This window comes from Microbacterium sp. gxy059, from assembly GCF_050958665.1.
Lineage (GTDB): Bacteria > Actinomycetota > Actinomycetes > Actinomycetales > Microbacteriaceae > Microbacterium.
The window spans coordinates 1-57,671 of record NZ_JAMXWT010000005.1; the positions used below are offsets into that span (position 1 = coordinate 1).

The 57,671-nt window shown below is 68.6% G+C and carries 50 protein-coding genes, 3 tRNA genes, 1 other RNA gene and 2 pseudogenes (1 of these 56 running past the window's edge); 22 read left to right on the plus strand and 34 right to left on the minus strand.

From position 1 onward, the window contains the following. Positions 1-89, minus strand: a pseudogene (locus NHL53_RS04555) (SufD family Fe-S cluster assembly protein); the annotation flags it as partial. A 24-nt stretch (positions 90-113) separates the two neighbouring features. Here NHL53_RS04555 and ppgK point away from each other — a divergent pair. Further along, positions 114-869: a polyphosphate--glucose phosphotransferase gene (gene ppgK / locus NHL53_RS04560; protein WP_433775605.1), complete on the plus strand. Its 756-nt coding sequence runs from the start codon at positions 114-116 to the stop codon at positions 867-869. 71 nt (positions 870-940) lie between these two features. Here ppgK and rnpB read toward each other — a convergent pair. The 3 genes from rnpB to NHL53_RS04575 all read right to left on the minus strand — a co-directional run bounded on the left by rnpB (position 941) and on the right by NHL53_RS04575 (position 2,541). Continuing rightward, positions 941-1,297: RNase P RNA component class A (gene rnpB, locus NHL53_RS04565), an RNA gene on the minus strand. Between the two features lie 30 nt (positions 1,298-1,327). Next, on the minus strand, positions 1,328-1,813 hold the full coding sequence (locus tag NHL53_RS04570) for a reverse transcriptase-like protein (protein ID WP_433775607.1): 486 nt from the start codon (positions 1,811-1,813) through the stop codon (positions 1,328-1,330). Further along, complete coding sequence (locus tag NHL53_RS04575) at positions 1,810-2,541, minus strand: zinc ribbon domain-containing protein (RefSeq protein ID WP_433775609.1); 732 nt, start codon at positions 2,539-2,541, stop codon at positions 1,810-1,812. Before NHL53_RS04575 ends, NHL53_RS04570 begins: the two co-directional genes overlap by 4 nt. 71 nt (positions 2,542-2,612) lie before the next feature. On the opposite strand from NHL53_RS04575, the gene NHL53_RS04580 reads away from it, so the two are divergent. Then, positions 2,613-2,688: transfer RNA gene (locus tag NHL53_RS04580), tRNA-Val, on the plus strand. 214 nt (positions 2,689-2,902) lie between these two features. On the opposite strand, the gene NHL53_RS04585 is transcribed toward NHL53_RS04580, so the two are convergent. After that, a complete protein-coding gene (locus NHL53_RS04585; protein WP_433775610.1) occupies positions 2,903-3,136 on the minus strand; it encodes a hypothetical protein in 234 nt (77 codons plus the stop codon). Positions 3,137-3,293: 157 nt separating this feature from the next. Between NHL53_RS04585 and NHL53_RS04590 the strand changes: the two genes are divergently transcribed. The 8 genes from NHL53_RS04590 (at position 3,294) to brxL (ending at position 17,338) form a co-directional block, all read left to right on the plus strand. Beyond that, positions 3,294-3,494 (plus strand): helix-turn-helix domain-containing protein, encoded by a 201-nt coding sequence (locus tag NHL53_RS04590; protein ID WP_433775612.1) that lies wholly within the window; start codon positions 3,294-3,296, stop codon positions 3,492-3,494. Between the two features lie 89 nt (positions 3,495-3,583). Next, positions 3,584-4,204 (plus strand): DUF1819 family protein, encoded by a 621-nt coding sequence (locus NHL53_RS04595; RefSeq protein WP_433775614.1) that lies wholly within the window; start codon positions 3,584-3,586, stop codon positions 4,202-4,204. Next, positions 4,201-4,800, plus strand: coding sequence for a DUF1788 domain-containing protein (locus tag NHL53_RS04600; protein ID WP_433775616.1), 600 nt, complete (start codon positions 4,201-4,203; stop codon positions 4,798-4,800). Before NHL53_RS04595 ends, NHL53_RS04600 begins: the two co-directional genes overlap by 4 nt. Before the next feature lie 5 nt (positions 4,801-4,805). Then, on the plus strand, positions 4,806-8,318 hold the full coding sequence (brxC, locus tag NHL53_RS04605; RefSeq protein WP_433775770.1) for a BREX system P-loop protein BrxC: 3,513 nt from the start codon (positions 4,806-4,808) through the stop codon (positions 8,316-8,318). Between the two features lie 12 nt (positions 8,319-8,330). Continuing rightward, positions 8,331-11,861, plus strand: a complete 3,531-nt coding sequence (pglX, locus tag NHL53_RS04610) for a BREX-1 system adenine-specific DNA-methyltransferase PglX (protein ID WP_433775617.1) — start codon at positions 8,331-8,333, stop codon at positions 11,859-11,861. Then, positions 11,854-12,660, plus strand: a complete 807-nt coding sequence (locus NHL53_RS04615) for a hypothetical protein (protein WP_433775619.1) — start codon at positions 11,854-11,856, stop codon at positions 12,658-12,660. The genes pglX and NHL53_RS04615 overlap by 8 nt, the downstream gene beginning before the upstream one ends. Before the next feature lie 44 nt (positions 12,661-12,704). Further along, a complete protein-coding gene (pglZ, locus tag NHL53_RS04620; protein ID WP_433775621.1) occupies positions 12,705-15,200 on the plus strand; it encodes a BREX-1 system phosphatase PglZ type A in 2,496 nt (831 codons plus the stop codon). Between the two features lie 14 nt (positions 15,201-15,214). Beyond that, the gene (brxL, locus tag NHL53_RS04625) at positions 15,215-17,338 is read left to right on the plus strand and encodes a BREX system Lon protease-like protein BrxL (protein WP_433775623.1); all 2,124 of its coding nucleotides are present in this window, start codon (positions 15,215-15,217) and stop codon (positions 17,336-17,338) included. Positions 17,339-17,463: 125 nt separating this feature from the next. On the opposite strand, the pseudogene NHL53_RS04630 reads toward brxL, so the two are convergent. The 6 genes and pseudogenes from NHL53_RS04630 to NHL53_RS04655 all read right to left on the minus strand — a co-directional run bounded on the left by NHL53_RS04630 (position 17,464) and on the right by NHL53_RS04655 (position 23,424). Then, positions 17,464-18,626: pseudogene (locus NHL53_RS04630) on the minus strand (IS3 family transposase). A gap of 67 nt (positions 18,627-18,693) precedes the next feature. Then, complete coding sequence (locus NHL53_RS04635; RefSeq protein WP_433775625.1) at positions 18,694-18,945, minus strand: hypothetical protein; 252 nt, start codon at positions 18,943-18,945, stop codon at positions 18,694-18,696. Positions 18,946-19,057: 112 nt separating this feature from the next. Continuing rightward, complete coding sequence (locus NHL53_RS04640) at positions 19,058-19,264, minus strand: hypothetical protein (protein ID WP_433775627.1); 207 nt, start codon at positions 19,262-19,264, stop codon at positions 19,058-19,060. A 181-nt stretch (positions 19,265-19,445) separates the two neighbouring features. Then, entirely contained in the window at positions 19,446-20,207 is a 762-nt protein-coding gene (locus NHL53_RS04645) for a SurA N-terminal domain-containing protein (protein WP_433775629.1), read from the minus strand. A 73-nt stretch (positions 20,208-20,280) separates the two neighbouring features. Continuing rightward, positions 20,281-21,780, minus strand: coding sequence for a hypothetical protein (locus tag NHL53_RS04650; protein ID WP_433775631.1), 1,500 nt, complete (start codon positions 21,778-21,780; stop codon positions 20,281-20,283). A gap of 27 nt (positions 21,781-21,807) precedes the next feature. Then, entirely contained in the window at positions 21,808-23,424 is a 1,617-nt protein-coding gene (locus NHL53_RS04655) for an alpha-L-fucosidase (protein ID WP_433775633.1), read from the minus strand. A gap of 1,423 nt (positions 23,425-24,847) precedes the next feature. Between NHL53_RS04655 and aceE the strand changes: the two genes are divergently transcribed. From aceE to NHL53_RS04685, 6 genes are all read left to right on the plus strand, one after another. Beyond that, the gene (gene aceE, locus NHL53_RS04660) at positions 24,848-27,577 is read left to right on the plus strand and encodes a pyruvate dehydrogenase (acetyl-transferring), homodimeric type (RefSeq protein WP_433775636.1); all 2,730 of its coding nucleotides are present in this window, start codon (positions 24,848-24,850) and stop codon (positions 27,575-27,577) included. An 83-nt stretch (positions 27,578-27,660) separates the two neighbouring features. Then, entirely contained in the window at positions 27,661-28,872 is a 1,212-nt protein-coding gene (locus NHL53_RS04665) for a PucR family transcriptional regulator (protein WP_433775638.1), read from the plus strand. Between the two features lie 90 nt (positions 28,873-28,962). Beyond that, the gene (locus tag NHL53_RS04670; RefSeq protein WP_433775640.1) at positions 28,963-29,886 is read left to right on the plus strand and encodes an ACP S-malonyltransferase; all 924 of its coding nucleotides are present in this window, start codon (positions 28,963-28,965) and stop codon (positions 29,884-29,886) included. Between the two features lie 22 nt (positions 29,887-29,908). Beyond that, positions 29,909-30,910: a beta-ketoacyl-ACP synthase III gene (locus NHL53_RS04675; RefSeq protein WP_433775642.1), complete on the plus strand. Its 1,002-nt coding sequence runs from the start codon at positions 29,909-29,911 to the stop codon at positions 30,908-30,910. A gap of 79 nt (positions 30,911-30,989) precedes the next feature. Next, positions 30,990-31,238, plus strand: a complete 249-nt coding sequence (locus NHL53_RS04680; protein ID WP_433775644.1) for an acyl carrier protein — start codon at positions 30,990-30,992, stop codon at positions 31,236-31,238. Between the two features lie 73 nt (positions 31,239-31,311). Continuing rightward, complete coding sequence (locus tag NHL53_RS04685; protein ID WP_433775647.1) at positions 31,312-32,553, plus strand: beta-ketoacyl-[acyl-carrier-protein] synthase family protein; 1,242 nt, start codon at positions 31,312-31,314, stop codon at positions 32,551-32,553. 71 nt (positions 32,554-32,624) lie between these two features. Here NHL53_RS04685 and NHL53_RS04690 read toward each other — a convergent pair whose 3' ends face one another. The 3 genes from NHL53_RS04690 to NHL53_RS04700 all read right to left on the minus strand — a co-directional run bounded on the left by NHL53_RS04690 (position 32,625) and on the right by NHL53_RS04700 (position 35,070). Then, on the minus strand, positions 32,625-33,125 hold the full coding sequence (locus tag NHL53_RS04690) for a DUF3145 domain-containing protein (protein WP_433775649.1): 501 nt from the start codon (positions 33,123-33,125) through the stop codon (positions 32,625-32,627). Between the two features lie 137 nt (positions 33,126-33,262). Then, positions 33,263-34,282, minus strand: a complete 1,020-nt coding sequence (locus NHL53_RS04695; RefSeq protein ID WP_433775651.1) for a zinc-binding dehydrogenase — start codon at positions 34,280-34,282, stop codon at positions 33,263-33,265. A gap of 20 nt (positions 34,283-34,302) precedes the next feature. Beyond that, positions 34,303-35,070, minus strand: coding sequence for an SDR family oxidoreductase (locus NHL53_RS04700; protein ID WP_433775653.1), 768 nt, complete (start codon positions 35,068-35,070; stop codon positions 34,303-34,305). Between the two features lie 68 nt (positions 35,071-35,138). On the opposite strand from NHL53_RS04700, the gene NHL53_RS04705 reads away from it, so the two are divergent. Next, the gene (locus NHL53_RS04705) at positions 35,139-35,819 is read left to right on the plus strand and encodes a FadR/GntR family transcriptional regulator (RefSeq protein ID WP_433775655.1); all 681 of its coding nucleotides are present in this window, start codon (positions 35,139-35,141) and stop codon (positions 35,817-35,819) included. Here NHL53_RS04705 and NHL53_RS04710 read toward each other — a convergent pair whose 3' ends face one another. The 5 genes from NHL53_RS04710 to NHL53_RS04730 all read right to left on the minus strand — a co-directional run bounded on the left by NHL53_RS04710 (position 35,820) and on the right by NHL53_RS04730 (position 41,093). After that, positions 35,820-36,842: a LacI family DNA-binding transcriptional regulator gene (locus tag NHL53_RS04710; protein WP_433775657.1), complete on the minus strand. Its 1,023-nt coding sequence runs from the start codon at positions 36,840-36,842 to the stop codon at positions 35,820-35,822. Between the two features lie 172 nt (positions 36,843-37,014). Next, a complete protein-coding gene (locus NHL53_RS04715) occupies positions 37,015-37,839 on the minus strand; it encodes a sugar phosphate isomerase/epimerase family protein (RefSeq protein WP_433775659.1) in 825 nt (274 codons plus the stop codon). Positions 37,840-37,867: 28 nt separating this feature from the next. Continuing rightward, complete coding sequence (locus tag NHL53_RS04720) at positions 37,868-38,830, minus strand: carbohydrate ABC transporter permease (protein ID WP_433775661.1); 963 nt, start codon at positions 38,828-38,830, stop codon at positions 37,868-37,870. Next, a complete protein-coding gene (locus tag NHL53_RS04725; protein WP_433775663.1) occupies positions 38,830-39,789 on the minus strand; it encodes a carbohydrate ABC transporter permease in 960 nt (319 codons plus the stop codon). Before NHL53_RS04725 ends, NHL53_RS04720 begins: the two co-directional genes overlap by 1 nt. Then, on the minus strand, positions 39,786-41,093 hold the full coding sequence (locus NHL53_RS04730) for a sugar ABC transporter substrate-binding protein (RefSeq protein WP_433775665.1): 1,308 nt from the start codon (positions 41,091-41,093) through the stop codon (positions 39,786-39,788). The genes NHL53_RS04725 and NHL53_RS04730 overlap by 4 nt, the downstream gene beginning before the upstream one ends. Before the next feature lie 188 nt (positions 41,094-41,281). Here NHL53_RS04730 and NHL53_RS04735 point away from each other — a divergent pair, with 188 nt between their 5' ends. Then, entirely contained in the window at positions 41,282-42,202 is a 921-nt protein-coding gene (locus tag NHL53_RS04735; protein WP_433775667.1) for a LysR substrate-binding domain-containing protein, read from the plus strand. A 45-nt stretch (positions 42,203-42,247) separates the two neighbouring features. Here the strand turns inward: NHL53_RS04735 and NHL53_RS04740 are convergent, their stop codons facing one another. From NHL53_RS04740 to def, 14 genes are all read right to left on the minus strand, one after another. Then, the gene (locus NHL53_RS04740; protein WP_433775669.1) at positions 42,248-43,468 is read right to left on the minus strand and encodes an aspartate transaminase; all 1,221 of its coding nucleotides are present in this window, start codon (positions 43,466-43,468) and stop codon (positions 42,248-42,250) included. Beyond that, positions 43,465-44,214, minus strand: coding sequence for a 4-carboxy-4-hydroxy-2-oxoadipate aldolase/oxaloacetate decarboxylase (locus NHL53_RS04745; protein ID WP_433775671.1), 750 nt, complete (start codon positions 44,212-44,214; stop codon positions 43,465-43,467). Before NHL53_RS04745 ends, NHL53_RS04740 begins: the two co-directional genes overlap by 4 nt. Continuing rightward, a complete protein-coding gene (locus NHL53_RS04750; RefSeq protein ID WP_433775673.1) occupies positions 44,211-44,969 on the minus strand; it encodes an SDR family oxidoreductase in 759 nt (252 codons plus the stop codon). The genes NHL53_RS04745 and NHL53_RS04750 overlap by 4 nt, the downstream gene beginning before the upstream one ends. Before the next feature lie 42 nt (positions 44,970-45,011). After that, positions 45,012-46,346, minus strand: a complete 1,335-nt coding sequence (locus NHL53_RS04755) for an MFS transporter (protein WP_433775675.1) — start codon at positions 46,344-46,346, stop codon at positions 45,012-45,014. Beyond that, on the minus strand, positions 46,343-47,353 hold the full coding sequence (locus tag NHL53_RS04760) for a biotin-dependent carboxyltransferase family protein (RefSeq protein ID WP_433775677.1): 1,011 nt from the start codon (positions 47,351-47,353) through the stop codon (positions 46,343-46,345). Before NHL53_RS04760 ends, NHL53_RS04755 begins: the two co-directional genes overlap by 4 nt. Then, on the minus strand, positions 47,350-48,069 hold the full coding sequence (locus NHL53_RS04765; protein WP_433775679.1) for a 5-oxoprolinase subunit B family protein: 720 nt from the start codon (positions 48,067-48,069) through the stop codon (positions 47,350-47,352). Before NHL53_RS04765 ends, NHL53_RS04760 begins: the two co-directional genes overlap by 4 nt. Then, positions 48,066-48,839 carry a LamB/YcsF family protein gene (locus tag NHL53_RS04770; RefSeq protein WP_433775681.1) on the minus strand — a complete coding sequence of 258 codons (774 nt, stop codon included), beginning with the start codon at positions 48,837-48,839 and terminating at the stop codon, positions 48,066-48,068. Before NHL53_RS04770 ends, NHL53_RS04765 begins: the two co-directional genes overlap by 4 nt. Positions 48,840-49,183: 344 nt before the next feature. Continuing rightward, positions 49,184-50,002 carry an ABC transporter permease gene (locus NHL53_RS04775; protein WP_433775683.1) on the minus strand — a complete coding sequence of 273 codons (819 nt, stop codon included), beginning with the start codon at positions 50,000-50,002 and terminating at the stop codon, positions 49,184-49,186. Position 50,003: 1 nt separating this feature from the next. After that, positions 50,004-50,930: an ABC transporter permease gene (locus tag NHL53_RS04780; protein WP_433775685.1), complete on the minus strand. Its 927-nt coding sequence runs from the start codon at positions 50,928-50,930 to the stop codon at positions 50,004-50,006. Continuing rightward, the gene (locus tag NHL53_RS04785) at positions 50,927-52,033 is read right to left on the minus strand and encodes an ABC transporter ATP-binding protein (protein WP_433775687.1); all 1,107 of its coding nucleotides are present in this window, start codon (positions 52,031-52,033) and stop codon (positions 50,927-50,929) included. The genes NHL53_RS04780 and NHL53_RS04785 overlap by 4 nt, the downstream gene beginning before the upstream one ends. A 31-nt stretch (positions 52,034-52,064) precedes the next feature. After that, entirely contained in the window at positions 52,065-53,147 is a 1,083-nt protein-coding gene (locus NHL53_RS04790; RefSeq protein ID WP_433775689.1) for an ABC transporter substrate-binding protein, read from the minus strand. Positions 53,148-53,479: 332 nt separating this feature from the next. After that, positions 53,480-53,551 (minus strand) — tRNA-Asn (locus tag NHL53_RS04795). 103 nt (positions 53,552-53,654) lie between these two features. Beyond that, positions 53,655-54,200 (minus strand): septum formation family protein, encoded by a 546-nt coding sequence (locus NHL53_RS04800; RefSeq protein ID WP_433775691.1) that lies wholly within the window; start codon positions 54,198-54,200, stop codon positions 53,655-53,657. A gap of 134 nt (positions 54,201-54,334) precedes the next feature. Continuing rightward, positions 54,335-54,901 (minus strand): peptide deformylase, encoded by a 567-nt coding sequence (gene def, locus NHL53_RS04805; RefSeq protein ID WP_433775693.1) that lies wholly within the window; start codon positions 54,899-54,901, stop codon positions 54,335-54,337. A 75-nt stretch (positions 54,902-54,976) separates the two neighbouring features. Here def and NHL53_RS04810 point away from each other — a divergent pair, with 75 nt between their 5' ends. The 4 genes from NHL53_RS04810 (at position 54,977) to NHL53_RS04825 (ending at position 57,264) form a co-directional block, all read left to right on the plus strand. Next, complete coding sequence (locus NHL53_RS04810; RefSeq protein WP_433775772.1) at positions 54,977-55,978, plus strand: DMT family transporter; 1,002 nt, start codon at positions 54,977-54,979, stop codon at positions 55,976-55,978. Between the two features lie 13 nt (positions 55,979-55,991). Beyond that, positions 55,992-56,065, plus strand: a tRNA-Ile gene (locus NHL53_RS04815). A gap of 136 nt (positions 56,066-56,201) precedes the next feature. Further along, the gene (locus NHL53_RS04820) at positions 56,202-56,396 is read left to right on the plus strand and encodes a hypothetical protein (protein WP_433775696.1); all 195 of its coding nucleotides are present in this window, start codon (positions 56,202-56,204) and stop codon (positions 56,394-56,396) included. Between the two features lie 97 nt (positions 56,397-56,493). Further along, positions 56,494-57,264: an isocitrate lyase/PEP mutase family protein gene (locus NHL53_RS04825; RefSeq protein ID WP_433775698.1), complete on the plus strand. Its 771-nt coding sequence runs from the start codon at positions 56,494-56,496 to the stop codon at positions 57,262-57,264. 60 nt (positions 57,265-57,324) lie between these two features. On the opposite strand, the gene NHL53_RS04830 is transcribed toward NHL53_RS04825, so the two are convergent. After that, positions 57,325-57,671, minus strand: the 3' end of a protein-coding gene (locus tag NHL53_RS04830) for an ATP-binding cassette domain-containing protein (RefSeq protein ID WP_433775700.1). It continues 454 nt past the right edge of the window; only the last 347 of its 801 coding nucleotides appear in the window; its start codon lies beyond the right edge, outside the window; its stop codon occupies positions 57,325-57,327.

Genomic DNA, 57,671 nt, shown 5'->3' on the forward strand with positions numbered 1-57,671 from the left:
ACGAGGTTGTAGACGTTGGTCGACCAGTTCTGGATCGTCGTGTAGCGCACGCGGGCGTGCTTCTTGACGATGATCTCGACCACGGCCGCCTCGGGGGCCCTAAGCTGGTGCGCATGGCGCAGACAGCGGATCACGCAATCGGCATCGACATCGGCGGCACCGGCATGAAGGCCGGCATCGTCGATCTCGCCGCAGGCGAGCTCATCAGCGATCGAGTTCGCATCCCGACCCCCGAGGGCGCGACGCCCCCGGACGTCCTCTCGACCGCGAAGGACCTCGTCGGCCTGCTCGGCGACGCGGCCGAGGGTCTTCCGATCGGCGTGTGCTTCCCCGCGATCGTGAAGAACGGCGTGACGCTGTCGGCCGCGAACATCTCCGACGAGTGGATCGGCCTCGAGGCCGACAAGCTGTTCAGCGCGACGCTCGAGCACGAGATCCACTTCGTCAACGACGCCGACGCGGCGGGCCTCGCGGAGCTCGAGTTCGGCGTCGCGAAGGGGCAGCCGGGCCTCTCCATCGTCACGACCCTCGGAACGGGCATCGGCTCGGCGTTCCTGTTCGACGGCAAGCTCGTGCCGAACACCGAGCTGGGCCACCTCATCTGGCGCGGCACCGACATCGAGAAGTGGGCATCGGCCTCGGCGCGCGAGCGCGACGACATCTCGTGGAGCGAGTGGGCCGCGCGCCTGCAGGAGTTCTACGCGCACGTCGAGTTCCTCTTCTCCCCCGACCTCATCATCGTGGGCGGCGGGGTGTCGAAGAACCCCGACAAGTTCCTGCCCCTCATCACGTCGCGCGCGCCGATCGTCACGGCGCAGCACCGCAACAACGCGGGCATCATCGGCGCCGCGAGCCTCGCGCTCGGCTGACGCGCCCTGCCTACGCAGAACGCCCGGTCGCACGGCGGCCGGGCGTTCGCCGTCTGCGCGGCGGTCTGAAGCGAATGGGCCGGCCTGTACGCCGGGTTCTGTCCGGGGGACGGATCCCCGTGGACGGCCATCTCTCTCGGCGACACGTTGCCGTGCCGCTCCAGCAACCTACCCGGGGACTCGGCGGGCCGCGTCGACATCCCCTGTTGGTCTTGCTCCGGGCGAGGTTTACCCAGCGAGCCGTGTCGCCACGGCCCCTGGTGGTCTCTTACACCACCGTTTCACCCTTACCGGCCGAGGCCGGCGGTCTGCTTTCTGCTGCACTTTCTCGCGGATCACTCCGGGTGGGTGTTACCCACCGCCCTGCCCTGCGGAGCCCGGACGTTCCTCGGCGCGCTCTCGCGCGACGCGACCGTCCAGCCGACCCATTCGCACGGACGAGTCTACGCGCGCTCCGCTCAGAACAGCGTGTCCGCGGAGGGATCCCGCGCCTCGGGCGCGCCGGGCGACGGCTCCCCCAGGTCGCGGCGGAAGCTCTGGCGCTGATCCATCGACTCGTTCGCCAGCCGATCCGCCGCGGCGTTCTCCGCGCGCGGGATCCATTCGAACGTCGTCGGCACGGATCCGATGACCTCGCGCGCCCGGTCGGCGAGCTTCTTCATGTCGGGGTGCTTGATCTTCCAGCGCCCGGACATCTGCTCGACGACGAGCTTCGAGTCCATGCGCACGTGCAGCGCATCGGCGCCGTAGCCGAGCGCGGCCTCGATGCCTGCGAGCATGCCGTTGTACTCGGCGACGTTGTTGGTGGCGACGCCCACGTAGACGCCGAGCTCGACGATCACCTCGCCCGAGTCGGGGTCGACGACGATCGCGCCTCCGGCCGCCGTGCCGGGGTTGCCGCGGGATCCGCCGTCGGCCTCGACGATGAGCCGACGCGCGCTCACAGGCCGGACTCCGAGGTGCGCACGACGATCGCGCCGCACTCGGGGCAGTGCACGACGGCGTCCTCCGCCGCCTTGCGCAGCTCGGCGAGGTCGGTGGGCGCGAGCGCCATGTGGCAGGCGCCGCAGGTGCCGTGCTGGAACAGGCCGGCGGCCGTGCCTCGGGCGGCGATGCGCGCGTACTCGTCGAGGAGCGGCTGCGGGACGCGGGCGGCGGTCGCCTCGCGGTCGCGCACGATCTGATCCGCCTCGGCGGCCGCCTTCTCGACGGCGGTCCTGCCCGCCTGGCTGACCTCGCGGCCCTCCGCGGTCGTCTCGTCGAGCAGCCGCTTCTGCGCGTCGAACGCCTCCTGGGCCTGCTCCACCTTCTCGATCAGCTCGATCTGCGTGGTCTCGAGCCGGTCGATGCGCGCGTCCAGCGCCGCGATCTCGCTCTCGAGGGCGCGCGCGTCGCGCGCGACGGCGGTCTGACCGAGGCGGTCGCGGTCGCGCTGCTGGCGCTTGCGGGCGACGTCGATGTCGCTCTCGACGCGCGCGAGCTCGGCCTTCGCGTCGTCCAGCGCGTTCGTGAGGGCGACGAGCTCGCGCCCCTGCCCGTTGCGGAGCGCGATGAGCTCCTGCACCCTGGCGGCCTGAGGCGGCTTCCTCCGCGCTTCCTCGGCGCGCGCGAGCGCGACGTCCAGCCGGACGAGGTCGAGGAGCAGTAGCTGATCGGAGGGGCTCGCGTGCATGTCCTCCAGCTTACGGGGCGGCTCCTCCGCGTTCTCCCGCGCATCGCCGCGCCGCTACGATGGATCCGCCAGGGCCTTTAGCTCAGCTGGCAGAGCGCCACGTTTACACCGTGGATGTCGTCGGTTCGATCCCGGCAGGGCCCACCAGAGCGTCGTTGTTCAAACCGCCGACATCAGCGGTTTGAGGTCCAGATTCCGCCGTCCGCTCCTTGTAGTGGATGGCGCGGGTCTGGACTTCGGGGTTGAAGAACGCGTTGAACGGTTCTCCTGCCTCTCCGACGATGCCGTCTTCGGGCAGCACGATGAGCTTGTCGAAGAAAGCTTGGTTGGCGATGCGCCGCAGTGAGTCGTCGATGCTCATTTAGATGGCGTTGCAGTCACCCGCGAGCGCGAGGCAGTCGTCGATGTGGGCTTGGGCTTGCTCGTACTCAACGTCTCCGGCCTCGATCTGGGCTTCTCGGAACGCGAGGCGTCGAGCGATGCGCTCCTGCTCTTCACCGAGCAGGTCGAGCGGGATCGCTCCGGCGTAATGCGCTTGGAGCAGCTTCTTCCGTTCGCTCAGCAGTTCGTCGCGCTCCCGCTGGTAGGCGGTCACGGCCTGGCTACGTACGCACGCTTGACCCTGACCACTTCGACTCGCGGCACCTATCTCGTTCGGCCACGCCCGGACAAACCCAGTTCAAGCGGCACAACTCCCGATACGATGGAGGGTGTTGGCCCGCCCGGGTCACGGAGTGCGAGGGAGGACCAACGTGGCCGAGCCGTGGCTGTCCGCAGACGACATCGCCGCCCACCTCGGGATCACCAAAGACACCGTCTACACCTGGATCGCCGAGAAGGCCATGCCCGCCCACAAGGTCGGTCGCCTCTGGAAGTTCCAGGCAAGCGAGATCGACGACTGGGTGCGCCGAGGCGGCGCAGCCGCCGACGCTGACCCAGCGCCGCCAGGGTGATCTTTCCGCTCGATTTGAGCCGCTGCTGACACTTTGTCGGTGGTATCCCATATCCTGATCCACTGCCCAAAACCGGAAGGAGGCACCAGATGAATGACATCTCCCAACATCAGGACCGCTACGCGCTGTCGTTCACGAGTGGCGCCCTCCTGACCCGAGAAGCGGTGATCGCTGCGCCTCTCTACCTTGAAGCTCGTGACTGGGGAATCGTCCGAGAGCGGCTCCGCACAGAGAACCTGCTCCAGGCGCGAACCAGCTCGTCCGGGTTCCGGCTGGCACGCGAGGTGGCGCAGCGCCTGGCTGCACTCACCGACGACGAGTTGGAGTTGCTGAGAGATACGAGCCCGAGCGAGCGCGGTCACCTGATGTGGGTGGCGGCTTGTCGCCACTATGCACTCATCGGCGACTTCGCCGAGGAGGTCGTGCGGGAGCGGTTCCTCCTGCTCACTCCAGTGCTCGGCTACGGGGACTTCGACAGCTTCGTACATGGGAAGACGCTCTGGCACCCGGAACTCGCTGAGGTGAAGGACTCCACGGTGCAGAAGCTCCGATCGACGGTGTTCCGAATGCTGACGGAAGCGGGGCTGCTCGCCAACGGCGCGATCGTCCACGCCGCCCTGTCCGAGCGCGTCCGCGAGGCGCTCGACACCCAGACACCGAGCGACGTTCGGTTCCTCCCAACCCGAGACAGCAAGGAAGGTGCACTGTGACACCGAGCGAACTCACTCACCAGGAAGAGCATCTGTTCGCGGTGCTCAGTGGTGAGCGCTTCCTCAAGATGGAGGGTCTGTCGAACGAGGTCCCGTTCTTCATCTACCCGTACGAGCCCGAGCACGCCCTCGACGTAGCGAAAGCGAAGAAACGGGTCAAGAACCGACTCGCCAGCAAGGGCATCGAGGTCCGCGAGATCAACCTCTATGACCTGTCGGTCGACGTACTCAAAGAGCGCGGCGACTGGGACGAGGTGCTCGAAGTGGAATCCGACCTCGACAAGGCGGAGTTCACCGAGATGCTGCAGTCCATGCTCAACCCACAGCAGCACCTCGCGCCCGCGATCCGAGAACGGCTCGCTGACGGCGGGTTCGACGTCGTGTTCCTCACCGGGATCGGTGAGGTGTTCCCCTACATCCGCTCCCACAACGTCCTGAACAACTTGCAGAGCGTCGTTGTGGGCAAACCGATGCTCATGTTCTTCCCCGGCCGCTATGAGCAGTCCGACACCCTCGGCTCGTCGCTCGTGCTGTTCGGCAGGTTGAAGGACGACCAGTACTACCGCGCCAAGAACATTCTGGAACAGGAACCGTGACCGTCATGCACCTCACCGAGATTTTCGCCAAGGACGTCCAGCGGCCCATCGAGGGCGTCATCAAGGCTGACGACGTTGCACACCTGGGCACCGAGGTCGACGAGTATGTCCTGACCAATGAAGCCGCCAAGGGACTGGAACTGCTGCTTGAGGCATACACGAACTACACCAACGCGAACGGTGTCTGGATTTCTGGCTTCTTCGGCTCCGGCAAGTCGCACCTGTTGAAGATGCTCGCGCACCTCCTCGGCGATGTGGAGGGCGACGACTTCCCTCGCGAGCGCGTCTCGGAGAGCTTCCGCGCCAAGGCGACGGATGCCTTCCTCCCGCCCCTTCTCGACAGGGCCGACCGCATCCCAGCCACGAGCCTGTTGTTCAACATCGATCAGAAGGCCACCCTGATCAGCAAGGATCAGACCGACGCCCTGCTGCGCGTGTTCGTGAAGGTCTTTGATGAGTCTCGCGGCTACTACGGCGACCAGGGTCACATCGCCCGCTTCGAGCGCCAGCTCGACGACGAGGGGCAACTCGATGCGTTCAAGAGCGCATTTCAAGCTGTGTCGGGCCGGGAGTGGATGGAGCGCCGGCCGAGCTTCGGCCTTCCAACCGTGCGCAAGCAGGTCAACGAGGCTTACGCCCAGATCACCGGCCTCGACGCGTCTGCCGCACCCGACATCTTGAAGACCTACCAGGACACCTACTCGGTCTCGATCGAGGACTTTGCCGACGAGGTCCGCACCTGGCTGGACAAGCAGCCCGCAGGGTACCGGTTGAACTTCTTCGTGGATGAGGTCGGTCAGTTCATCGGCTCCAACACGCATCTGATGCTGAACCTTCAGACGATCGCCGAGTCGCTCAACACGAAGTGCGGCGGACGGGCGTGGGTGTTCGTAACCTCGCAGGAAGACATGGACAAGGTCGTCGGCGACCGCAGCAAGCAGCAGGGCAACGACTTCTCGAAGATTCAGGCCCGGTTCAAGTCCCGAGTGAAGCTCACCTCCGCAGACGTGGAAGAGGTCATCCGCAAGCGACTGCTGGAGAAGAACGACAAGGGCACCCAGGTGCTCGAAGCGGTCTACGCGCAGGAGTCTGCGAACTTCAAGACGCTGTTCGACTTCGTCGATGGCGCGAAGACCTACCGCAACTTCACCGACGAGACCCACTTCGTCGGCACCTACCCGTTCGTGAGCTACCAATTCCCCCTGTTTCAAGCCGCGATCGAGGGCATCTCCGACCACAACGTCTTCGAAGGCCGCAACAGCTCCGTCGGTGAACGCTCCATGCTCGGCGTCGTCCAGCAAGTCGCCAAGGGCATCGGCAACGTCGAGATCGGCACTTTGGCCACCTTCGACGCCATGTTCGCAGGCATCCGCGCGTCTTTGAAGTCCGCGGCACAGCGCTCGATCGACCGCGCCGAGCGTGACCTGCCCGACAGCGGTTCACCGGTCACCAAGCTCGCCGTGCGGCTGCTCAAGGCACTGTTCCTGGTGAAGTACGTCGAGAGTTTCCAGGCCACCCCGCGCAACCTGACCGTGCTGGTCTACAACCGGTTCGGACTCGACCTGCCCGCGTTGTCGAAGCAGGTTCAGGACGCGCTCACGCTCCTGGAGACCCAGACGTACGTGCAGCGCAACGGCAACGTATACGAGTACCTGACCAACGAAGAGCAGGTGATCGAGGAAGAGATCAAGAACGTCGAGATCGACTCATCTGAGGTCTCCACCCGGCTGAACAAGATTCTCTCCGGCGATGTGGTCAAGACTTCCAAGCTCCGGTACGCGAAGAACGGGCAAGACTTCCCATTCGGGTACAAGCTCGACGACCAAGCGTTCGGTCAGCAGCGCGAGCTCTCGCTGCACTTCGTCACTCCCGAGTACCCCTACGGGCCCGAGGAGATTCGCATGCACTCGGCGGGCAAGGACGAACTGCGCGTGGTTCTCGCCCCGGACGACCGGGTGCTGGCCGACCTGCGGCTGCTGATCAAGACCGAGAAGTACACCAAGCGCAAGCAGACCAGTTCACTCTCGCCGGTCGAGGAGCAGATTCTGCGCGCCAAGGCGACTCAGAACTCGCAGCGCGAGAAGGAGCTCGTTGAGCGAATCCGCCGCGCCGTCGGGCGAGCCGATCTCGTGATCAACGCCGCAGACCTCACATCCGGGTCGCAGGAAGCAGTCACACGGGTCACCGAGGGGTTCCAAGACCTCATCGCGCGTACCTACACGCATCTCAGCCTGCTCGGTGGACGCACTTACAGCGAGCAGCAGGTTGCCGGGTTCGCGAACCCCGACCAGGCCGCCATGATTGACGACTCCTCAATGCACGCGCTCGCGGCCCCGGCAGATGAGGTGCTGTCGTACGTCCTGCAGCGCGACCGTCTCGGGGAGCAGATCACCGTCAAGAAGATCGTCGATCACTTCCAGGCCAAGCCCTACGGCTGGGACCTCGCCTCCATCGAGTGCGTCGTCGCCTGGCTCGTCGGCACCTCGAAGATCACTCTGACGGTGGACTCGAATATCCTCAAGCGCAGCGAAATCGCGGCAGCACTGCGCAACACACAGAAGCACTCCCACGCCGTCGTCGCACCTCAGAAGACCTTCGACCAGCGCAAGGTCGCCACGCTTCGGGCCTTCTGCACGGACTTCTTCGATGAACCCGCCGTGCTGAAAGACCCGCTCGAACTGGCCCGGCACACAAGCGAGCGCCTCCGCGCCAAGAGTGAAGAACTCAAGGCGCGAGTCAGCGGCTCCAAGTACCCCTTCGTGACTCAGCTCGAAGCTCCGATCGCACTGCTGGATTCTGTCGTGGGCAAGCCCGATGACTGGTACCTGACCGACTTCGCCGCCGCCGACGATCTCCTTGACGCGAAGACAGACATCATCGACCCCATCCAAGCCTTCCTCGGCGGCGCCCAGCGCAAGATTTACGACGAGGCAAGCGAACTCCTCACGACCAACGCCAATAACCTCAACTATCTGCCATCTGGGAGCAGCCAAGAGGTGGCCGGACTCCTCGCAGACCCGCAAGCCTTCCGTGGTAACCGGATGACCAAGCTGAAAGCCGCCGCAGTTGAACTTGAGGCGCGCATCGACGAGGCGCTTGTCGCGAACCGCGACGGAGCACTTCTAGAGATCGACTCACGTTGGGCGCCCCTCCAGACCAGCACGATCTACCTCGATGCCACTGACGACGCCATACGCAACGCGACCGAGAAAGTCAACGCGATCCTCGACAGGATCGGCCGTGAGAGCCAGATCGCCGTCGTCCGCGAGATCGCCAACTCCTTCGAGGAACACACCTACCCGGCCATCCTCGACCAACTCGCCGAGAACCCCCGTCCTCGCAATGACGACACGGCGGTCTCGCCGGTTCCTGTGAAGCAGACCGTCTCGGTCAAGAGCATCAGCACCACAGGCATCCACGGCGTACTGGAGACCGAAGACGACGTAGACCGCTACCTCGATGCGCTCCGCACCGCGCTGCTCCAGGCCCTCAACGACGACAAGCGCATCGCGCTGTAGGAGACCCCACCCATGGAAACCGCACCGCTGAAGAGCTTCGCTACCTGGGCCAGGCGCGAACTCATCACCCAGGTCAGCGCCCGGCTGACCGCAGTACTCGCCCCCTCCTCAGCGGAACGGGTCGAGAACCAGCGCGCAGTCGCCATGCTCGAACGCGATATCGCAGCCGCCGGAGGCCGCGCCAAGGGCAAGGACGCGATCGCCGACAAGGTCGCCTACACCTGGTTCAACCGCATCATCGCGCTCCGTTTCATGGACGCCAACGGCTACACCGGCATCGGCGTCGTCTCACCCGCGCACGGCCAGCAAGTCGGACAACCCGAGATACTCGCTGACGCCAAGCGCGGCAGCATCGACCCCGCCGTCATCACCAACAAGCGCACCCTCGACGCGATCACCGGACTCCTCGACGGAACCCGCCCCAGCGCAGACGCCCAGGGCGAGGCCTACACGCTCCTGCTTGCCGAGTACTGCCGTTACTGGAACCGCTCGATGCCGTTCATGTTCGAGCGCGAAGGTGACTACACCGAACTCCTCATCCCCGCGAACCTCCTCGCAGCAGACTCCATCCTCACGCGGGCAATCGCGGCTCTCACCGAAGAGGTCTGCCGCGAAGTCGAAGTAATCGGATGGCTGTACCAGTTCTACATCTCGGAGCGGAAGGAGGAGATCTTCGCCGGATTCAAGAAGGGCAAGAAGGCAGGCGCCGCCGAGATTCCTGCCGCCACCCAGCTCTTCACCCCGCACTGGATCGTCCGCTACCTCGTCGAGAACTCCGTCGGTCGGCTCTGGATGCTGAACCATCCCTCGTCCCGACTTGTCGATCAGATGGACTACTACATCGCCTCAGTCGATGACGAGAGCGATTTCCTCAAGATCACCAGCCCCGAAGAACTGACGGTCATCGACCCGGCCTGCGGCTCCGGACACATGCTCACCTACGCGTTTGACTTGCTCTACGCAATTTACGAAGAGGAAGGCTACGCGCCGTCGGAGATCCCCGAGCTAATCCTCACCCGAAACCTGCACGGCACCGAGATTGACCCGCGAGCAGGCGCGCTCGCAGCGTTTGCATTGACGATGAAGGCACGCAACAAGCAGCGCACTTTCCTGTCTAAGCAGGTCGCGCCAAGCATCGGTGTGATCCAGCCGGTCTTCTTCACGCCCGAGGAGCTGGAGGCCCTGGGCACTTTGCGGCCCGGACGGGACGCGGAAGCAGAATTCTGGAACCAATTCGAGCTGGCGGAGACATTCGGCGCCCTTGTCCAGCCCGACCCTAGCTTGCGCAGCCGCCTGGAAAGCCACATCGCCACGCTGAATGCCGACGCGGACATCCTCTTGGCGGAGCTTGTCGCGCGGGCTAGTCGCGTCCTGGAGCAGGCCACGTGGCTTTCCCGGAAGTACAGCACCGTGATTGCAAACCCTCCGTATATGGGGAGCGGCAAGATGGCACGGGGACTGCTAGGTTTTCTCGAGGAACGATTCCCTGAAACCAAGGCTGACCTGTTCTCGGCGTTCATGCAACGTGTGCGGGGGTTTGTCCCGACCGGTGGCTTCGTCGGGATGGTGACACCAAATGTCTGGATGTATCTGAAGTCCCATGCGGCCGTCAGATCCAGTAGCCTGTTGCGTTCGAAGCTGGTGTGCCTGGTTGAACTCCCGCTGGCGGGGTTCACCGGGGCCACGGTGCAGCTATGCGCGTTTGTCCTCGCGATGACCCCGACTCCGCGGGCGAGCGGACACTACGTATCACTGCTCGCTGAGGGCTCCGGTGATGCTCGAATGTCCGAGGTCATGCGGGCGGTGAGCCGCGGCGAGCGCCCGGAGATCGAGTTCGTGCGCGACGCAACTGCATTCCTGCAGATCCCTGGCAGACCACTGGCCTACCGCGCGAGCGACGACACGCTAGCCATACTCGCCGGCAGCCGGCGGCTGGGCGATGTGGCTACTACGCGCAAAGGCATGGCCACCGGCCTGAACGCGGTATTCGTCCGCGAGTGGTGGGAGGTCTCGCATCGCCGGGTCGGTCTGGGACTCACGCGCGAGGAAGCGCTGCGGTCCGGCAAGAAGTGGTTTCCCTACGCGAATGGCGGTGACTTCCGCAAGTGGTATGGCCACCTTTCAGAAGTCGTCGATTGGGCTGATGACGGCGCGCGGCTCCGCTCGGAGCGCACTCCGGACGGCAGCCGACTGCGGGCGGTGAACCTGAACTTGGAATTCGTGTTCGATCAGGGCGTCAGTTGGACATCGATAACATCAGGTCGACTCGCTTTCCGAGTGCTTCCGCGAGGTTCGCTGTTCAGCTCGGCCTCCAACGCGCTCTTCACCGACGAGCCAAGACTGAAGACCGCCATCGCCGTGTTGAACTCGCCCGCGGCTGCGCAGCTCATGAGTCACCTCAACCCCACACTGAATGCAAACCCCGGGGATATCGCTCGAATGCCGCTCCCCGACCTTCCGACCAACGCGCATGGTCTAGTGGACGAGCTCGTGGCCGCAGCCGCCGACGACGATGCGTCGAACGAGACATCCTGGCAGTTCCGCTCTCTCCTTGACGCCATGGGGCCAACAAGTCGGTCGCTGAGGGGGTGGGTGCGCGCAGCGGAGGAGTACTGGCGAGCGCGCAGCTCCCACGTTGCTGCCACGGAGGGCGCCTTGAATCGTCTCGTGGGCGGTGCCCTAGGAGATCCGGGTCGGGAGGGTCCGCTGGCGCTGGAGGACGTCACGCTGGCACGTAACCCCGACTTCGCACACAAGGACCTGGCGCTGGAGGCACGCGGGAAGGCCTGGGAGTCGACCCTTGCCAAAGATCTGGTCTCCTACGCGGTCGGCTGCATGTTCGGTCGCTATAGCCTCGATGAACCCGGCCTGATCCTTGCTGACCAGGGCGCGACGCTACAGGACTACCTCGCCAAAGTGCCACAGCCGACGTTCGCGCCTGATGCAGACAACGTTCTACCGATCGTTGATGGTGACTGGTTCGAGGACGACATTGTGGCGCGGTTCCGCCAGTTCCTACGGGCGGCGTTCGGCGAGGAGTACTTCGAGGAGAATCTGCGGTTCGTTGAGGAGTCGCTCGGCGTCAAGGCTCTGCGGGAGTACTTCGTTAGCCGCGCCGGGCGGTCTAGGTTCTACGACGATCATGTGAAGCGTTACAAGAAGCGCCCGATCTACTGGCTGTTCTCCAGCCCGAAGGGTTCGTTCAATGCGTTGATCTACATGCATCGCTACGCGCCGTCCACGGTCTCGACGGTCCTGAACGAGTACCTGCGGGAGTTTGAGTCGAAGCTGGAGGCGAACCTTCAGCACCAGGAGCGTCTCGCCGCCGGGGATGGCACCCCACGTGAGAAGGCCGCAGCGCTGAAGGAAGCCGAGCGGCTGCGCAAGGTGCTGCTGGAGCTGGGTGAGTATGAGCACGACGTGCTCTACCCGCTGGCGTCGCAGCAGATCGCCATCGACCTCGACGACGGGGTGAAGGTGAACTACCCGAGGTTCTACCCGGCCCTCAAGAAGATCACTGGGTTGGAGGCCGCCGATGAGTAAGCCTTCGAAACACACTCGCCCGTGGTTCCAGCGGCGAGGGGCTGCTTGGGGCCTAGGAATTCTCTCCGTTCTCTTTGTCGGCACTTGGCTCGCGGGAAAGCTACTCAATTGGCCGTGGCCTGATGGCTCCGACTGGCAGGCAATCTGGACATTCTTTACGTTCCTCATTGCTGCTGTGGCGGCAGCCGTCGCGCTCGCCCAGCTCTCAGCTCATCATGAGACCCAGCGAGAGCAGAGTCGCCCATATGTGATCGTCGACTTCGCATTCCGCTCGGTGCTGCTGATGATCGAAGTCACAAATATTGGCAAGACTCCGGCTCACGACGTCCGCTTCAGCTGGGATACGGAGCCAGTTGGTTTGAAGCCTGAGGGCACAGCCGTCCTGAAGCGCAAGCTTGTTGACGGAGAGATTCCTTTCCTCGCGCCTGGGCGATCCATTCGCCAGTTCGTTGGCCGCGCGCCCGACTACTGGACGTCAGATGCGGTTCCAAAACGTTACGAGGTGGAGTGCACGTATCGCGATCCTCGCGGTGCCAATTTCGGCAATGGCGAGCGCATGGTGCTCGATCTCGCCCAGTGGAACGACGCATTGGCTGATACCGACTACGACAACAAGAACTGGAACCAATTCAAGCAGCAGACCGCAGCGCAAAAGGACATTGCCAACAAGGTCCAGCAAGTGGCCACAGAGATCGAGACTCTTCGCGATGGCATCGAGGGACTCCACACGGGGTTGGAGGCGCTACGAAATCCACGTCGGCGTTCAACTCTTCGAGCACATAGACGGAGAATGCAATGAGCGCGGCCACTGCGAGGGGTCGATGCGAGCAGGATAGGCGTGTCATGAACTCACTCAGCGCGGTCCTTCCACATCTTCAGCAGCGATTCGAGTCGCAACGGCTCGTGTTCTGGCATGACGCAGAGGGCGAGTATGCCGCCGAGCTCGATGCTCTCGACCTAGGCGAAGTCACGACGTTGCGTGTGGAGAACAACGAGTACGCGGTCAAGAACCGCGTACTTCATGACGAACCGAAGGCCAACTTTCTCATCTATCGCGCCGGTGGTGTGCCCGTCGGCACCGGTAACTGGCTGCTCGACCTGGAACTGGCCTATGGCGTGTTCACCGCGGACCGCACGGCACTCGTGCGACAGGACCTTGGGCTCGACAGCCCGGGCATCGATGACGTGCTGCGGGACCACGAGAAATTCTTCCGAGCCGCTAAGCGAGCACAGGCCCTCAAGTCAGTGCTTTCGGCTGACGATGACGCAGACAGGCTGCGCGCCAAGATGTGCGCAGTCGTGGTTGGCCAGCGTGAGCACAGCATGCTGGAGCTCACTCGCACGCTGCTGATCGAGAACGCACGCGGCGAAGCAAGCAAGTACGAGGCTCTGGTTGAACAGGGGCTCGGCGGGTTCCACTGGGCAGGTGTAGCAAAGATCTACGGCTACGAAGCAAGCGAGCCCAGCATCGACGACTTCGTGCTGTGGATGTTCCGCCAAGCAGCTAGTGGGTTCGCATCGGACACTCCGGGTGAGCTTCGCAACGTCCAGCTCGATTTCGCAAGCCTGCGTAATGACCGGCGCAGCGCCGACGCCCTCGCGACCTTGGCGCGCCGAGCCTCAGAGAGCCTGAGCTACGCGGACAGTATCGAAGATGCCGAACTCATCGACCTTGTCGGCAATGACCTCTTCGAGGACGTAGAACGAAAGGTCATCAGTCTGCTCGCCCAGGCAGTTGGGGAACGGACGATGAACGCGCGGGAGGTCTCAGAGACGATCCGCGCTCGCCAGAGCAGCATCTGGGTGGATGGATACCGGGAGTTGTACACGGCGCTCGGTGCCGCCTCGGACCTATTGAGCGAACTCTCAACCGCGCGGTTCGCGATAACGTCTTTCGACGAAGGGCTGGACCGCTACCGCAAGCAGTGGTTCCGCATCGACCAGCTCTATCGACAGTTCCACTTCGCAGCTCGCACCACCGAGTATGCAGGACCGCTGGAAGCTCTCCGCGTCGAGGTGGAGAAGCACTATGCGAACCGCTACCTGTATGAGCTAGGCAACTCCTGGCAGCAGCAGGTCGACGCTGTGCAGAACTGGCGATCCGTGACGCTGCGACCGCAGACCAGGTTCTTCACCGATCACGTTGAGCCGATCATCCGCAAGGGCAACCGGAAGGCCGTCGTCATCATCTCCGACGCGCTGCGCTACGAGATCGCCGATGAACTGCGCGCACGCATCCGGCAGGAAGACCGCTTCGACGCGGAACTCGACGCGATGCTAGGTGTGCTGCCGAGCTACACCCAGCTCGGTATGGCGGCCCTGCTGCCACACAAGACCCTGGCCCACTCCCATGGTGGCGATCCCGTGCTCGTTGACGGCCAGCGTTCCGACGGAACTGCGAACCGCAACAAGGTCTTGGCTCCAGTGGGTGGGTTCGCGATCCGGGCCGAGGAAGTGTTGTCGATGCCGCGCGGTGAGCTGCGCGAACTCTACGGTGCACACCAGGTGCTGTACGTCTACCACGACCGGATCGACGCAATCGGCGACAAGGCGACCACCGAGCGGCAGGTGTTCGAGGCCGCCAACGACGCGCTGCGCGACCTGGTGGACCTGATCAAGCGGCTGACCAACGCGAACGCTACGAACATCCTCGTGACCGCCGACCACGGTTTCCTCTTCCAGGACACCGCACTAGCCGACGCCTCGTACCTCTCGACCAAGCCGCAGGGCGACGACCTGGTGGTCACCAACCGTCGATACGTGCTCGGGCGGGGCCTCAAGGGCGATCCGGCCTTCCGGACGTTTGAGCCCGAACAGGTGGGTCTCAGTAGCGACCTTGAGGTACAGATTCCCAAGTCAATCCACCGCCTCAAGCTGCCGGGTGCTGGCTCACGCTTCGTCCACGGTGGCGCGTCGCTCCAGGAGGTCGTGGTGCCGGTCGTCACGGTCAACAAGAAGCGCAAGAGCGACACCCGGCCCGTCAACGTCGAGGTGCTGCCCGAGACCGACAAGATCACCACCGGGCAACTCGTCGTGAAGCTCTTCCAGTCCGAGCCAGTGAGCGAGAAGGTCCAGCCGCGCACCCTGCGCGCGGGCATCTACGTCGGCGAGACCCTGATCTCGAACCAGCCCGAGCTGATCTTCGACCAGCCCTCCGACGACAAGCGTGACCGCTACCAGAGCGCACGGATGCTGCTCAGCCAGGACGCCAACGAGTTCAACAACCGTACGGTGGAGTTCCGACTCGAAGAGCAGATACCTAACACCACACAGTGGCGCGTCTACCAGCGGGCTCAGTACCTGCTCAAGCGCTCGTTCACGTCGGACTTCGATTTCTAGGGGAAGCAGCAGCCATGACGGACACCCAGAACCATCTCGGCGACGAACCTGACGCCGCGACGAGTACACCGCAGCAGAGCGACCTCGACTACAAGATCAACCTGCTGTTCGGCGGCTCGGTCGTGCGCAAGGACCTCGTGAAGGCCGTCAAGGGCAACGCAATCGTTCCCTCCTACGTGCTGGAGTACCTCCTTGGCCAGTACGCCGCGTCCGACGACGAGGCAACGATCCAAGCCGGCATCGACGCGGTGCGCAAGATTCTTGCTGACCACTACGTACACCGCAACGAGTCCGAACTGGTGAAGTCCACCATCCGTGAGAAGGGCCGCCACCGGATCATCGACAAGGTCACCGTGACCCTGAACGACAAGCAGGACGTTTACGAAGCTTCGTTCACCAACCTCGGCCTCAACGGCGTGATCGTCGAGTCGGCGACCGTGAACGCCAATCCGAAGTTGCTCGTCGGCGGTGTGTGGTGCATCTGCGACATCGAGTATTTCCACAGCGACGACGCCCGCGTTGTCCCGTGGATTCTCGGTAGTCTGAAGCCGATCCAGATGTCAAGTTTCGACTACAAGGGATATTTGGAAGCGCGTCAGGGCTTCACCTCGGACGAGTGGATCGACCTGCTGATCCAGTCCATCGGGTTCAACCCCGAGATGTTCGGCCGCCGCGCGAAACTTCTGCAGCTGGTGCGCCTCATCCCGTTCGTTGAGCGCAACTACAACCTGGTCGAACTCGGGCCGAAGGGCACCGGCAAGTCCCACATCTACTCCGAGTTCTCGCCCCATGGCATGCTGATCTCCGGTGGCGAGGTCACCGTCCCCAAGCTCTTCGTCAACAACGCCAACGGACGCATCGGCCTGGTCGGCTACTGGGATGTTGTCGCGTTCGACGAGTTCGCCGGAAAGAAGAAGCGCACCGACAAAGCACTCGTCGACATCATGAAGAACTACATGGCGAACAAGTCGTTCTCCCGTGGGGTGGAGACACTCGGCGCTGAAGCGTCGATGGTGTTCGTGGGCAACACCTCGCACAACGTGCCCTACATGCTCAAGCACTCCGACCTCTTCGACGAACTGCCCGAGGCGTACCACGACTCCGCCTACCTCGACCGGCTCCACTTTTACATCCCCGGCTGGGAGGTAGACACCATCCGCAGTGAGATGTTCTCCGCCGGCTACGGCTTCGTCGTCGACTACATCGCCGAAGTGCTGCGGTCGATGCGCAACACCGACTACTCCGACCGCTACCAGCAGCACTTCACCCTCGGCTCAGACATCTCCACCCGCGACCGCGACGGCATCCACAAGACCTTCTCCGGCCTGATGAAGCTCGTCTACCCAGAAGGCAACGCCACTCCAGCCGAGATCGAGGAACTGCTCCGCTTCGCCATCGAAGGACGCAAGCGCGTCAAGGACCAAATCCTGCGGATCGACACCACCATGGCCGCCGTCAACTTCGGCTACAGCGACAAGACCGGCACCTGGCACGGCGTCACCACGCTCGAAGAAGACGAGTACCCCGACTACTACCAAGCGCGATCGCCCCAGGCCGACGACGCAGCCTCGACCGCTGAGGCTGACACCGCCGACACGGAGCCCACAACGGCGATCCAGCCATCGGACGAGCGGGCGCCTCAACTATTCGAGGGACACCGAGAGTTCCAGGAGAACCAACGCGGAGTCTCATACGAAGCGCTGCTCATGCCGTACCTCCGCGGTGCAAGCGACATCACCATCGTCGACCCCTACATCCGGCTGCCGCACCAAGGGCGCAACCTCGTCGACCTGCTCGCTCTACTGGCAGCCTCCAAAGACCCCGCCGACGAAATCACCGTCACGCTCGTGACCAAGGAAGTCCGAGGCGAGTACGAGCAACAACACCTCCTCATGCTCAAGGACATCCAAGACAGCGCCGCCACCGCAGGCATCCAGTTCACGGTCACCTGGGACGAGACCATCCACGACCGGTCAATCCGCACCGACCACGGCTGGAAGCTCCTCCTCGGCCGAGGACTCGACATCTTCCAGAAGGGCTCCGGTAGCCCGTACGACCTCGGCTCCCGACGCCAAGAGTTCCGCCAGGTCTTCGCCTTCGGCATCACCTACATCAACGAAGGTGAGGAGGCCTCATGACCGGCGACGACGCAGGAAGCGGCCCGGACAAGCCAGTAGCAAAGGGGCTATTCATAGTGGGGGGCGTGAGGAACGAACTGGTGACAGGTTGACCTGCCCCACGTTTTTGGTTCCAGTCCGGGTGGCTAACTTGCGGCGGGGATGTTGTTGCTGTCGAGTGTCTCGTATTCGATCGGGGTGCGGTAGCCGAGGGCGGAATGTCGGCGCTGGCGGTTGTGGAAGATCTCGATGTACTCGAAGATCGCGTTGGCGAGTTCGACTCTCGTTTTCCACGTCTTCCGGTTCAACAGCTCGATCTGCATCGATGACCAGAAGCTTTCCATCATCGCATTGTCCAGCCCGTCGCCGACGGATCCGAACGAGGGCAGGAGTCCGGCGGAGCGGATCTTCTCTCCGAAGAGCCACGAGGTGAATCCGCCTTGCGTGCCGTGATCCGCATGCACGATCCCGCCTGGCTCGGGGCGACGGTTCCGGATGGCCATGTCGAGCGCGTTGATGACGAGCGTGGTGTCCTGCTTCGAGTCGATCGACCAGCCGATGATGCGGCGACTGTAGGCGTCGAGGACGGCGGCGCAGTAGACCCAGCCTTCTCGCGTGCGGTGCTGCGCGATGTCGGTCACCCAGAGCTCGTTCGGGCGAGGCCGAGCGAACTTCCGGTTCACGAGATCATCGGACGTGGCCACGCCGCGGAGCCGCTTGGTACGGATCGGTCCGGGGAGCCCGTAAATCCCGGCCAGGCGCATCAACTTGTGAACCGTCCGCTCGCTGACAGTGACCCCCATCGCCATGGTCAGCTCGGCGTGCACGCGTCGGTAACCATAAGTCCCGCGCGAGGTGACGTGGACCTCCCTGACCAGCCCGGTGAGCCATCGCCTGCGCAGTTCCGACTGGGTGAGGGGTTTTCGTTTGACGCGGTAGTAGTGCTGCCTAGCGACCCCGAGGACGCGGCAGCAGCGGTCGATCGGGATCCCGGCATCGGCGAGGCGGTCGATCACCGGGAAGAGCCTTTTGGGCGGGGACGCTCCTCGTCGAGGAACTTCGCCGCCTGCCGGACAATCAGAAGCTCGGTCTCGAGTTCGCGGATGCGGCGCTTCGCAGCCCGCAGTTCCGCTGATTCCGAGGACGGGACACCGGGCCGGCGACCGTTGTCGATGTCGTCCTGGCGGATCCAATTCGACAGTGTGACGGGATGGATACCGAGTTCGACGGCGGTCTGCTTGGCCTGTTTGCCGGCCCGCACGAGCGCGACAGCTCGCGTACGGAACTCCGGCGGATAAGGACGGGGCATGAGGATGAGCCTTCCGGATCAGGCCACCAGTTAGCCACCGAAACTGGAACCATTTCCATGGGGCAGGTCAACCTGTCACCAGTTCGTTCCTCACACCCTCCGGCCGCTTGCGGAAGACGCTGCTCCGGATCCAGCCCGCGAGCTCTGCGGCGCGGGGCTCGACGAGCGGCCAGCAGAGCGCCTCGTCGCCCTGCGGCATCCAGATCGAGATGAGCGGGCGGGCGTCGGCGGCGGGGAGCGCCACGCCGATGCGGATGGCGCCGACCGTGCGCCGGTCGTTCAGCACCGGCCACGCCCCCGTGTCCGGATCCGTCGACATGCGGCGCCAGATCTCGGCCGCCCGCTCCTCGTCGCCGTCGACCGCGAAGACCGCGGTGCGCAGGTGCCGGGATCCGCCCCGCTCCCGCAGCCGCCAGGTCGCGCGCCCCTCGTCAGCCGCCGGAGCGTGGCAGCACGCAGACGAAGCCGAGGATCACCAGGCCGATGCCCCACGCATCGACGACGATCGCGTCGTCGCCCCTCAGGCGGCTCCCGCCCGCGAAGACGAGCACGACGCCGACGAGAGCGGCGATCGGCGCCGCCAGTGCTCGCGCCCCTCCCCCGACGTAGACGAATCGATCGGGGTGCTGCGCGAGCACCGGATCCTCCCCCGCGCCCGAGAACGGAGACGTCCGCCCGGCCGGGAGCCTCTCGGGTGTCGGGTCCGGTGACGTGGCGTCCTCCTGCGCGTCGGTGCGTCGTCAGCCGACCCTATCGACCCATGACCGCGCCCCGTCATCCGCATCGTCTCATGCGGATGACGGGGCGCGTCGGAGCGGATCAGAGGTTGATCTCGATCTCCGCATCGTCGCTCTCGCGGAGATCCGTCACGATCTGCTCGATCGCCGCGTTCTGCTCCTGCATCGTGGCCTGCTGGGCGAGCTGATCGCGCATCTCCTCGAACGACGGCATCTCGGCTTCCTCGCCCTCGCCGCCCTCGGAGCCCTGCGTCTGCTCGACGAGGGCGTCGTACTGGGCGCGCAGCTCCTCGTCGCTCGGCTCGGAGATGTCGGCCTCCTGCGCCACGAACTCCTCCACTCGGAACTGGTCGGCGGCGTTCTCCCTGACCTCGTCCTCGGGCACGCCCTGGTCGTCGAAGGCCGCGTAGACCTCGTCGATCGATGCGAGGCCGCTCTGGTCGGCGACGTTCTGCAGCACGCCCTCGATGTCCTCGTCGCTCGCCTCGATCCCCGCATCGGCCGCGGCCTGGGTGAGGAGGAGGTTGTTGACGAGGAGGTCGGCGACCTGCACCTTCAGCTCGTCCTGGTCGACCTCCTGACCGGTCTGCTGCTGCATCATCGCGGCCTGCTGCAGCTGGCCCTCGTAGGCGGAGGTGAACTCCTCGAGTCCGATCTCCTCGCCGTTGACGACGGCGACCACCTCGGGAACGCCCTCGAGGTCCGGCTCGGGCACGCCCTGGGCGCTCTCGGCCGTCTCCTCCTCGGCGGGTGCGGCGTCGTCGGAGCCCGCGCCGCATCCGGCGAGGGCGAGAACGGCCACGACGGCGAGCGACGGGGCGACGAGCGAACGGGAAAGCGGCATGGGACCTCCGGGGTTGTCTGTGCGGTTCCGCGGGACGCTACACCCGCGCCCTATGCTCCCGGTCAGCGAGCGGTCAGGATCTCCGCAGAGCGGCGGGGCCCGCGGCGCATGCCGCGGGCCCCGCCCGTCTCGCGTGTCGGCTCAGACCGCGCGGGACGCTGCGCGTCGGCGCAGGCCTCAGAGCGCGGCCCCAGCGAGGAGGAGCATCCCGCCGAGAAGCGCCAGAGGCGCCGCGGGAGATCCGCCCGTCGGCGTGAGGTCGCCGTCCGCGTCGTCCTCGGCCCCGTCGGAGCCGCCGTCCGCCGCGCCGGACGCGTCGGCGTCCTCCGCGTGCTCGCCCGCGCCGTCGTCGGCGCCGGAGGCGTCCGCGTCGTCCGCCCCGGACTCCTCGGCCGACTCCGCGCCGTCCTCCGCACCGGACTCGCTGGACTCCCCGGACTCGCCCGGGCCGTCCTCTGCACCGGACTTGCCCGGATCCTCGGAGCCGTCCTCCTCCGCGTCCTCGTCGTCTGGGCCCTCCTCGTCGGGGGCTCCGCCGACGTTGTCCGCGCCGATGCTCGGCGCATCGGTCGCGGACACGTCCGCTCCGAAGAAGTCGCGGCCGCCGTTGTCGTCGATCACGGCCCCCGCGCCGAGCGCCGGGGAATCGGCGCTCGGCGCGATACCCGTCGGTGTGCGCGATGTCGACGCCCTCCCCCGGGGAGAAGAGGAGCGGATCGGCGATCTCGCCCGCGCCGTCCGGCACGCCGTCGACGTTCCAGAACATGTTGTCGGAGAGGTCGTAGCCGCCGCTCTGGAGCTGGAAGTCGGCCGTGCCCTCTCCCTCCTTCACCACGAGGTTGTTGCGGAACTCGACGTTGCGCATGGTCGGATCGTTCTCGTTGACGACCGTCTGGCTGACGCCGTCGCCGATGTAGATCGTGTTGTTGTGCACCGAGGCCGACTCGATCTCCCCTCCGCAGTTCTCGAACCCGCGGAAGTGATCGTTCTCCGACACGTTGTACCGGATCACCGCGTCCTTCACGGAGCCGGTGGCGTTGCAGATGAGGAAGAAACCGCCCTCGTTGTCGTGGCTGTAGTTGTACTGGAACACGGATCCGTGGGCGCCCTGGTCGACGTCGTACGACATGCCGTCGCGGGTCGTCTCGCCGCCCGACACGTCGTTGAACTCGAACAGCGCGTCGTCGGTGTCGTACGACCAGATGCCCGCGTTGTACCCCTCGGACTTCTGCTGGTAGCCCCGCACGACGTTGTGGTCGATGCGGGCCCCGGTCGTGTTGCCGGCGACGATCCCGTCTCCGCCCATGTTCTCGAGCGTGTTCCCCGTGATGCGCACGTTCGGCCAGGGGACGAACGTGCCGGTGCTCTCCGGCTCGGACATCGAGCGGTTCCAGGTGGACACCATGAAGATGCCCTCCCGGTGCACGTCGGTGAGGCTGTTGCCCTCGATGAGCACGCCGTCGAACTTCGTCTCGACCTCTCCGCCGCCGACGGTGAAGTAGATCCCGCCCGCGCCGTAGAGATCCTTCGTGTCGTCGCCGTTGACATCGTGGATGTCGAGGTCGCGCAGCACGAAGTGCCGCGCGGTGTCCGTAGTCCTTCAGCTCGACGGACACCGCGCGGCGGTTGCCGTCGGTCTCCCCCGTGTTCGAGATCTCGAGTCCCTCGATCTCCCAGCCCTCCTGGTTGACGAGGCGCAACGCGGCGGGCGCGCCCGAGCCCGCGATGTGGGGCCGGTCGTGCCCGCGCAGTCGGCGCCAGAGCGGAATCGCACCTCGGCGCCCGCGTCGAGGGTCGCGAAGCGCAGCTGCTCGATCGACGAGTAGGGGCTGTCCTCCGTGCCGGTGCCCGCCGTCTCGGCCGAGCAGTCGATGTGCACCGGTCCGGAGCGCTTGACCGGCGCGTCGGCGGTCTGCTGCCACGCGCGGATCGATGCGAGGTGCACCGTGCCCCGGGTCGACGAGGTGACGACGCGCAGAGCATCGGCGGTGACAGGATCGCTCGGCGCCGCGATCCGGCTGGCGCCGATCGCGGATCCGCTCTCGATCTCGACCCACTCGCCGTCGGTCCGCGCCTCGATCGCGAACGAGGTCGCCTGCTGACCGTGCGCGAGGGTGTCCTCCGAGATCTTCACGCGGTCGATCCGCTGCGGCTCGTCGAGCTCGACGACGAACACGCCGTCGGCCGACGCGGCCGAGGTGGTCTCATCGCCGTCGGTGAGCGCCCGGGTGGACACGTCGTCCGCCTCTCCCGCGACGACGGCCGCCCGTCCCAGGGCGACGTCGGTCGTGTACGCCTCGGCGAGAGCCGAGCCGAACTGCGCGAGCGATTCGGAGGACGCGGGGGCGTAGGAGCCGTCCGTCGTCGGCGGCACGTTCATCAGGAAGACGGCGTTCCGCCCGACGTTCCGGGTGTGCAGATCCATGAGCTGCTCGGCGGACTTCGGCGTGTCTCCCGGATGCGCGAACCACCCCTGCGTCAGCTTGAAGTCCGCCTCGGCGGGGAACCAGCGCAGCTCGGTCGCGTCGCCCTGCTGCACGGCCTCCGTCGCCTGGGCGTCGGATCCGAGCGAGGGGCTCGCATAGGCGAAGTCGAGCGCGCCTGTGCTCTTCGGCGTCGTGGGGATCGGGCTCCACTCGTCGGCGCGCGCCGTGCCCTCCTCGTTCCCGACCCAGCGCACGTCGTGGCCCTCGATCGCGACGAGCGCGTCGGGCTGCAGCTTGTGGATCATCTCGTAGAAGGCGGGGAAGTCGTAGTTCTCCGTCTTGCCCGTGTGACCCTGGGCGCCGTCGAACCAGACCTCGGTGATCGGCCCGTACTCGGTCAGCACCTCGTAGAGCAGGTTGAGGAAGGAGGCGCCGTAGTCGGTCGCCTCGTAGGAGAAGGTCGGCAGATCCCGGCCCTCGCGGTCGTCGCCCTCGACGAGGGTCGGGATCGTGCGCTCGGTCGGCTCGCTGCCGTTGCCGAACACGCCGTGGATCTCCTGGTGCGAGTCGGAAGGCGAGAGGTAGACGCCGAGGTCGAGACCGTACTTGCGGGCGGTGTCCGCCACCTCGCGGAGCACGTCTCCCTGGCCGTCCTCCCACGGCGCGCTCATCACGCCGAAGTCGGTGTAGCGAGACTGCCAGGTCACGAACCCGTCGTGGTGCTTGGCCGTGTAGATCACGCGGCGGAAGCCGGCGTCGGCGAGCTCGCGCACCCACGCCTCGGCATCCACGTCGCGTGGGGTCGAACACCGCCGGATCCTCGTCGCCGCCACCCCACTCCTGGTCGTAGAAGGTGGCGATCCCGAAGTGGACGAAGCCGCTGAGGCCGTCCTGCTGCCACTCCCCCTGCTGCGCGGAGGGACTCAGGAGCGAGGCCGCCTTCCGGATCGTCTCGGGGCAGTCGGCGCTCTCCATCGGGACCACCTGAGCGGACTGCGTGAGGACGCGGTCCTCGCAGGCGTCCGGACCCTCGCCAGGATCCTCCGGCTGCAGCTCGAAGCCCTCGGGCGACAGCTCGTCGAGGTCGGGGGCCACGCGGATCTGCCGCAGCGAGCCCGCCAGGCCGCGCTCCGACCCCGCGGGGTGGACCTCCGTGCCGAACCCGAAGCGCGACGCGAGGTCGCCGTCGAGGGCGGCGGGCGCGTCCGCGCTGATCGGCGGGAGCTCTCGTCCGTCGAGGAAGACGATCATCTCCGCGCCCTCGTCCGTCGGCTGGTACTGCAGCGACAGCTGGTGGGCGGAGTCAGCGTCGGGCAGACGGGTGGTCTCGACGTGGCTGGTCCACTCGTCGCCGTCCACCGAGTCGAAGCCGTAGCGGAGCTGCCCCGCCTGGTATCGAACGAAGAGGCTGCCGCCCGCGGACAGGACCGTCGCCAGCTCTCCCTGGTCGGCGGTCGGCGTGAACTCGGCCTCCATGATGACGCCCTCGGTCATCGACTGGTCGCCGAGGGGCAGCTCAGCGGCGTCGAAGAGGATCCCCTGCGCTCCGCCGGCGAGGCTCACGCCGACATCGGGATCCTGCGCCTCCCCTCCGTCGGCTCTCCGCACCGTACCCCGCATGATCTCGTCGCCCGCCGTGGTGTAGTCGGTCGTCCCGACCAGCGAGCCGGCGAAGCCGATGTTCAGCGCGTCGGCGTCCGCGGCCGCGGCCGCGGGCGCCGAGACGACGCCGAGAGTTCCGGCGACGAGCGCGCCGAGCACCCCCAGCGTGAGAGCGCGCGGCGGGGCGCTGTCGCGCCGCCGCTGTCGCGTTCGTTCGGGATACATCAGACCTCCGTGTCCCCTCGGGGGCGTCGGCGGTGCCGCTCCCTCGGCGAGATCACGCGCGCTCGGCCCGCGTCACCCCGCCAGACGCGGTCGTCTCCCTCGACAGCGCTGATCACGCCAGTGCATTCCACTCTGCACACCAGTGATAGTCATCCGATGTTTCAATCACTTTTACTCATCCTCCGACCGGGGCCGGGCCGGATCGCGCCCCTCGCCCGGCGGAGCGGACGCACCAGGGACCCTCCCCGCCGTGCCGCGGCGCACGTCTCCCCCGGAAGTCGTTAGGCTGTTGTCCATACGTGCATGACGCCCGGCCACAGCTCGCTCCGTCGTGCGCTTCGATCCACACCCCGGGCATGATCTGCCCGCACGACGAAAGGTCACCTCGTGGCAGTTCACGATCAGGATCCGTACTCGCAGGGCGCGCAGGACAGCGATCCCGAGGAGACCGCCGAATGGCAGGAGTCCCTCGACCAGCTCGTCGACGCGAAGGGCTCGCAGCGCGGCCGTGAGGTCATGCTGAGCCTCCTCAAGCGATCGAAGGAGCGCCGCCTCGGCGTGCCGATGGTCCCGACCACCGACTACGTCAACACGATCTCGGCCGAGGACGAGCCCTCGTTCCCCGGCGACGAGGAGCTCGAGCGCCGCTACCGGCACTGGATCCGCTGGAACGCCGCGATCACGGTGCATCGCGCGCAGCGCCCCGGCATCGGCGTCGGCGGTCACATCTCCACCTACGCGTCGGCCGCTTCGCTCTACGAGGTCGGGCACAACCACTTCTTCCGCGGCCAGGACGACGCCGTCGGCGGCGACCAGATCTTCTATCAGGGCCACGCCTCCCCCGGCATGTACGCCCGCGCCTTCCTCGAGGGTCGCCTCACCGAGCAGCAGCTCGACGGGTTCCGCCAGGAGAAGTCGGCCGGCGCGAACGGACTCCCGTCCTACCCGCACCCGCGCATGATGCCGGAGTTCTGGCAGTTCCCGACGGTCTCCATGGGCCTCGGCCCGATCAACGCCATCTATCAGGCGATGACCAACCGCTACCTCGAGGCCCGCGGCATCAAGCCCGTCGGCGACTCGCACGTCTGGGCCTTCCTCGGCGACGGCGAGATGGACGAGGTCGAGTCGCGAGGGCAGCTCCAGGTGGCGGCGAACGAGGGGCTCGACAACCTCACCTTCGTCATCAACTGCAACCTCCAGCGCCTCGACGGCCCGGTGCGCGGCAACGGCAAGATCATCCAGGAGCTCGAGAGCTACTTCCGCGGCGCCGGCTGGAACGTCATCAAGCTCATCTGGGGCCGCGGCTGGGACGACCTCCTCGCCCGCGACACCGAGGGCGCGCTGCTGAACATCATGAACTCGACCCCCGACGGGGACTTCCAGACCTACAAGACCGAGGACGGCGCGTTCGTGCGCGAGCACTTCTTCGGTCGCGACCCCCGTGCGCTGAAGCTCGTCGAGGACTACACCGACGAGCAGATCTGGGCGCTGCAGCGCGGCGGCCACGACTACCGCAAGGTGTACGCGGCGTACAAGGCCGCGATGGAGCACAAGGGCCAGCCGACCGTCATCCTCGCCCACACGATCAAGGGCTACGGGCTCGGTCCGCACTTCGAGGGCCGCAACGCGACCCACCAGATGAAGAAGATGTCGCTCGAGGACCTCAAGCTCTTCCGCGACACGATGCAGATCCCCGTCACCGACAAGCAGCTCGAGGACGACCCCTACCGCCCGCCGTACTACCACCCGGGAGAGAAGGACGAGACGATCCAGTACATGCTGGACCGTCGTCGCGACCTCGGCGGCTTCCTGCCCGAGCGCCGGACGACGAACGTGCCGATCTCGCTGCCGCAGGACAAGGACTACGCGCTCCCGAAGAAGGGGTCCGGCAACCAGGAGGTCGCCACGACCATGGCGTTCGTGCGCCTCCTCAAGGACCTCATGCGGGTGAAGGGCTTCGGCAACCGCATCGTGCCGATCATCCCCGACGAGGCGCGCACGTTCGGCATGGACGCCTACTTCCCGTCCGCGAAGATCTACAACCCGAACGGCCAGAACTACCTCTCGGTCGACCGCGACCTGCTCCTCGCCTACAAGGAGAGCCCCGCGGGCCAGATCATGCACGTCGGCATCAACGAGGCGGGAGCCGCGGCCGCGTTCACGGCGACCTCCACCTCGTACTCGACGCACGGCGAGACCCTCGTGCCGGTCTACATCTTCTACTCGATGTTCGGCTACCAGCGCACGGGAGACGCCTTCTGGGCCGCGGGCGACCAGATGGGCCGGGGATTCATCATCGGCGCGACCGCCGGCCGGACGACCCTCGCGGGCGAGGGCACGCAGCACATGGACGGCCACTCGCCGCTGCTCGCCTCCACCAACCCGGCGACCCTCATCTACGACCCCGCCTACGGATACGAGGTCTCGCACATCGTGCAGGCCGGCATCGAGCGGATGTACGGGGGCAGCCACCCGGATCCCGACGTCATGTACTACCTCACGGTGTACAACGAGCCGATGCGCCAGCCGGCCGAGCCGGAGGGCGTGGACGCCGAGGGCATCGTGCGCGGCATCCACCGCGTGTCCGAGGGCACGGGAGACGGCCACCGCGTGCAGCTCCTCGCCTCGGGCGTGGGCGTGCCGTGGGCGCTCGAGGCGCAGCAGCTGCTGCGCGACGAGTGGGGCGTCGTCGCCGACGTCTGGTCGGTGACGAGCTGGAACGAGCTGCGCCGCGACGGCCTCGAGGCCGACGAGCACAACTTCCTCCACCCGGACCAGGAGCCCCGCACGGCCTACGTCGCCAAGAAGCTCCGTCACGCCGAGGGCCAGCCCTTCATCGCGACGAGCGACTTCATGCACGCGGTGCAGGACCAGATCCGCCCCTGGGTCCCCGGCCCCTACGGCACCCTGGGCGCCGACGGGTTCGGCTTCTCCGACACCCGCGCGGCGGCGCGCCGCTTCTTCACGATCGACGGTCCGTCGATGGTCGTGAAGGCGCTGCAGATGCTGGCGGATCAGGGCAAGGTCGACCGCTCGGTCGTCGCGCAGGCGATCGAGAAGTACCGCCTGTTCGACGTGAACGCGGGCACCTCCGGCAACGCCGGCGGCGACTCCTGATCCCTCGCGTCCCCTGACGCGAACCACCTCGCTGCGGGGCGGGCTCCCCGAGGGGCCCGCCCCGCAGCGCTGAGGAAGAGACGATGACTGACGACACCCCTGCGCCGATGGACAAGGCGACAACGCTCGCGTGGCTGCGCCGCATCTCCGGCGACATCGCGACCGCGACGCTCCGGCGCCTCGACGAGGCCCTCCCCTGGTACGCCGAGATGCCGCCTGCGCGGCGATCCGCCGTCGGGCTCGTCGCGCAGGCCGGCATCACGTCGTTCATCGAGTGGTATGAGAATCCTGACTCGACCCCGACGATCGCCGCCGACATCTTCGCGGCCGCGCCCCGCGAGCTGCTCCGGAGCGTGAGCCTGCAGCAGACGCTGCAGCTCGTGCGCATCACCGTCGACGTCACCGAGGAGAAGGTCGTCGGCCGCGCCGATCATCTGCGCGAGGCGATCCTGCTGTACTCGCGCGAGGTCGCCTTCACCGCGGCCGACGTCTACGCCCGGGCCGCCGAGTCGCGCGGCCTGTGGGACGCGCGCCTGGAGGCGCTCGTCGTCGACACGATCCTCTCGGGCGAGGCCGACACCGAGCTGCCCAGCCGGATCGCGGCGCTCGGCTGGCACGGCCACGGCGAGGTGAGCGTGCTCGTCGGCACGACGCCCGCCGGGTTCGACGTCGACCAGGTGCGGCGGCGCGCCCGGAAGCTCGGCGTCGATGTGCTCATCGGGGTGCACGGCTCCCGCCTCGTGCTCGTCGTCGGACGCGACGAGGACAGAGAGTCGGACGCCGCTCCGCTGAGCTTCCTCGAGATCGCGGAGCGGATCGAGCCGTTCTTCGGATCCGGGCACCTGGTGCTGGGGCCGACGGTCCCCGCGCTGGTGGACGCCAGCCGGAGCGCCCGCGCGGCGCTGGCCGGCTTCGCCGTCGCCGCGTCCTGGCGCAGCGCCCCCCGCCCCGTCGAGGCCGACGACCTGCTGCCGGAGCGCGCTCTCGCCGGCGACGCGCTCGCGAAGCAGACCCTCGTCGAGCGGATCTACCGGCCCCTCGAGGGCCACTCGACCGATCTCGTGACGACGCTCTGGGCCTACCTCGACAACGGCCGCTCGCTCGAGGCCACCGCGCGGGAGCTGTTCGTGCACCCCAACACGGTGCGCTATCGACTGAAGAAGGTCAGCGACGTCATCGGGTGGGACGCCACGGGGCCGCGCGAGGCGCTGATCCTCCAGACCGCGCTCATCCTCGGCTCCATCGGGACCTCCGAGATGGCGCGCAAGCGGAGCGTCGCCCGTCGCCCGCGCTGATCGGCTTCATCGATCGGCCACAACGCCTCTTCTGATTCTTGTGAGAGTGGCGCCAGCCCGAGGCGGGGGTCGCAGGGAAGAATGTATCGGGTGATCGTCGCAGCTTTCCCCGGACAGGGCTCCCAGACTCCCGGCTTCCTCGCGCCGTGGCTCGAACTCGACGGCGCGCGCCGCCGCCTCGAGGCGTATGCCGAGGCGGCGGAGGTCGACCTCATCGCCGCCGGCACGGAGTGGGATGCCGATCGGATCCGCGACACGCAGGTCGCCCAGCCGCTGATCGTCGCGGCGAGCATCCTGTCGTGGCTCGCGCTCGACGACACCCAGCGCGCACGCGTGGGCGGCGTGGCGGGCCACTCGGTCGGCGAGATCGCCGCGGCCGTCGCGGCGGGCGTCATCTCCGACATCGACGGCATGCGCCTCGTCGGCGCGCGCGGCCGGGCGATGGCGGAGGCCGCCTCCCTCGCCGAGACCGGCATGAGCGCGGTCGTGGGCGGCGTCGAGGAGCAGGTGCTCGCCTCCCTCGCCGACGCCGGCCTCCAGCCCGCGAACTTCAACGGCGGAGGCCAGATCGTCGCCGCCGGCGCCCTCGATGCGCTCGGCGCCCTCGCCGAGGCGGCTCCGCGGGGCGCCCGCGTCATCCCGCTGCAGGTCGCCGGCGCGTTCCACACGAGCTACATGGCGCCCGCCGCCGACGCCCTCCAGGCGGCCGTCGACGCGATCTCCGACGTCTCCGATCCCGCGCTCCCCCTCTGGACCAACAGCGACGGGTCGCGCGTCGCGTCGGGAGCGGACGCGCTCGCCCTCATCGTGCGGCAGGTGCAGCGTCCCGTGCGCTGGGACCTCTGCATGACGTCGTTCGCGGAGGCGGGCATCGCCGGCCTCGTCGAGCTCGCTCCCGCCGGCGCTCTGACGGGCCTCGCCAAGCGCGGTCTGCGGGGCACGCCCGCCGTCGCCCTGAAGACCCCCGACGACCTGGCCGCCGCCGGCGACCTTCTCGCCGTCCCGAACAGCTGATCACCGGCCGCAGGAAGAAGACATGACCGCCGTCCTCAACGAATCCACCCCCCGCGCCCACAGCCGCATCCTCGCGCTGGGCGCCGCCCGCGGCGAGAACGCCGTGCCGAACGACGACATCGTCGGGCCGATCGACTCGAGCGACGAATGGATCCGCCAGCGCACCGGCATCGTCACGCGCAAGCGCGCCGACGCGTCGACGAGCGCCCTCGACCTCGCGGTCGCCGCCACGCGGGAGGCCGTCGAGAGATCGGGGATCGATCCCTCCGAGATCGACGTCGTCATCGTCGGCACCATCAGCAACGTGCAGCAGAGCCCCTCTCTGGCGGCCATGCTCGCCGACGCCGTCGGCGCCACGCCCGCGGCGGCGTACGACCAGAACGCCGCCTGCGCGGGCTACTGCTACGGCATCGCCCAGGCCGACGCCCTCATCCGCTCGGGTGCGGCGCGCTACGCGGTCGTGGTCGGCGCGGAGAAGCTCAGCGACATCGTCGACCCGACCGACCGCTCGATCTCGTTCCTGCTCGGCGACGGGGCGGGAGCCGCCGTCCTCGGCCCGAGCGACGCGCCCGGCGTGTCGAAGACGCAGTGGGGCTCTGACGGCTCGAAGGCGGCGCTCGTGGGCATGAACGCCACGCTGACGCAGTTCCGCGACGGCGAGGCCGAGTGGCCCACGCTCCGCCAGGAGGGTCCCAGCGTCTTCCGCTGGGCCGTGTGGGACATGGTGAAGGTCGCTCGCCGCACGCTCGAGGAGGCCGGCGTGTCCGTCGACGACCTCGCGGCGTTCGTGCCCCACCAGGCCAACATGCGCATCATCGACGAGTTCGCGAAGCAGCTCGGCCTTCCCGAGCACGTCGCGATCGCCCGCGACATCGCCACGACGGGCAACACATCCGCCGCCTCGGTCCCGCTCGCGACGCACCGTCTGCTCGAGGAGAACCCCGAGCTGTCCGGCGGCCTCTCGCTGCAGATCGGCTTCGGCGCCGGCCTCGCGTACGCCGCGCAGGTCGTGGTGCTCCCCTGAGCAGGCGCGCGCGCCCCATAGACTGAGGGACGGTTTCTTCGTCCCGAACCATCCAACACCACGATCAAGGAGACATTCCATGGCACTCACCACCGACGAGGTCCTGCAGGGCCTGGCAGAGCTCATCACCGACGAGACCGGGATCGACGCCGGCGAGGTCGCCCTCGAGAAGTCGTTCACGGACGACCTCGACATCGACTCGATCTCGATGATGACGATCGTCGTCAACGCCGAGGAGAAGTTCGGCGTCACGATCCCCGACGACGAGGTCAAGAACCTGAAGACGGTCAAGGACGCGGTCGACTTCATCACGTCGCACTCGGAGTGACATCGCGGGTGCCGCGTCGGCCCGGCCGGCGCGGCACCCTCCTCATCTCGCATTCGGAACAAGGGAACCACGCATGACCAAGCGCATCGTCGTGACCGGAATCGGCGCCACCTCCGCACTCGGCGGCACGGCGCCCGAGAACTGGTCGAACCTCCTCGATGGAGTCTCGGGCGCGCACACGCTGACCCACGAGTGGGTCGAGACCTATCAGCTTCCCGTGACGTTCGCCGCGGAGGCGTCCGTCCGGCCCGAGGAGGTCCTCCCCCGCCACGAGGCGAAGCGCCTCGATCCCTCCACGCAGTTCGCGCTGATCGCGGCTCGGGAGGCATGGGCGGATGCCGGATCCCCCGAGATCGCCCCCGAGCGCCTCGGCATCGACTGGGCGACGGGGATCGGCGGAGTGTGGACGCTCCTGGACGCCTGGGACGCGCTGCGCGAGAAGGGCCCCCGCCGGGTCATGCCGCTCACGGTCCCGATGCTCATGCCGAACGCGGGCGCGGGCAACCTCTCCCTGCACTTCGGCGCGAAGGCCTTCGCCCGCACCGTCGTGAGCGCGTGCGCGTCGAGCACGGAGTCGATCGCAAACGCCTACCAGCACCTGCAGGACGGCCTCGCCGACGTGGTGATCGCGGGCGGCGCCGAGTCGGCGATCCACCCCATCACCGTCGCCTCCTTCGCCTCCGCGCAGGCCCTGTCCCGCCGCAACGACGACCCCGAGCACGCATCGCGCCCCGGCGCGGTCGACCGCGACGGCTTCGTGATGGGCGAGGGCGGCGCGGCCGTCGTCCTCGAGACCGAGGAGCACGCGAAGGCCCGCGGCGCCAAGATCTACGCGACCCTCCTCGGAGGCGGCGTCACGGCCGATTCGTACCACATCACGGGCAACGACCCCGAGGGCCTCGGCGCCGCGCGCGCGGTCGAGCTGGCGCTCGAGCAGGCCGGCGCCTCGGCCGACCAGGTCACCCACATCAACGCGCACGCGACGTCGACGCCGGTCGGCGACCCGAACGAGTACGTCGCCCTGAAGCGCGTGTTCGGGGAGCGGATCGACGAGATCCCCGTCTCGGCGACGAAGGCCTCCACCGGCCACCTGCTGGGAGGCACGGGAGCGCTCGAGGCCGTGTACACGATCCTCGCGCTGCGCGACCGCGTCGCTCCCCCGACGATCAACATGACCGAGCAGGATCCCGCGGTGCCCTTCCGCCTCTCGACGGAGCCCCAGCCGCTCGGATCCGGCGAGCAGCTGGCGATCAGCAACTCGTTCGGCTTCGGCGGGCATAACGCCGTCGTCGCCTTCTCGTCGTACGACGGCTGATCCGCCGCATACGCATCACAGCGCCCTCCGGGAGTCCTCTCCCAGAGGGCGCTGTCGTCTCGAGGGGCCGGTCAGCCGACCTGATGCAGCCACACGACGGGCTTGGCCTCGTCGCCCGCCGTGCGGAAGATCTCCAGCTCGTCGTCCCATGCGGTGCCGAGCGCGACGTCGAGCTCGCGCCTCATCTCGGCGGGATCCGCGATCGCCATCGCGGCGCGCACGCGATCCTCCGACACGACGATGGCGCCCGCCGCGTCCATCTGGGAGAAGTGGATCCCGAGGTCCGGCGTGTGCATCCACCGTCCTCCGTCGCTCCGGGGCGTCGGATCCTCCGTGACCTCGAAGCGCAGATGCTCCCAGCCGCGGATCGCGGTCGCGATCGATGAGCCCGCGCCGGCAGGAGCCTCCCACGCGAACTCCGCACGGCGGGCGCCGGGGAGCGCGGGCTGGTCGCGCCACGAGAAGCTGACCGCACGACCGATCGTGCGCCCGACCGCCCACTCGAGGTGCGGGCAGAGCGCCTTCGGGGCGGAGTGGATGAAGACCACTCCGCGCGCCATCGGTGTCGCCATGATCTCTCCGTTTCGTCAGGTGCGGCTTCCCCTCCGTACCTGAACGGATGCGTGATCCGGCGATCGTGCGTATTCAGCTGTCATGGGCATTATGTCCCGCCCGATGCGCGATCACAAGCATCGGGCGGGACGCATCATCAGTTCTCAGCTCCGGGGAGCGAGACGACGACCTTGCTGGAGGTCTGCGCGTCGCGGGCGATCCCGAACGCGCTCTCGGCGTCCTCGAGGGGCAGCACGTGGGTGATCGCCTCCTCGATCTCGGGTCGCTCGGCGAGCAGCGCGATCGCCTCGTCGATCTCCTCGCGGAAGCGGAAGGTGCCGACGAGCTGCGCCTCCTTCGAGATGAGCGGCGCGAGGTTCACGGGGCGCGGCTCGGCGGGCACCATGCCCACCTGCACGACCACCCCGCGGCGACGCACGGCGGCGACGGCGGCGGAGATCGCGACGGGAGCGCCCGAGCACTCGAGCACCACGTCGAACGCTCCCTGCGGGAGCTCGTCCTGTCCGATGCGCACGACGGCGTCGGCGCCGAGCGCCTCGGCGCGACGGAGGGGCGCCTCGAGCAGGTCGCTCGCGGTGACATGGGCCGCTCCCCTGGCCCTGGCGGCGGCCACCGCGAGGAGGCCGATCGGGCCGGCGCCGGAGACGAGCACCGTCTTCCCGGTCAGGTCGCCCGCGCGCGAGGCGGCGTGGAGCGCGACGCCGAGCGGCTCGGCGAGCACGGCGCGGCGCACGGGCAGGCCCTCCGGAAGCACCCGGACCATGTCCTCCCGCACGACGACGAGCTCGCTCATGGCCCCCTGGGTGTGGGGCCACGTCGAGGCGCTCCCGAGGTAGGACCCGTTCGGCCACAGGTGGGGTGCGTCCTCAATACCGGGCTCCGACGTGCCGAACCGCGCGGGGTGCACGGTCACCGGCGTCCCGGGAGCGAGGCGACCGGAGGGGTCCTCGTCGACGCGACCCGAGAGCTCGTGCCCGGGCACGAGGGGCTCCCGCACGACGTACTCGCCGTTCGCCCCCTCGAAGAAGTAGTGGAGGTCGGATCCGCAGATGCCGACGTAGTCCACCCGCAGGCGCACCTCGCCCGGGCCCGGTGCGGGGGCGGGCGCGTCGCGCACCTCGATCTGGTCCTTGCCGTCGATGAACGCTGCGCGCATCGTCTTCTCCCTCTCCATGCTCAGACGACCGCCGTCATGCCGCCGTCGACGAAGATGTTCTGCCCCGACACGAAGCTCGACGCGTCGGACGCGAGGTAGAGCAGCGTGCCCCACAGCTCGCGGAAGTCGCCCCACCTCTGAGCGGGGGTCCGCGCGACGAGCCAGGAGTTGAAGGCCTCGTCCTCGACGAGGGCGCGGTTCATCTCGGTGGCGAAGTAGCCGGGCGAGATCGCGTTGACCTGGATGTCGAAGCGCGCGAGGTCGGCCGCCATGCCCTTGGTCAGCATCGCGACGCCGCCCTTCGAAGCCGAGTAGGGCGCGATCGTCTGCCTCGCGAGCTGCGACTGCACCGAGCCGATGTTGATGATCTTCCCCGACCCGCGCTCGGTCATGTGGGGCGCGACGAAGCGCGAGACGTAGAAGACGCTGGACAGGTTGCTCGTGACGACCGCGTCCCAGTCCTCCACCGCGAACTCGGCGAACGGGGCGCGGCGCTGCACGCCGGCGTTGTTGACGAGGATGTCGGGCGCGCCGTGCGCCTCGACGAGGTCGGCGACGCCGCGTTCGACGGCGGCGGCGTCCGTGACGTCGAACGAGATCGACGCGGGCTCCGTGCCGGTCTGCTCGGCGATCGCATCGCGCGTCGCGGAGAGGGCCGAGGCGTCGCGGCCGTGCAGGACGACGCGCGCTCCGGACTCCGCGAGGGCGAGGGCGAGGGAGCGCCCGAGGCCTCGGGAGGATCCCGTGACGAAGGCGAGACGGCCCTCGACGTCGAAGATGGTGTTCACGGCGATGTGCCCCTTCCGAAAAGTCTGACTTAATTTCTATAAAATCACATTTATGGGATGCTGTGGGCATGGCATCCGAGATCCTCGACGAGCTGGGACAGAAGATCGCCGACGGCGACCTGGCCCCGGGAGCGGTGTTCACCCTCGCGGAGGTCGAGGCCCGGTACGGGGTCGCGCGCTCCGTGGTGCGCGAGGCGATCGGGGTGCTCGCGAGCATCGGCATGGTCGAGCCGCGACGTCGCGTGGGCGTCATCGTGCGCGAGGCGCGCTTCTGGGACGTCTACGACGCCGACCTCATCCGCTGGACGCTCGCCGGCCCTGGCCGGGACGCGCATCTCGAGGCCCTCATGGAGCTGCGCCTCGCCGCCGAGCCGCTCGCGGCGCGCCTCGCCGCCGACCGCGCGACGCCCGAGCAGCGCGCCGACCTGCTCCGCAGCGCCGAGATGCTCGACCAGCTCGGGACCGCGGGGCGCGGACACTCGCTCGACTACCTCGACGCCGACCTCGCCTTCCACTCGACGCTCCTCCACGCGTCCGGCAACCCGTTCCTCGCCGGCCTCGCGGGGCCGATCGCGGAGGTGCTGCGCGGGCGGGCGCGTCTCGGACTGACCCCCAGCACGCCCGCGCCCGGCACCCTCGAGGATCACGTCGCGACGGCGCGCGCGATCGCGGCCCGCGACGCGGCGACGGCCGCCGAGCGGTCGGCGACGCAGCTCGAGCAGGTGCGCCGAGAGGTCGCGACCGGCTGATCAGCGGGCGCCTCGCGCGTCCGGCGCGGGACCCGTCGAATCCCGCACCGTCAGGTGCGCGGCGAGCTTCTCCGCGCGCGGCTGGGGAGACCGCGCCGTGAACTGGCCGACGAGCAGCTCGGTGGCGGCTCGCGCCGCCCTCTCCCCCGACGCGGTGATCGTCGTCAGCGGCGGATTCGACGTCTCGGCGCTCGCGATGTCGTCGCAGCCGATGACGCTGATGTCGCCGGGCACATCGACGCCGCGCTGGCGGAAGCGCGTCATCGCCCCGATCGCGAGCGTGTCGTTGAAGAACAGCGCCGCGGTCGCCCCGCTCATCGCCACCGCGTCCGCCGCCGCCGCGCCCGCGGCGAGGGACGGGTGGAAGGCCCCGAGCGGCATCAGCTCGACCTCGGCGGCCTCCGCCGCCTCGACCACCGCCTCGACCCGTCCCCTGCTCACCCAGGATCTCTCCGGCCCGCGGACGTAGGCGATGCGCCGGTGGCCGAGGGACACGAGATAGTGCAGCGCGTCGACCGACGAGGAGGGCGTGTCGATGACGACGCTCGAGAGCCCCTCGACGGAACGGTTGATGACCGTCAGCGGCACGGCGTCGGCGATCGACCGGAGCGACGCGTCGTCCGACCTCGGCGAGGAGACGACCACGCCGTCGACGGTGTGCGAGAGCTCCTTGAGCCAGGTCAGCTCGACGTGGGCCGACTCCTCCGTGTTGACGAGCAGGAAGAGGAAGCCCGCGGCCTGGCACTGCGCCTGGCTGCCCCGGATCAGGTCGTGCACGAACGGGTTCACGAGATTCGGCACGACGAGGGCGATCGTGCCGCGCGCGCGTCTCTCCGGGCCCTCGGGCAGGGTCGCCGAGGCGTAGCCCATCTCGATGGCCTTGCTCGAGATCCGATCGTGCATCGCCGCGCTGACCCGTCCGGGGTTGTTCAGCGCGCGGGACACCGTGGAGGGCGCCACCCCGCACGCGCGCGCGATGTCGGTGAGGCTGACGCGGCGCGCGAAGCGTCGTTCGGGGATCACGGGAGCCTCCTCGCTCGGCACGCATCGTGCCGTCGTCCGACAGGTGTTCTCCCGACGATAACGGCCTCATCCGCGTTTCGCGACGACGCGATGGCACGAACATGGCACGGCCTCTGCACGAGTGCGCGACCGCGCGGGGCGCGACGGCCCGTCCGGCCGTCGCGCCCGTGCGTCACGCCGCGACGACCGGCTCGGGAAGCAGCGACTTCAGGTAGCGGATCGACGCGATGAAGTCGACGTCCTCCTGCGGCTCGCGCTTCGGCTCGACCGTGAGGGTGCCGTCGTATCCGTCGGCCGCCAGCGCCGCGACCTGGGCCGCCACATCGGTCTCCCCCGCGCCGAAGTGCTGCCACACCATGCAGTCCCCCTCGAAGGAGCCGTCCTTGAGATGGACGTTGCGGATGTGCGGACGCAGGAGGTCGTAGCTCTCCCGGAAGTGCTTCCGCTCGGCCTCGTAGATGTTGCCGGTGTCCCAGACCAGCCCGAAGCTGCTGCGCCCGACGCCCTCGAGGAGGGCGAGGCAGCTCTCCCCCGTGTCCGCCCAGGAGCCGGGGATCGGCTCGAGCTGCACGTCGAACCCGCGCGCGGCGGCCACGTCGACCGCCTCCCCGAGCAGGTCGATGACCCGCGCGCGATCCGCCTCGGTGTCGAGCGGGCTGCGCTCCACGCCGAACGTCACGAGCGTCGTCACGCCGATGCGCTCGGCGAGGTCGAGGCTCATCGACAGGATCTCGTTGCCGTGGAACGGCAGCAGGTCGCTGTGCAGATCGGCCTTGTAGAGGCCGGGCGAGACCGTCGAATAGGTGACCCCGAACTGCTCGCCCCAGTGCTTCAGCCGATCCCACGCGGCGGCCTCGACGACGGGGAAGCGCTTCGCCTCGACCATGCGGATCTCGAAGTTGCGCACCCCCTCGTCCGCGGCCATCGAGAAGATCTTCGGGAACGCGCCCGAGGAACGGTCGGGCGTGACCTCGTCGGTCACCGTGGAAAGAATCATCCCTGTTTCTCCTTGCTCGAGGTGGCGGTCATCCCTTGACCGCTCCGGTGGTGATCCCCGTCACCAGGGACTTCTGCAGCAGCAGATAGACGACGAGGCTCGGCACGAGCGCCAGGAAGGCCCCCGCCAGCAGCACGCCGGTTCCCGTCTCGACGTCCGCGCGCAGACTGCTGAGCGCGACCGTCACGGTGTAGTCGTCGGCGCTGTTCGCCGCGATGAGCGGCAGCAGGTACTGGTCCCAGATGCCGATGAAGCCGAAGATCGTGACGACGCCGAGGGCGGGCTTGCACAGCGGGAGGATGACCTGGAACAGCACCCGCAGATCCCCCGCGCCGTCGATGCGCGCCGCCTCCTCCAGCTCGTCCGGGATGTCGCGCATGAACGCGGTCATCACGAGGATCGCGAACGCCGACGCGGCCACGGGCAGGATGATCGCGAAGATCGTGCCCCGGAGGTTGACGCCGACGAGGGGCAGATCCCCCAGGACGACGGCGAGGGGCACGGCCACGAGCTCCTCGGGGAGCATCATCGTGGCGAGGAACAGCCCCATCACGAAGGCCTGTCCGCGGAAGCGGTGCCTGGCCAGCGCGTATCCCGCCGTCACCGCGACGAGCGTCTGCAGCAGCAGGCCCCCGCCGGCGATGACGATCGAGTTCCAGAAGAAGCCCCAGATCCCCTGCTCGCTCGCGACCTGGAAGTTGCGCAGGCTGAGGTTCGCGGGCCAGAGCGTCAGGCGCGTCGGGTCCGCGTTCAGGTCGAACGCCCCCGCGATGATGGTGAAGATCGGCGCCGCGAAGACGTACAGGATGACGAGCGCGGCGGCGATCCTCAGGATCCGCGACACCCAGCTGCTCGAGCGCCAGCCGAGCGCGGTCTCGAAGCGCTCCGAGAGGCCGCGGGAGCGACGCCGGTCGCGCCGCCGCTGCCCGACGGTGACCAGCGTCTCCGTCTCGGTCCGCGTCTGCGCGGCGTTGTCGATGGCACCGGACATCAGGCGTCCTTCCGACGTCGGAGAGCGGCGGCCGCTCCCAGGGTGATCGCGACGGTGATCACGAGGAGGATGATCGACGCGGCGGCGGCGACGCCGAGTTCGTTGCGCTCGAATCCGAGCGAGTACGTGCGGGTCATCCACACGTCGGTCGCGCCGGAGGGGCCGCCGCCCGTGAGCACCCACACGTCGGTGAAGACGCGCAGCGCGCGGATCGCGGCGAGGATGATGACGATCGTGAGCGCGGGACGCAGGGCAGGGATCACGATGTGGCGCAGACGCTGCCAGACGTTCGCGCCGTCGATGGCGGCCGCTTCGTAGAGCGAGCGGTCCACCCCGGCGAGTCCCGCGAGGATGATGACCATGTTGTAGGGCGCGCCCTGCCAGATGCCCACGGCCATGACCGCGCCGAGCGCCGTGTCCGGATCGGTCAGCCAGCCCACCGGGCCGATGCCGAGAGCTCCCACGAGGGAGTTCAGATAGCCGTCGGCCGCGGGGAAGTAGATGATGCGCCACACCTCGGCGATGACCGCGGTGGCCGTGACGACCGGGAGGAAGGCCGCGGTGCGCACGAACCAGAGGAAGCGGCTGCCGCCCTCGAGGACGAGCGCGAGCACCACTCCCCCGATCACGGCGCCGACCGAGGATCCGACGCCCAGCAGGACGGTGTGCCAGATGGCGTCGGCGTAGCGCGGATCCGTCAGCACCTCGGCGTAGTTCGCGAAGCCGACCCAGACGTCGCCGAGGAACGGCCGCACGTCGTGGAAGCTCATCTGGATCCCCGTGCCCATGGGGATGAACTTGAAGTAGGCGAACAGCAGGAGCGCGGGGAGGAGGAAGCCCCAGACGATCAGGCCGCGCCCGACCCGACGCCGGCGCCTGAACGATGCCCGCCCCGTCCGGGCGGCGTCCGGCGAGGACGCCGCCCGACGGGGGCGAGCGGGAGCCGTGGGGGCGCTCATCGCAGCGCGTCCTGCTTGTCGAGCTCCTCGTCGATGCGCGTCGCGAGATCGCCGAGCTCGGTCGAGACGTCGGCCGAGCAGCGCCCGAACATCGAGTTGAACGTCTCCGCGATGTCCTGGCGGATCACCGTGAAGTCGATGTCGGCGGGGAACGGGCGGGAGTCGGCGAGCTGCTCCTCGACGACCGCCCAGCGCTCGTCCCCGTAGATCTCGACGGCATCGAGGCTCTCGTTGACGGGGAGGCGCACCACGGGCTGCCCGGGCGCGGTCATCCCGATCTCCTGGCCCTCCTCGGAGATCAGGAACTCGGCGAGGGCCTTCTGCGCGTCGGGCTTGTTGGTCGAGGCTCCGAAGTAGATGCTCGTGCGCTCGGTGAGGGTCGTCGCCCCTCCGGGGCCCGACGGGGCCATGATGACCTCGTAGTTCTCCGCACCGGGCGCGCTGTCGAAGTTGGCGAACGCGTAGGGGCCTGTCTGGTAGATGCCCGCCTGCCCCTCCGCGAAGAAGGGCGTGGCGCTCGCGTTCGTGAGCGCGCCCGGCTGCACGATGTCCGGCGTGCAGAAGAGGTTCTGGATCCACTCGACCGCCTCGACGCTCTCGTCGCTGCCGATCTCGGCGCGGTACGCTCCGCTCTCGCCGGAGACGATGTCGCCTCCGCCCTGCCACAGATACGAGGAGGCCCACCAGGCGAAGAAGCCGCGGTCCGTGGTGCCCGGCACCGCCATCCCGTAGGTGTCTCCGTCGACGCCGTTGCCGTCGGGATCCTCCGAGGCGAAGGCCTCGGCGAGGGCGAGGAGCTCGTCGTGGGTGGTCGGCACCTCGTATCCGAGCTCCTCCCTCCAGTCCTTGCGGATGAAGGTGACCTGCGCGTGCTGGCTGAACGGGACGCCGTAGTAGGCGCCGTCGGCCATCAGCACCGAGTCCCATGACGCCTCGGACAGCGCGTCGGCGCCGGCGAGCTCGTCCCGCTCGACCGGGAGCAGCATGCCCTCGTTGGCGTAGTTGGCCATGCTCGCCTGGTCGTAGATCATCACGTCCGGCAGGTCGCCGGCCGCGGCGCGAGCGCGGAGCTGCGTCTCGAACTCGACGGTCGCGAGGTAGTCGACCTCGATGCCCGTCTCCTCCGTGAACGCGTCGAAGACCGCCTCGTAGGTGCGCGCCGCCTCGGGGCCGCTGCGCGACCACACCTCGAGGGGCTTTCCGTCGTCGACGGGCTCCGCCGCCGACTGGCCGCATGCCGAGAGGGAGAGCATCGCGACGGCGACGATCGCCGTCCCCGTGACTGCCCGACTGCTTCTGTTCATCCGCTTGTCCGCCTTCCTGGGCCGATTCCCGGCGACGCTGCCGGGGCGTGGTCTCGACGCTAGTGAGCGGCGCAGGGCCCGCGGAACCGTTTCGCCATGGGGTTTTCCCATACCCCCATCGGAGAGCCGATGGGCGCTCTGCCGATATCATCGGAGCCGTCAGCAGGCGCGTCGGCAGAGGGAGTCCCGTGGACGTCAAGAAGCTCGCGGCGTTCACCAAGGCCGTCGATCTCGAGAGCATCTCGCGCGCGTCCGTGTCGCTCCATCTCACGCAGTCCGCGCTCAGCCAGCAGCTGTCGTCGCTCGAGGCGAGCATGGGCGTGCAGCTCCTCGCGCGCTCCCAGCAGGGGGTCTATCCCACGCAGGCGGGACGCATCCTCTACCGGCACGCCCAGCAGATCCTCCGCAGCGTCGACGAGGCCGTGTCGGAGGTCCGCTCGCGCGGCGAGGGCGTCAGCGGCCGCGTGTCCGTGGGACTCGCGCCGTACAGCATGGCCGGCGACCTCACGGTGCCCCTCCTCGCCGCGGTGCGCGACGAGCATCCGAACATCGTCGTCCACGTCCGCGAGAACTTCGGCGGGCTCCTCAGCGAGCTCATCGCGACCGGTCAGGTCGACATGGGCGTCCTCTACGCGCCGGTGTCGCTGAGAGCCGTCTCGGTCGAGCCGGTGCACGTCGACGAGCTCTGCCTGCTGTCGCACGCCGACCGCGGGATCCCGGCGCACGTCGAGTTCACGGACATCACCGACCTGGAGCTCATCGTGCCGACCCGGCAGCACTCGATCCGCCTCGCCGTCGACTCCGGGTTCCAGCGCCACGACGTGTTCCCCCGGATCGCGGCGGAGGTCGAGTCGGTGCCGAGCCTGCTGGAGGCCGTCGGCCGGGATCTCGGCGCGACGATCCTGCCGCGCACCTGCCTGCCCGACCTCGCGGGGCATCCCGATCTCGTCGTCAGCACGATCGGCACCCCTCCGATGTCGGTGCGCGTGGCGTTCTGCACGTCGGCGTCGCTCCCCCTCACGCCCCAGGCGGCGGCCGTCGAGCGGATCCTGCGGCGGCTCCTCGCCGCGCGGATCGCGCGGATCCCGTCGTCCGCCGGACGGAGCTGACGCGCCGGCGGCCCCGGGGTGCGGGGCGCCGGCGCGTCGGTCCCCTCAGCGCAGCTCGGCCGCCGCCGCGCCGATCGCGCGCACGCCCGCCTCGATCGTGTCGAGGTCGGTCGCGAAGGACATGCGGAAGCAGGGCTCCGCGCCGTAGGCCGACCCCTGGATGACCGCGACGCCGGCATGCTCCAGCAGGAACAGCGTGACGTCCTGGTCGTTCTCCAGGACGGCCCCCGCCGGCGTGGTCCGGCCGATGAGGCCCGAGCAGTCGACGAAGAGGTAGAACGCGCCGTCGGGACGAACGGGAGCGAGCCCCTCGATCTCGCCGAGCAGCGCGACGGCCCGGTCGCGCCGCTCGCGATACACGGCGACCGACTCCGCGACGAAGCCCTGGTCTCCCGTGAGCGCCTCGGCGGCGGCCGCCTGGGTGATCGACGAGGGACAGGACGACGTCTGCGACTGCAGCAGGTTGATCGCGCGGATGACGTCGGGGTCCCCCACCGCGTAGCCGAGGCGCCACCCCGTCATCGCGTAGCTCTTCGACACGCCGTTGACCGTCAGGACGCGGTCGCGGATCGCCGGCGCCGCCTCGGCGAGCCCCACGGCGCGCTCGTCGCCGAAGACGATCTCGTCGTAGATCTCGTCGGTGAGCACGCGGACGTGCGGGGCCTCCTCGAGCACCGCGCCGAGCGCCTGGAGCTCCTCGCGGGAGTACAGCGTGCCCGTGGGGTTGCTGGGGGCGTTCAGCACGAGCCACTTCGTGCGCGGGCCGATCGCCTCCCGCAGCGCGTCGGGGGTCAGCTTGTAGCGATCCGCCGCACGCGTCTCGACGATCACGGGCGTCCCGTCGTTGGCCCGCACCATGTCGGGATACGACACCCAGTAGGGCGCGGGGACGATCACCTCGTCGCCCTCGTCGAGCGACGCCGTGAAGGTCAGGTAGATCACCTGCTTGCCCCCGCCGCCCACCGTGATCTGCGCGTCCTCATAGCGCACGCCGCTGGTCCGCAGCATCCGCTCGCGGATCGCCTCGCGCAGGCGCGGCGTGCCGTTCACGGGCGTGTACTTCGTCTCGCCGTCCTGGATCGCGCGGATCCCCTCCTGCTTGACGTTCTCCGGCGTGTCGAAGTCGGGCTCGCCGACCGTGAGATCGAGGATCTCGCGCCCCTGGGCCTTGAGCTCCCGCACCCGCGCCGCGGCAGCCGAGCTCGGCGACTCCTTGATCCGCCGCACGCGGCGGGCGGGCACGAAGGGCGCGGACGCGGCGGTCACGGGCGCGCCCCCAGCCCGTGGTCGGGGTCGACGTCGTCGATGTCGGTCGTGATCCCCTTGGCGCGCAGCACGTCGTGCAGGTTGCACAGGTCGATCGTCGTGCGGCCCTCGCGGTACTGGGCGATGAGCTTCTCCTCGTGGTCCTCGCGCGCCTGCGACAGATCTGCCACCTGATCGATCTCGTCGCGGCGCACTACGACGACGCCGTCCGCGTCGCCGACGACCGCGTCGCCCGGGTTCACGAGCTGCCCGCCGAACACGAGGGGCTGATTGATCGGCCCGAGGGTCTCCTTCACCGTGCCGGTGATCGACACGCTCCCCGAGAAGACCGGCAGGCCCAGCGCGCGCAGCGACTCGGTGTCGCGCACGCCGCTGTCGGTCACGACCCCGGCGATCCCCTTTGACTGCGCCGCGTTCGCGAGCACGTCGCCGAACGTCCCGGCCTGGGACATCTCGCCCGCGGAGACGATGAGCACGTCGCCCGGCTGCGCGTAGTGGATCGCGACCTGCAGCATGAGGTTGTCGCGCGGCGCGCAGACCACGGTGAAGGCCGACCCGGAGAAGCGCATCGTGTGCTCGACCGGCTTGATCCGCGAGTCGATGGCGCCTCGGCGTCCCTGCGCCTCGTGGATGCTGGCGGATCCGAATCCCCCCAGCCGGGCGATGGACTCCGGCGAGGCGCGCTCGATGCGCGTCGTGACGTGCGGCGGCGTCTCCACGGGACGCGGCGTGGTCGTGATGGTCATGCGTCTTCCCTCCGATCGAACGTGAGCCCTCCGGGCACCTGGAATGTGGGCATGATCTCCATCAGGCCCATGTTGACGTGGCGGGGGGCCGCGAGGGCGAAGTCGATCGCCGCGACGATGTCGTCGGTCGTCAGCGACTCGTACCCCTCGTAGAAGGTCTCCCACGCCTCCTTCATCGCCTCCGGCGTGCCGCCCATGTTGCGTCCGAAGATCTCGGTCTCGACGCGCCCGGGGCAGACCTCGGTGACGCGGATGCGCTTGCCGAGCGTGTCGTTGCGCAGCTGTCGCGAGATCTGATGGACCGCGGCCTTCGTCGCGTGGTAGGCGGTGTGTCCGAAGAAGTTGTAGAGGCCGGCGATGCTCGAGATGTTGACGATGTGGCCGCGGTCGCGGTCGACCATGCCCGGCAGCAGCAGCCGGCTGAGGTGCAGGACGGCGCGGAGGTTCACATCCACCATCGCGTCGATCGCTCCGCGGGTCGCGTCGAGGACGTTGCCGTTCGCGCTCACGCCGGCGTTGTTGACGAGGATGTCGATCTCGAGACCGCCGAGCTCCCGCTCGATCGCGTCGACGTCGGCGAGATCGACGACGTGCGGGATCGCCCCCGTCTCCTCGGCCAGCGCGGCGAGCCGGTCCTCCGCGCGGGCGACCGCGTGCACGGCGATGCCGTTCTCGCGGAGCTTCCGCACCGTCGCCTCGCCCATCCCCGTCGACGCCCCTGTCACGAGTGCGGTGCGATAGTCGCTGTAGGTCATGATGACCGTCCTTTCCTGTTGATGTCTCTGGGTCGCCGGGGGTCACGCGTCGCGCAGCGGGACATGCGCGCGATCGGTGACGCTGAGGACGGCGACGAGGGTGCCGATCGAGGTGACGACGGCGTAGAAGGCGGGGACGTAGATGCTCCCCGTGAGTCCGATGAGCCACGTCATGAGCAGCGGCGCCGTGCCGCCGAACACCGCCGCGGACACGTTGTACCCGACGCCGTAGGCGCTGTAGCGGATCCGCGTCGGGAACAGCTCGACGATCAGCACGTGGATGACCGCGGTGTGCCCCGCGAACACGACGGCCATGATGCTGGCGCCGAGGATCGCGAGCCCGAGACGCCCCGTCACGATCAGCGCGTAGGCGGGGACGGCGACGATCGCCATCGCCACGGCGGCGCCCGCGACGACCTTCTTGCGGCCGATCCGATCGGAGAGCGCCCCCATGATCGGGATCGCGATGCAGATCGCGACGAGGCTGCTCGCGGTGACGACGAGGGCGGTTCCGATGTCGAAGCCGATCGCGTCGGACTCCAGGAACGTGGGCATGAAGCTGAACAGCACGTAGTACCCGGATCCGTTCATCAGCGGGATGAACAGCGCGAGGAGCATGGCGCGGCGGTGCTCGCGCGTCGAGAAGGCCTCGCGCAGCGGGTTGCGCGAGAGACCGCCCTCCTTCTGCAGGCGCTGGAAGTTGGGGGTGTCCTCGAGCGAGCGGCGGATGTACCAGCCCACGAGCCCCAGCGGGACCGCGACGAGGAACGGGATGCGCCAGGCCCAGGATCCGAACCCGCCGCCGTCGATGGCCTCCTGGGTGAGCCAGGGCGACATGAGGAAGGCCACGACGGTGCCGGTGAGGAGCGCCGCGAACGACGCGATCTGGGCGAGGCTCGTGTGGAGGCCGCGCCTGCCCTCCGGCGCGTGCTCGGCGAGGAAGGTCATGGCGCCTGCGGCTTCGCCGCCGACCGAGAAGCCCTGCAGCATCCGCAGCAGCACGAGCAGCACCGGCGCGGCGATGCCGATCGCGGAATACGGCGGCAGGAGGCCGAGACCGGCCGTCGCGACGCTGATGAGCATGATGACCGCGACGAGCATGCGCTGCCGGCCGAACCGGTCGCCCATGATCCCGAAGAACACGGCCCCGAGCGGACGCACGAAGAAGGACACGGCGTAGCCGGCGAACACGAACACGAGCGCCGTGGTGGCGTCGTCGCGCGGGAAGAAGACGAGGGCGAGCGCGGAGGCCATGAAGGCGAAGATGCCGTTGTCGTAGAGCTCGACGAAGATGCCGATGCAGCCGGCGGTCACCACCTTCCGGCGGCTCGGGGCCTGGTCGATGCGCCCGGTGAGGACGCGGGTCGAGGAGCTCATGCGCCCCTCCTCTCCGATGCGCGATCGGCGAGGAGCTCGTCCGCTCCCAGGCACGCGTACACGGTCGCGACCCGGTCGCGGAGGGAGTCGAGCCTCTCGCGCCAGATGCGCGCGTCGCGTCCGGCCTGCTCCGCGCTGACCCGCCGGAACGTGACGGCCGTCCCCGGACGCGCCTGCCCGAGCGTGTCGAGCGAGGTGGAGGTGACGACGGCGAGCACCGGGTAGCCGGCCGTGACGCCTCGCCCGCGGTGGAGGACGAGGAGCTCGTCGCCCGGCGGCACCTCGACGGCGCCGATCGGCACGCCACGGGAGATCATCTCATCGGAGCGGATGCGCTCGGGCAGGGCGCCGGAGAGCCGCATGCCGATGTGGTTGCTGCGCGGCGTCACGCGGTACGGGGCGTCGAACAGGCGCGCCGCGGTGCCGGCGAACTCGTCGATGTCGGGGCCGTCCGTCACGTCGACCACGGCGGTCTCCCCGAAGTAGGGCCTGTCGACGCCGAAGTCGAACAGCGAGATGCCGAAGTACGGGTTGATGGGCGCGCTCGCTCGCGCTCGCAGGGCGACCTCGTCGCCGTCGCGGAGCACCTGCCCGAATCCGATGACGGTGTCCGGGGCGCAGCTTCCCAGCAGCGACGGCACGTCGAAGGATCCGTGCACCGCGACATATGCCCGCATGCCCCCGGTCATCCCGGACAGCCGCACCTCCTGACCGGCGGCGACGGGCACGGGCTCCCACATCGGCCGCTCGCAGCCGTCGACCTCGAGCGCCACCGCGGCGCCCGTCACGGCGATGAGCACGTCGGCGCTCGGGGCGAAGGCGATCTCGAACGCGACCGCCTCGATGAGCGGAGCGGACTCGTCGTTGGCGACGAGGATGTTCGCGACCCGGGCCGAGTACTGGTCGAGCGCCCCGTTCACGGGCAGGCCGATCCCGGGGCCGCGCACGCGGCCGAGGTCGGTGATCGCGGAGCGGCCGGCCGCGGAGATGGCGAGACGAGGGCTCATGCTGCCGCCTCCGCCGGCTCGAGGCGGCGCCCCCTGAGCTCCGCGAAGCGCTCCTCGTCGATGCGCTCGAAGCGCAGGGTGTCTCCTGGCGCGTACGGGACGAGGGGGTCGGCGTCGAGGTCGAGCACGACGAGCGGCGTGCGGCCGATCAGCGACCAGCCGCCCGGCGCGGGGGCCGGCGTGATCGTGGCCTGCCTCCCCGCGAGCGACACGGCGCCCTGCGGCACGTGGACCCGGGGGCTCTTCAGCCGCGGGACGGGGACGGGCAGATCGGGGCCGTCGAGCATGGGCGATCCTCCCGGGGCTCCGAGGCAGCGGATGACGTAGGTCGGGGCGAGGTGCGCCGCGACCACCTCCTCCTCGTCGAGCCCCGTCAGCGCGGCGACGTCGGGGAGGTCGGGGCCGCCCTCGCCGCCGTAGAGGACGGGCACCACGAACTCTCGCGGGTTCCGCGTGAGGGGCTGCGACGGATCGATCTCGCCGAGCACCGCCTGCACGATCGCGGACATCGCCGCGGCGGTCGTGGTCAGCGGATCGAACTCGATGAGCGTCGACTCGTAGGTCGGGATGGCGGTGTGCACCCCCTCGATGCCGGGGGTCGTGACGGCGCGGGCCACCATGTGGGCGATCCGCCAGTCCGTCTCGCGATCGCCCGTCGCGCCGGTCACGCGCAGCGCGGACTCGCCCGTGGGCTGGATCCGGGCGAGGTCGGTCACCGCAGGGCCCCCGCATCGAGCGGCGCGATCGTCACGCCGGCCTCCTCGAGCCCCTGGCGGATCCGTCGCGACAGCGCGACCGCCGTCGACGTGTCGCCGTGGAGGAGGACCGTGTCGGTGCGCACCGGGATCTCGACGCCGCCGACGCTGGTGATGGCGTTCTCGAGCACCATCCGCACGGTGCGGGCCGCGACCTCCTCCGGGGCGTGGATGACCGCCCCCGGCTCGGAGCGCGGCACGAGCGTGCCGTCGTCGCGGTAGGCGCGGTCGGCGATGCCGACGATGCCGACCGCGAGGCCGGCGGCGCGCGCGGCCTCGGCGAGTTCGCCGTCCTGCGCCAGGACGATCAGCTCCGGGTCGATGCCGAGCACGGCGTCGACGACGGCCTGGGCGTAGTCGGCCCGCGTGGCCACGAGGTTGCCGAGACGGCCGTGGGGGGCGACGTGCGCCAGCGCCGTGCCGTGATGCGCGGCGAAGCCCGCGAGGGCCCCGATCTGGTAGGTGAGGTCGGTGCGCACCTCGTGCGGCGTCAGGTCCATCGCGCGCCGCCCGAAGCCGACGAGATCGGGGAAGCTCGGGTGCGCCCCGATCGAGACGCCGCGCTCCGCGCAGCTCGCGACGGTGCGATCCATGATGCGAGGGTCCCCGGCGTGGAACCCGCAGGCGACGTTCGCCGACGTCAGGACGTCGAGGAGCGCCTCGTCGTCTCCCATCCGCCAGTCGCCGAATCCTTCGCCGAGGTCGGCGACGAGGTCGATGCTGCGAGTCACCCGAGGGCTCCTTCCGTCTGTGGGGTCCGGCTCCGTCGTCGGAGCCGGTCGCGCGGTCGGACCGCGCCCGTGTCTCGATTCCACTGCACCGCGAAGCGAGGGGGCAAGCTCGTTGCCACTCTTGTGCCGATCGCGGAGAGGGGGACGCCGAGGAACGGATGTGTTTTTATTCTAAAAAACCAGGGATTATGTACGCTCGCGGGTACACATAAGGCATCGTGACGGGGGTATCTCGAATCGCGATACCTCGTGCCAAAACGTTGCCGGACAGGGGTGCCGCCGGCCGTGTCGCGACCTCGCGAGCGGGGCCGGCCGGATCCCATCCGGCCAGCCCCGCAGGCGGGTCAGCGCAGCGCCGTGCGCAGACCCATCACCCGCTCGACGATGAACACGATCACGATCGAGAACAGGATGAGGATCACCGACAGCGCCGCGACGACCGCATCCGCGGAGTTCTCGACGTACCGCAGCACCTGCACGGGTAGCGTGGGCCGCCCGGACTCGGCCACGAACAGCGAGATGACCGCCTCGTCGAACGAGACGATGAAGGCGATCACGCCGCCCGCGATCACGCCGGGCGCGATGATCGGGAGGGTGACGCGCCGGAACACGGTGAACGAGCTCGCCCCCAGCACGCGCGCGGCCTCCTCGCACGACGTGTCCGAGGTCTGCAGCGACATGAGCGTCGTGCGGATCACGTACGGGATCGTGATCGCGATATGTCCGATCACGATGCTCTCGTAGGTGTTCGTGAGCCCGAGCGGACCGAGCACGAGCACGAGGCCCAGCGCGAGGACGATCGTCGGGACGAGCAGAGGCGAGAGGAAGAACCCCGACAGCGCCGCCTTCCCCGGGAACTCGTAGCGGTCGAGCGCGAGGGTCGCCGGCACCCCGATGAGGAGCACGATGACCGTCGTGATCGCCGCCGTGATGAGGCTCGTCTGCAGGCCGTCGAGGAACGCCGTCTGCTTCGGCAGCTCCGCGTACCAGTGGAACGTGAACCCCTCGGGAGGGAACGACAGGTACTGGTTGGAGCTGAACGAGATCACGAACACGATCAGCAGCGGGGCGAGCAGGAAGACGTACATGAGGAAGACCAGCACCTTGAACGCCAGTCCCCCGTATGCGAACCGCTTCTTGAACGGCACGGGCGTCGTCGTCATGTCAGCTCACTCCCAGCTTCTTGATGAGGGCCTGATAGGCGGCGATGACCGCTCCGAACAGCACGAGCAGGATCACCGCGAGGGCGGCGGCGAACGGCCAGTTGAGCAGCCCCGTCGCCTGGTCGTAGATCTCCGTCGCGAGCACCTGGACGACGCCGCCGCCGAGCAGGCGCGGGGTGACGAAGGTGCTGATGGCCAGCACGAACACGAGCAGGAACGCCGTGAGCACGCCCGGGAGGCTGAGCGGCAGGGTGATCCGGAAGAACACCTTCGCCCTGTTCGCTCCGAGCGACCCGGCGGCCTCCTCGAGCTGGGTGCTGATGCGCCCGAAGCCCGAGATCATGGCGAGGATCGCGTACGGCATGAAGATCTCGACGAGACCGATGATCACGCCCGTCATGCTGTTGGAGAGGCGGAGGGGCGCCGAGATGATCCCCAGGCCGACGAGCGTCGAGTTCACGAGCCCGTCGTTGCCGAGGAGCACCATCCAGCCGTACGTGCGCACGACGGCGCTGGTCAGCAGCGGAGCGAGCGCCACGGCGAGCAGGAGGCCCTTCCACTTGCTCTCCGTGCGGGCGAGGAACAGGGCGATGGGATACGAGACGAGGATGCAGAGCACCCCGACGGCGACGCCCATGAGGAACGTGTCGCCCGTGACCTTCCAGTAGTACGGGTCGGTGAGCGGCTCGAGGATCGTCTGCAGCGTGAACGTCTCGACGACGATGCCGTTGCCCGCGCCCTCGTTGAACGCCATCCGGATCATGTAGACGAGCGGGAAGACGAAGCTCACGATGAGCCCGAGGATGCCGGGGATCACGAGGGCGAGCACCGTCAGCCGGTTGCGTCGGCGCGTGCGCTGCTCCTGCTCCCCCGCGGGGGCGGTGGGCCCGCTTCCCCTCGCCGCGGCGAGCGTCTGGGTGGCGGTCACGGCGCGGATCCCTCGACGTCCTCGGGCAGGACGAGGGCATCCTCCGCCCGCCACGAGAGCACGGCCTCGTCGCCCCTGTCCATCCGGTCGGCGCCCGAGGTCAGGCGCTCCGCCGAGAACAGGCGATCGCCGACGCGCACGCTGTATCCGAGCGCATCGCCGGTGTAGCTCAGCGACTCGACGACGCCGCGGATCCCCTCCGCGCCCGATGAGGCGGGCTCGGCGCGGAGGCGGTGCGGACGGATGAGGAGATCGCGCTCCCCCGCGAGGCCGGACTCGCCGATCGCCTCGAAGGTGCCGAAGCCGTCGATCTCGACGCCGTAGCGGGAGTCGCCGCGGGTGTGCGGCGTCTCTCCGCGCACGGTCACCCTGAGCAGGTTCGCGCGCCCGATGAAGTTCGCGACGAAGCGGGTGCGGGGTCGTTCGTACACCTCGACGGGCGACCCGAACTGCTCGATGAGCCCGCCGTTCATGACCGCGATGCGATCGGACATGTCGAGCGCCTCGTCCTGATCGTGGGTGACGAACAGGGTCGTGGCGCCGCTGCGCTGCTGGATCTGGCGGATCTCGGTGCGCATGGTCTCGCGGAGCTTCGCGTCGAGGTTCGACAGCGGCTCGTCGAGGAGCAGGAGCGTCGGCTCCACGACGAGGGCGCGCGCGAGGGCGATGCGCTGCTGCTGTCCGCCCGACAGCGCGCGCACCTGCCGCTTGGCGAGGTGATCGAGCTGGACCATCTCGAGCGCCTTCCGCACGAGCACCTCCTGGTCCTTCTTGCTCTTCTTGCGCATCTGCAGGCCGAACGCGACGTTCTCGTGCACGTTCATGTGCGGGAACAGGGCGTACGACTGGAACACCATCCCCATGCCGCGCTTGTGCACGGGCGTGTTCGTGATCTCGTTGCCGTCGACGAGGATCCGCCCCGCGGTGGGATCCATGAGGCCCGCCACCATGCGCAGCGTGGTGGTCTTCCCGCAGCCAGACGGGCCGAGGAGCGAGACGAGGTGCCCCTCCTCGACGTTCATGTCGAGCCGGTCGACCGCGGGCGGGATCCCCTGCGCGTACTGCTTCGTGAGGCCGACGAGCGAGAGCTTGTGCGTGTCCATCTTGTCCTTCGTTGTCGAGCGCGGTCGGCGATCAGCCGCCGATGATCTCGCGCTTCCAGCGGTCGGTCCACTCGTCGCGCACGCCGGCGAGCCACTCCTGGTCGATGTCGATGATCTTCATCGATCCGTCGGTCTGCACGACGCGGTCTGCGACCTCGGCCGGGAGCTCGGCGTCGGTGCTCGGCGCGTAGAAGAGCGCCTTGGCGAAGGCCGTCTGCGCCTCGTCGGACAGCGCGTAGTCGATGAAGGTCTTCGCGGCCTCCGGGTTCGGGGCGCTGGCCGAGAGGTTGATGGTGTTGATCTGGTACACGGTGCCCTCCTCGGGGAAGGCCACGCCGAGCTTGCCGTCGCTGTCGTCGGCGTAGTACTGACCGCGGGCGTTCTGGCCGAGGCCGAGCACGGTCTGGCCGGTGATCACGCTCTGGTACTCGTCGGGGTTCGGCGCCCAGGACTGCACGTTCGGCGCGAGCTCGGTGAGCTTCGCGATCGACTCGTCGACCGACTGCGTGAAGTCCTCGCCGAGCATCTCGGAGGTGATGGCGGTGAGGTTGATGCCGAGTCCCGAGGGCGGCGCGACGACGCTGACCTTGCCGGCGTACTCGTCGTCCCACAGCACCTCCCAGCTCGTGGGCGCGTCGGGGATGACCTCGGTGTCGTAGAGCAGCCCGACGGCGTCGAGCTGCAGCGTGGGTCCGAAGCCGTCGGCGTCGAGGAACTCCTCCTTCACGTTCGCGAGGTTCGGCACGTCGCTCTCGTCGAAGGTCGTGAAGAGGTCCTGCGCGTTGCCGCTGTCCGAGACGGAGATGTCCATGATCGCGACATCGGTCGTCGGGCGCCCGCCCTCCGACTGGATGGCGCTGAGCATCTCGGCGGAGGAGCGCTTCGAGACGTAGTTGATCTGGATGTCGGGGTACTTCTCGAGGAAGGGATCGATGACCGCCTCGCGGTACTGCTCCTCCCAGATGCTCGCGTACCCGATGATGCTGATCGTGCCGGACTCCGGCCCGGCGTCGGTGGCGGGGCCGGACTGGCCGCCGCAGCCGGCGAGGACCGTGGTGCCGGCGACGGAGGCCGCCAGTGCGGCCGCGATGCGGCGACGAGTGAGTGCAGACATGGTGGATGTCCTGTTCTTCGATGCGGGATCGCCCGACGTCCGTTCACGCCGGGAGGTGTCTTCTCAGAGGGGATCTCGGCGCCGCCCAGCCTGCATGCCGTCGTCCGGATCGCGCCGTTGCATCCGCTCCGCTTGATCCGAAAGTATGAGAGCGCGCCGACGCCCGCCATCCATTTGCCAAGGATTTGCCGTCGAGGCGAGCACTCCCCCGGATTGCGGGGATCAGAACATACGAACGTAACAATCGGTGGCAACTTTCTTGCCACCGGGCGACGCGGCGAAGGATCGCGCGCACGCAAAAGGCCCCCACCCCGGAGGGTGAGGGCCTGTCGCTCCCCGGGTTGGACTCGAACCAACAACCTGCCGGTTAACAGCCGGCTGCTCTGCCATTGAGCTACCGAGGATCATCTCGCTGTCACGCTCCCGCGCAACTCGAACAGCTTAGCAAACGAGTGCGCGGGAGCGAAAAGCGAGTCCGTCGCCGGGCGCGTCGCGCCCGGCCGGGCGTCACTGCTGGGAGTCTTCGAGGGTTCCCGTGACGGGGACGACGTTGGATCCCTGGTCGTCGTCGGACTTGTAGACCATGCACTGGATCGTGCGGTCGTCGCCGTTCTCCCACGACTGCTGGGTGGGGGTGAACCAGGTGAACCAGAGGCTCGGGGACTCCTCGAAGGGGAGGCCGACGAACTCGGCGAACGCCGACCCGCAGCCGTCGAACGCCTCGTCGTCGAACGCCTCGTTGCTCCCCGGCCACTCCGTGTGCTCCGTCGTGAACTCGTGATAGAGCTCGTAGTCGTGCTCCTCGCCGCAGGGCACCACCTCGATGTCGGACACCTCGTCGCTCTGCGGGTCGGCGAGGCAGTCGCCCGGCTTGATGTCGAACACCGACTCGCTGCCGCCCTGCGTGACCTCCTCCGTCTCCGCGTCGCGCTCCGCGCCGCCCAGGAGCGACGAGACCGACGCGCATCCGGAGAGCGCGACGGCGAGGACGAGGACGCCAGCGGAGGCGACGCCCCCGCGCAGGATCCGGGTGCGGTGGGCTGTGTGCGTCATCGTGCGCTTCCTTCTGCGTGCAGGCGGTGCGGGGCGGGCTCCTCGCGGGACCGTGCGAGCGCCCCGCCGCTCAGCTTAGACGGCCTCCGGCCCCGCGAACATGCGGTTCGCGGGGCCGGAGGGACGGGTGCGGGTCAGGCGTCGACGTCGTCGACGCCAGGGGTCCAGCTCACGCCGGGGCGACCCCAGCCGCGCTTCTTCGAGATCTTCTGGGCCGTCTTCCAGTCCCCGTCGGAGATCCGGTCGATGTAGATCACCCCGTCGAGGTGGTCGAACTCGTGCTGCATGATGCGGGCGCGCCACCCGTCGACCTCGATGCGCACGGGAGCGCCCTCGATGTCGGTCCCCGTCACGACGACGCGGTCGGAGCGACGCAGCGGGAACGCCTCGCCGGGGAACGACAGGCACCCCTCCGACTCGGAGTCCTCATCCGGGTCGCCGGGGACCGTGGGGGTCATCCACAGCTCAGGGTTGATGATCTCGCCCCGCCAGGGGCGCCCCTCGTCGTCCTCGTAGGTGTACGTGTAGATGCGCAGGCCGACGCCGACCTGCGGCGCGGCGAGGCCGACACCGGGCGCGGCGTCCATGGTCTCGTACATGTCGGCGACGAGGGTGCGGATCTCGTCGGTGATCTCGGCGACGGGCTCGGCGGGGGCGTGCAGGACGGGGTCGCCCCAGATGCGGATGGGCAGAATGGCCATGAGGGCCAGGATACTGAGCGCGGCTGGGCGAGATCGCAGGGCCCAGCGGATATCGTCGACTCTGTGAACTGGGGGATGATGGAGGCGGCTCTGCCGATGCTCACCGTCGACGGCATCGGCATCTTCGACAATCCCGGCCTGCTGCTCGGGATCCCTCTCGCGATCGCCGGGGCCGTGTTCATGTCGCTCGGCGCCCAGTATCAGAGCCGCGGCGTGCGGAAGGTCGAGCATCTCTCCGGGGCGACGGGACGCACGGGGCTCAGCGGGGGGCAGCTCGTACAGCTGCTGCGCCGACCGTCCTGGCTCGTGGGAACAGCCCTCCTCGGCGCCGCGATCATCTGCCAGCTGTCCGCGCTCGCCATCGCGCCTCTCATCGTCGTGCAGCCCCTGGGCGCCGTCTCCCTCGTCATGACCACGCTGCTCAACGCGAACATGACCGGGCACATGCCGACGAAGGCGTCGATGACGTCGATCGCGCTGTGCCTCGGCGGGATCCTCGTGTTCGTGCTCTTCGCCGCGCTGTACGCCAGGGAGTATCCGCTCGACGACACGCAGCTGCTGACGCTGCTCGTCATCCTGTTCATCGTGCTCATCGTGGTGGGCGCGACGTGGCTGCTGCTGCGCACCCGGGCGGGCGCGCTCTTCTATATCACGGGAGCCGGCGTGCTGTACGGCTTCGTCGCGACGCTCGCGAAGGTCATCATCAAGCGCGTGCAGGCGGGAGACATCGGGCTCGTCACGATCGCCTGCGGCATCGCCCTCGCGGCGGCCGCGGCCGCCGGCGCCTACTTCGTGCAGACCGCCTACTCGTCGGGCCCGCCCGACCTCGTCATCGCGGGCCTCACCGTGATCGACCCGATCGTCGCGGTCGTCATCGGCGCGACGTTGCTGGGCGAGGCGGCGCAGGCCCCCGTCTGGACCCTGCTCATCTGGGTCGTCGCCGGGTCGGTCGCGACCGTCGGCGTGGTGATGCTCGCCCGCAGCCACCCCCAGGTGATCAGCGAGAGCCAGGAGCTCCCGATCACCCGCGGCAGCACGCCTCCCGGGCAGGCGGAGGAGCCGGAGGACGACCGGTAAGCTCGTCACGTCGGGGGCGGTGGCCAAGCTGGTGAAGGCAGTGGACTCATAATCCAACGATCGCGGGTTCAAGTCCCGCCCGCCCTACCGCGGACCGGATGTCCGAGAGCGCCCCGCGCCGCCTCCTGAGGCCGCGCGGGGCGCTCTCTCTCCGCCCCTCCCCCGTGGCTCGACGTCGCGCCTCCCGCATCCGGACCGGCCCGCTCGGTTCAGGCGATGGCTCGTGCGCTTCGGGGTGCCGGGAGCGAGCATCCTCGGCCCCCTCGCGATCCCGACCCCGTTCGCCTCGGCCCTCCTCGTCGCCGGCGGCACGCCGCGCGGCTGGGTGCTGCTCTGGCAGGCGGTGGCCATCGCGATCTGGACGACCGGCGGGAAGGCATCGGTCTGGGCCGCGCTCACGTTCCTCGTGGGGGTCTGATCTCGATGCCCCGCCGGGCCGACGGCCGGAGGAACGGAACGCGTCATCTCGGGAAACAGCATCGCGGCGCCGCGCGGACGAGGGTAGCGTCCAGGTCATGACCGCTCCCGAGAAGGCCCAGGCGCTGAAAGCGCTCCACGAAGCATCCGAGATCCTCCGCGTCGTCAACGTCTGGGACGCGATCAGCGCCCGGAACATCGCGGAGCTGCCCGGCACGCGCGCGCTCGCGACCGCGGGGCACTCGATCGCCGCGAGCCACGGCTTCCCGGACGGCGAGATCCCCCTCGACCTCGCGCTGTCGGCGCTGTCCCGGATCGTCGAGGCGACGGATCTCCCCGTGAGCGCCGATCTGGACGCGGGGTTCGGGAACCCGGGAGAGGCCGTCCGGCAGGCGATCGGCGTCGGCGTCGTCGGCGCGAACGTCGAGGACCGGCTCGCCCCTCTGGCGGAGTCCGTCTCGCATGTCGAGGCGATCGTGCGCGCGGCGGAGCAGGAGGGCATCGCCTTCCAGCTGAACGCCCGCACCGACGCGCTCGTGCGCGGCGGGGACCGTCCCCTCTCCGTGAGCCTCGGCGACGCGATCGAACGCGGGAGGGCCTTCCTCGACGCCGGGGCGAGCCTCGTCTTCGTCCCGGGGGTGCTCGACCGGGAGTCCACCGAGCGCCTCGTCGACGGCCTCGGGGAACGCAGGCTCAGCGTCATCGGCCTGCCGGGCGCGCTCACCGCCGCGGAGTACGAGTCGCTGGGCGTCGCGCGCATCTCCTACGGGCCTCTCACGCAGCGGGTGGCCCTGCGCGCGCTACGCGACCTGGCGGAGGACCTCTACGGCGACGGGGTCGTCCCTGAGGACACGCCCGAGCTCAACTGAGACGCCGGACGCGCACGGGAGCGCCCTGGGGCGACGGGCAGGAGCCTCCTGCGGGTCGCGTCAGGCCTCCGGCGTCGCGCCCCGCAGGAACGCCAGGTCGGAGCTCGCGCCCGGGGTCGCGAGCGGCTCGCCCCCCGCGGGCTGCACGGCGGTGACGCATCCGTTCGAGAGCACCATCCGGTCGGCGTCGATCTCCGCGGCGAACGACGCGTCGTTCGTGATGACGAACGCCGCCATGCCCCACTCCTCGCGGCGGCGGAGGATCGCGTCGCGCACGACGTGCCGCACCTCCACGTCGATGCCCGCGAGCGGCTCGTCCGCGACGAGGAGCCGGGGGTCGAGCACGAGAGCGCGGGCGAGCGCCACGCGCTGGCGCATGCCCGCGCTGAGCTCGTGCGGGAACTTCG

What these genes read in the sequence shown, in the direction of transcription:
- NHL53_RS04760 (WP_433775677.1), bottom strand. Translation starts at nt 47,353, where the DNA reads ATGAGCCCTCGTCTCGCCATCTCCGCGGCCGGCCGCTCCGCGATCACC.
- NHL53_RS04675 (WP_433775642.1), top strand. Translation starts at nt 29,909, where the DNA reads ATGACCGCCGTCCTCAACGAATCCACCCCCCGCGCCCACAGCCGCATC.
- NHL53_RS04755 (WP_433775675.1), bottom strand. Translation starts at nt 46,346, where the DNA reads ATGAGCTCCTCGACCCGCGTCCTCACCGGGCGCATCGACCAGGCCCCG.
- NHL53_RS04745 (WP_433775671.1), bottom strand. Translation starts at nt 44,214, where the DNA reads ATGACCATCACGACCACGCCGCGTCCCGTGGAGACGCCGCCGCACGTC.
- NHL53_RS04725 (WP_433775663.1), bottom strand. Translation starts at nt 39,789, where the DNA reads ATGAGCGCCCCCACGGCTCCCGCTCGCCCCCGTCGGGCGGCGTCCTCG.
- NHL53_RS04810 (WP_433775772.1), top strand. Translation starts at nt 54,977, where the DNA reads ATGATGGAGGCGGCTCTGCCGATGCTCACCGTCGACGGCATCGGCATC.
- NHL53_RS04825 (WP_433775698.1), top strand. Translation starts at nt 56,494, where the DNA reads ATGACCGCTCCCGAGAAGGCCCAGGCGCTGAAAGCGCTCCACGAAGCA.
- ppgK (WP_433775605.1), top strand. Translation starts at nt 114, where the DNA reads ATGGCGCAGACAGCGGATCACGCAATCGGCATCGACATCGGCGGCACC.
- NHL53_RS04575 (WP_433775609.1), bottom strand. Translation starts at nt 2,541, where the DNA reads ATGCACGCGAGCCCCTCCGATCAGCTACTGCTCCTCGACCTCGTCCGG.
- NHL53_RS04690 (WP_433775649.1), bottom strand. Translation starts at nt 33,125, where the DNA reads ATGGCGACACCGATGGCGCGCGGAGTGGTCTTCATCCACTCCGCCCCG.
- NHL53_RS04685 (WP_433775647.1), top strand. Translation starts at nt 31,312, where the DNA reads ATGACCAAGCGCATCGTCGTGACCGGAATCGGCGCCACCTCCGCACTC.
- NHL53_RS04715 (WP_433775659.1), bottom strand. Translation starts at nt 37,839, where the DNA reads ATGATTCTTTCCACGGTGACCGACGAGGTCACGCCCGACCGTTCCTCG.
- NHL53_RS04705 (WP_433775655.1), top strand. Translation starts at nt 35,139, where the DNA reads ATGGCATCCGAGATCCTCGACGAGCTGGGACAGAAGATCGCCGACGGC.
- NHL53_RS04615 (WP_433775619.1), top strand. Translation starts at nt 11,854, where the DNA reads ATGAGTAAGCCTTCGAAACACACTCGCCCGTGGTTCCAGCGGCGAGGG.
- pglZ (WP_433775621.1), top strand. Translation starts at nt 12,705, where the DNA reads ATGAACTCACTCAGCGCGGTCCTTCCACATCTTCAGCAGCGATTCGAG.
- NHL53_RS04800 (WP_433775691.1), bottom strand. Translation starts at nt 54,200, where the DNA reads ATGACGCACACAGCCCACCGCACCCGGATCCTGCGCGGGGGCGTCGCC.
- NHL53_RS04730 (WP_433775665.1), bottom strand. Translation starts at nt 41,093, where the DNA reads ATGAACAGAAGCAGTCGGGCAGTCACGGGGACGGCGATCGTCGCCGTC.
- NHL53_RS04665 (WP_433775638.1), top strand. Translation starts at nt 27,661, where the DNA reads ATGACTGACGACACCCCTGCGCCGATGGACAAGGCGACAACGCTCGCG.
- brxL (WP_433775623.1), top strand. Translation starts at nt 15,215, where the DNA reads ATGACGGACACCCAGAACCATCTCGGCGACGAACCTGACGCCGCGACG.
- NHL53_RS04695 (WP_433775651.1), bottom strand. Translation starts at nt 34,282, where the DNA reads ATGCGCGCAGCGTTCATCGACGGCAAGGACCAGATCGAGGTGCGCGAC.
- NHL53_RS04645 (WP_433775629.1), bottom strand. Translation starts at nt 20,207, where the DNA reads ATGCCGCTTTCCCGTTCGCTCGTCGCCCCGTCGCTCGCCGTCGTGGCC.
- NHL53_RS04750 (WP_433775673.1), bottom strand. Translation starts at nt 44,969, where the DNA reads ATGACCTACAGCGACTATCGCACCGCACTCGTGACAGGGGCGTCGACG.
- NHL53_RS04785 (WP_433775687.1), bottom strand. Translation starts at nt 52,033, where the DNA reads ATGGACACGCACAAGCTCTCGCTCGTCGGCCTCACGAAGCAGTACGCG.
- NHL53_RS04595 (WP_433775614.1), top strand. Translation starts at nt 3,584, where the DNA reads ATGAATGACATCTCCCAACATCAGGACCGCTACGCGCTGTCGTTCACG.
- brxC (WP_433775770.1), top strand. Translation starts at nt 4,806, where the DNA reads ATGCACCTCACCGAGATTTTCGCCAAGGACGTCCAGCGGCCCATCGAG.
- NHL53_RS04790 (WP_433775689.1), bottom strand. Translation starts at nt 53,147, where the DNA reads ATGTCTGCACTCACTCGTCGCCGCATCGCGGCCGCACTGGCGGCCTCC.
- pglX (WP_433775617.1), top strand. Translation starts at nt 8,331, where the DNA reads ATGGAAACCGCACCGCTGAAGAGCTTCGCTACCTGGGCCAGGCGCGAA.
- NHL53_RS04635 (WP_433775625.1), bottom strand. Translation starts at nt 18,945, where the DNA reads ATGTCGACGGATCCGGACACGGGGGCGTGGCCGGTGCTGAACGACCGG.
- NHL53_RS04720 (WP_433775661.1), bottom strand. Translation starts at nt 38,830, where the DNA reads ATGTCCGGTGCCATCGACAACGCCGCGCAGACGCGGACCGAGACGGAG.
- def (WP_433775693.1), bottom strand. Translation starts at nt 54,901, where the DNA reads ATGGCCATTCTGCCCATCCGCATCTGGGGCGACCCCGTCCTGCACGCC.
- NHL53_RS04680 (WP_433775644.1), top strand. Translation starts at nt 30,990, where the DNA reads ATGGCACTCACCACCGACGAGGTCCTGCAGGGCCTGGCAGAGCTCATC.
- NHL53_RS04775 (WP_433775683.1), bottom strand. Translation starts at nt 50,002, where the DNA reads ATGACGACGACGCCCGTGCCGTTCAAGAAGCGGTTCGCATACGGGGGA.